General features: G+C 52.9%; 49 protein-coding genes and 1 pseudogene. 18 read left to right on the forward strand and 32 right to left on the reverse strand.

All coding sequences use genetic code 11. From position 1 onward, the window contains the following. Nucleotides 1–239, forward strand: a pseudogene (locus ED901_RS15405) (LysR family transcriptional regulator); the annotation flags it as partial. Between the two features lie 163 nt (nt 240–402). On the opposite strand, the gene ED901_RS15410 reads toward ED901_RS15405, so the two are convergent. The 5 genes from ED901_RS15410 to ED901_RS15430 form a co-directional block, all read right to left on the reverse strand. After that, nucleotides 403–1,617 (reverse strand): acyltransferase, encoded by a 1,215-nt coding sequence (locus tag ED901_RS15410; protein ID WP_122096438.1) that lies wholly within the window; start codon nt 1,615–1,617, stop codon nt 403–405. A 193-nt stretch (nt 1,618–1,810) separates the two neighbouring features. Continuing rightward, complete coding sequence (locus tag ED901_RS15415; RefSeq protein WP_122096439.1) at nt 1,811–2,647, reverse strand: MBL fold metallo-hydrolase; 837 nt, start codon at nt 2,645–2,647, stop codon at nt 1,811–1,813. A 10-nt stretch (nt 2,648–2,657) separates the two neighbouring features. Beyond that, nucleotides 2,658–2,984, reverse strand: coding sequence for a hypothetical protein (locus tag ED901_RS15420; RefSeq protein ID WP_122096440.1), 327 nt, complete (start codon nt 2,982–2,984; stop codon nt 2,658–2,660). A 43-nt stretch (nt 2,985–3,027) separates the two neighbouring features. Next, nucleotides 3,028–3,594 carry a peptidylprolyl isomerase gene (locus tag ED901_RS15425; RefSeq protein WP_122096441.1) on the reverse strand — a complete coding sequence of 189 codons (567 nt, stop codon included), beginning with the start codon at nt 3,592–3,594 and terminating at the stop codon, nt 3,028–3,030. Nucleotides 3,595–3,611: 17 nt separating this feature from the next. Continuing rightward, nucleotides 3,612–4,394, reverse strand: coding sequence for an alpha/beta fold hydrolase (locus tag ED901_RS15430; RefSeq protein ID WP_122096442.1), 783 nt, complete (start codon nt 4,392–4,394; stop codon nt 3,612–3,614). Between the two features lie 333 nt (nt 4,395–4,727). Here ED901_RS15430 and ED901_RS15435 point away from each other — a divergent pair, with 333 nt between their 5' ends. The 3 genes from ED901_RS15435 (at nt 4,728) to ED901_RS15445 (ending at nt 6,836) form a co-directional block, all read left to right on the forward strand. Next, nucleotides 4,728–5,141, forward strand: a complete 414-nt coding sequence (locus tag ED901_RS15435; RefSeq protein WP_240993948.1) for an FAD-dependent oxidoreductase — start codon at nt 4,728–4,730, stop codon at nt 5,139–5,141. 190 nt (nt 5,142–5,331) lie between these two features. Beyond that, nucleotides 5,332–5,979: a hypothetical protein gene (locus ED901_RS15440; protein ID WP_122096443.1), complete on the forward strand. Its 648-nt coding sequence runs from the start codon at nt 5,332–5,334 to the stop codon at nt 5,977–5,979. A gap of 254 nt (nt 5,980–6,233) precedes the next feature. Further along, a complete protein-coding gene (locus ED901_RS15445) occupies nt 6,234–6,836 on the forward strand; it encodes a LysE family translocator (RefSeq protein WP_122096444.1) in 603 nt (200 codons plus the stop codon). A gap of 104 nt (nt 6,837–6,940) precedes the next feature. Here ED901_RS15445 and ED901_RS25150 read toward each other — a convergent pair whose 3' ends face one another. Further along, nucleotides 6,941–7,186 carry a hypothetical protein gene (locus ED901_RS25150; protein WP_162997880.1) on the reverse strand — a complete coding sequence of 82 codons (246 nt, stop codon included), beginning with the start codon at nt 7,184–7,186 and terminating at the stop codon, nt 6,941–6,943. A gap of 167 nt (nt 7,187–7,353) precedes the next feature. Between ED901_RS25150 and ED901_RS15450 the strand changes: the two genes are divergently transcribed. Beyond that, a complete protein-coding gene (locus ED901_RS15450) occupies nt 7,354–8,391 on the forward strand; it encodes an aminopeptidase (RefSeq protein WP_122096445.1) in 1,038 nt (345 codons plus the stop codon). 75 nt (nt 8,392–8,466) lie between these two features. Here ED901_RS15450 and ED901_RS15455 read toward each other — a convergent pair whose 3' ends face one another. The 4 genes from ED901_RS15455 to ED901_RS15470 form a co-directional block, all read right to left on the reverse strand. Next, nucleotides 8,467–9,198, reverse strand: a complete 732-nt coding sequence (locus ED901_RS15455; protein WP_122096446.1) for a phosphoadenylyl-sulfate reductase — start codon at nt 9,196–9,198, stop codon at nt 8,467–8,469. Nucleotides 9,199–9,222: 24 nt separating this feature from the next. Further along, nucleotides 9,223–10,959 carry an assimilatory sulfite reductase (NADPH) hemoprotein subunit gene (cysI, locus tag ED901_RS15460; RefSeq protein ID WP_056773082.1) on the reverse strand — a complete coding sequence of 579 codons (1,737 nt, stop codon included), beginning with the start codon at nt 10,957–10,959 and terminating at the stop codon, nt 9,223–9,225. Between the two features lie 27 nt (nt 10,960–10,986). Continuing rightward, on the reverse strand, nt 10,987–12,789 hold the full coding sequence (gene cysJ, locus ED901_RS15465) for an NADPH-dependent assimilatory sulfite reductase flavoprotein subunit (protein WP_122096447.1): 1,803 nt from the start codon (nt 12,787–12,789) through the stop codon (nt 10,987–10,989). A gap of 343 nt (nt 12,790–13,132) precedes the next feature. After that, nucleotides 13,133–14,122 (reverse strand): alpha/beta hydrolase-fold protein, encoded by a 990-nt coding sequence (locus tag ED901_RS15470; protein WP_122096448.1) that lies wholly within the window; start codon nt 14,120–14,122, stop codon nt 13,133–13,135. 168 nt (nt 14,123–14,290) lie between these two features. Here ED901_RS15470 and queD point away from each other — a divergent pair, with 168 nt between their 5' ends. Then, nucleotides 14,291–14,653: a 6-carboxytetrahydropterin synthase QueD gene (queD, locus tag ED901_RS15475; protein WP_056772857.1), complete on the forward strand. Its 363-nt coding sequence runs from the start codon at nt 14,291–14,293 to the stop codon at nt 14,651–14,653. A 10-nt stretch (nt 14,654–14,663) separates the two neighbouring features. On the opposite strand, the gene queE is transcribed toward queD, so the two are convergent. From queE to rlmD, 6 genes are all read right to left on the reverse strand, one after another. Further along, the gene (queE, locus tag ED901_RS15480) at nt 14,664–15,335 is read right to left on the reverse strand and encodes a 7-carboxy-7-deazaguanine synthase QueE (RefSeq protein WP_056773084.1); all 672 of its coding nucleotides are present in this window, start codon (nt 15,333–15,335) and stop codon (nt 14,664–14,666) included. Nucleotides 15,336–15,500: 165 nt separating this feature from the next. Then, nucleotides 15,501–16,805, reverse strand: coding sequence for a phosphopyruvate hydratase (gene eno / locus ED901_RS15485; protein ID WP_056772870.1), 1,305 nt, complete (start codon nt 16,803–16,805; stop codon nt 15,501–15,503). A gap of 81 nt (nt 16,806–16,886) precedes the next feature. Further along, nucleotides 16,887–18,524, reverse strand: coding sequence for a glutamine hydrolyzing CTP synthase (gene pyrG / locus ED901_RS15490; RefSeq protein ID WP_056772874.1), 1,638 nt, complete (start codon nt 18,522–18,524; stop codon nt 16,887–16,889). 334 nt (nt 18,525–18,858) lie between these two features. Then, a complete protein-coding gene (mazG, locus tag ED901_RS15495; RefSeq protein WP_122096449.1) occupies nt 18,859–19,677 on the reverse strand; it encodes a nucleoside triphosphate pyrophosphohydrolase in 819 nt (272 codons plus the stop codon). A 79-nt stretch (nt 19,678–19,756) separates the two neighbouring features. Beyond that, on the reverse strand, nt 19,757–22,000 hold the full coding sequence (relA, locus tag ED901_RS15500) for a GTP diphosphokinase (protein ID WP_056772881.1): 2,244 nt from the start codon (nt 21,998–22,000) through the stop codon (nt 19,757–19,759). A gap of 9 nt (nt 22,001–22,009) precedes the next feature. Beyond that, nucleotides 22,010–23,374: a 23S rRNA (uracil(1939)-C(5))-methyltransferase RlmD gene (gene rlmD / locus ED901_RS15505; RefSeq protein WP_122096450.1), complete on the reverse strand. Its 1,365-nt coding sequence runs from the start codon at nt 23,372–23,374 to the stop codon at nt 22,010–22,012. A gap of 63 nt (nt 23,375–23,437) precedes the next feature. On the opposite strand from rlmD, the gene barA reads away from it, so the two are divergent. Next, nucleotides 23,438–26,188: a two-component sensor histidine kinase BarA gene (barA, locus tag ED901_RS15510; protein WP_122096451.1), complete on the forward strand. Its 2,751-nt coding sequence runs from the start codon at nt 23,438–23,440 to the stop codon at nt 26,186–26,188. A gap of 76 nt (nt 26,189–26,264) precedes the next feature. On the opposite strand, the gene ED901_RS15515 is transcribed toward barA, so the two are convergent. The 5 genes from ED901_RS15515 to ED901_RS15535 all read right to left on the reverse strand — a co-directional run bounded on the left by ED901_RS15515 (nt 26,265) and on the right by ED901_RS15535 (nt 32,061). Continuing rightward, nucleotides 26,265–27,572: an amino acid deaminase gene (locus tag ED901_RS15515; protein WP_122096452.1), complete on the reverse strand. Its 1,308-nt coding sequence runs from the start codon at nt 27,570–27,572 to the stop codon at nt 26,265–26,267. Nucleotides 27,573–27,711: 139 nt separating this feature from the next. Beyond that, nucleotides 27,712–28,851, reverse strand: a complete 1,140-nt coding sequence (locus ED901_RS15520; RefSeq protein ID WP_122096453.1) for a glycerate kinase — start codon at nt 28,849–28,851, stop codon at nt 27,712–27,714. A 120-nt stretch (nt 28,852–28,971) separates the two neighbouring features. Continuing rightward, on the reverse strand, nt 28,972–29,862 hold the full coding sequence (gene garR, locus ED901_RS15525; protein WP_183850157.1) for a 2-hydroxy-3-oxopropionate reductase: 891 nt from the start codon (nt 29,860–29,862) through the stop codon (nt 28,972–28,974). A 26-nt stretch (nt 29,863–29,888) separates the two neighbouring features. Continuing rightward, complete coding sequence (gene garL, locus ED901_RS15530; protein WP_122096455.1) at nt 29,889–30,659, reverse strand: 2-dehydro-3-deoxyglucarate aldolase; 771 nt, start codon at nt 30,657–30,659, stop codon at nt 29,889–29,891. 55 nt (nt 30,660–30,714) lie between these two features. After that, nucleotides 30,715–32,061: an MFS transporter gene (locus ED901_RS15535; RefSeq protein WP_122096456.1), complete on the reverse strand. Its 1,347-nt coding sequence runs from the start codon at nt 32,059–32,061 to the stop codon at nt 30,715–30,717. 538 nt (nt 32,062–32,599) lie between these two features. Between ED901_RS15535 and garD the strand changes: the two genes are divergently transcribed. Beyond that, on the forward strand, nt 32,600–34,171 hold the full coding sequence (garD, locus tag ED901_RS15540) for a galactarate dehydratase (RefSeq protein ID WP_056772910.1): 1,572 nt from the start codon (nt 32,600–32,602) through the stop codon (nt 34,169–34,171). A 69-nt stretch (nt 34,172–34,240) separates the two neighbouring features. Here garD and exbD read toward each other — a convergent pair whose 3' ends face one another. Together exbD and exbB are read right to left on the reverse strand one after the other, a co-directional pair. Then, nucleotides 34,241–34,675 (reverse strand): TonB system transport protein ExbD, encoded by a 435-nt coding sequence (gene exbD / locus ED901_RS15545; protein WP_122096457.1) that lies wholly within the window; start codon nt 34,673–34,675, stop codon nt 34,241–34,243. Nucleotides 34,676–34,684: 9 nt separating this feature from the next. Beyond that, nucleotides 34,685–35,590, reverse strand: coding sequence for a tol-pal system-associated acyl-CoA thioesterase (exbB, locus tag ED901_RS15550; RefSeq protein WP_221298272.1), 906 nt, complete (start codon nt 35,588–35,590; stop codon nt 34,685–34,687). A 521-nt stretch (nt 35,591–36,111) separates the two neighbouring features. Between exbB and ED901_RS15555 the strand changes: the two genes are divergently transcribed. The 5 genes from ED901_RS15555 to ED901_RS15575 all read left to right on the forward strand — a co-directional run bounded on the left by ED901_RS15555 (nt 36,112) and on the right by ED901_RS15575 (nt 41,221). Next, complete coding sequence (locus tag ED901_RS15555; RefSeq protein WP_056772916.1) at nt 36,112–37,089, forward strand: TRAP transporter substrate-binding protein; 978 nt, start codon at nt 36,112–36,114, stop codon at nt 37,087–37,089. 62 nt (nt 37,090–37,151) lie between these two features. Next, the gene (locus ED901_RS15560) at nt 37,152–37,664 is read left to right on the forward strand and encodes a TRAP transporter small permease (protein WP_056772918.1); all 513 of its coding nucleotides are present in this window, start codon (nt 37,152–37,154) and stop codon (nt 37,662–37,664) included. Nucleotides 37,665–37,677: 13 nt separating this feature from the next. Next, nucleotides 37,678–38,970, forward strand: coding sequence for a TRAP transporter large permease (locus tag ED901_RS15565; RefSeq protein ID WP_122096459.1), 1,293 nt, complete (start codon nt 37,678–37,680; stop codon nt 38,968–38,970). A gap of 173 nt (nt 38,971–39,143) precedes the next feature. Next, entirely contained in the window at nt 39,144–40,337 is a 1,194-nt protein-coding gene (gene metC, locus ED901_RS15570; RefSeq protein ID WP_122096460.1) for a cystathionine beta-lyase, read from the forward strand. Between the two features lie 224 nt (nt 40,338–40,561). Continuing rightward, on the forward strand, nt 40,562–41,221 hold the full coding sequence (locus ED901_RS15575; protein WP_056772927.1) for a DedA family protein: 660 nt from the start codon (nt 40,562–40,564) through the stop codon (nt 41,219–41,221). A gap of 18 nt (nt 41,222–41,239) precedes the next feature. Here the strand turns inward: ED901_RS15575 and ED901_RS15580 are convergent, their stop codons facing one another. Then, nucleotides 41,240–42,181 carry an AraC family transcriptional regulator gene (locus tag ED901_RS15580; protein ID WP_056772930.1) on the reverse strand — a complete coding sequence of 314 codons (942 nt, stop codon included), beginning with the start codon at nt 42,179–42,181 and terminating at the stop codon, nt 41,240–41,242. A gap of 287 nt (nt 42,182–42,468) precedes the next feature. Here ED901_RS15580 and dkgA point away from each other — a divergent pair, with 287 nt between their 5' ends. Beyond that, nucleotides 42,469–43,293: a 2,5-didehydrogluconate reductase DkgA gene (gene dkgA / locus ED901_RS15585; RefSeq protein WP_122096461.1), complete on the forward strand. Its 825-nt coding sequence runs from the start codon at nt 42,469–42,471 to the stop codon at nt 43,291–43,293. Between the two features lie 65 nt (nt 43,294–43,358). Here the strand turns inward: dkgA and ftsP are convergent, their stop codons facing one another. From ftsP to parC, 3 genes are all read right to left on the reverse strand, one after another. Further along, on the reverse strand, nt 43,359–44,774 hold the full coding sequence (gene ftsP / locus ED901_RS15590) for a cell division protein FtsP (protein WP_122096462.1): 1,416 nt from the start codon (nt 44,772–44,774) through the stop codon (nt 43,359–43,361). A 69-nt stretch (nt 44,775–44,843) separates the two neighbouring features. After that, nucleotides 44,844–45,581 (reverse strand): 1-acylglycerol-3-phosphate O-acyltransferase, encoded by a 738-nt coding sequence (locus ED901_RS15595; protein WP_122096463.1) that lies wholly within the window; start codon nt 45,579–45,581, stop codon nt 44,844–44,846. A 216-nt stretch (nt 45,582–45,797) separates the two neighbouring features. Then, nucleotides 45,798–48,071 carry a DNA topoisomerase IV subunit A gene (gene parC / locus ED901_RS15600; RefSeq protein ID WP_056772944.1) on the reverse strand — a complete coding sequence of 758 codons (2,274 nt, stop codon included), beginning with the start codon at nt 48,069–48,071 and terminating at the stop codon, nt 45,798–45,800. Between the two features lie 323 nt (nt 48,072–48,394). Between parC and ED901_RS15605 the strand changes: the two genes are divergently transcribed. Continuing rightward, nucleotides 48,395–48,982: an NAD(P)H-dependent oxidoreductase gene (locus ED901_RS15605; protein WP_122096464.1), complete on the forward strand. Its 588-nt coding sequence runs from the start codon at nt 48,395–48,397 to the stop codon at nt 48,980–48,982. A gap of 31 nt (nt 48,983–49,013) precedes the next feature. Then, nucleotides 49,014–49,319, forward strand: a complete 306-nt coding sequence (locus ED901_RS15610; RefSeq protein WP_056772951.1) for a putative quinol monooxygenase — start codon at nt 49,014–49,016, stop codon at nt 49,317–49,319. A gap of 81 nt (nt 49,320–49,400) precedes the next feature. On the opposite strand, the gene parE is transcribed toward ED901_RS15610, so the two are convergent. From parE to nudF, 5 genes are all read right to left on the reverse strand, one after another. Beyond that, on the reverse strand, nt 49,401–51,296 hold the full coding sequence (parE, locus tag ED901_RS15615) for a DNA topoisomerase IV subunit B (RefSeq protein ID WP_056772954.1): 1,896 nt from the start codon (nt 51,294–51,296) through the stop codon (nt 49,401–49,403). Between the two features lie 115 nt (nt 51,297–51,411). Continuing rightward, entirely contained in the window at nt 51,412–51,993 is a 582-nt protein-coding gene (gene yqiA, locus ED901_RS15620) for an esterase YqiA (protein WP_122096465.1), read from the reverse strand. Then, complete coding sequence (cpdA, locus tag ED901_RS15625) at nt 51,990–52,820, reverse strand: 3',5'-cyclic-AMP phosphodiesterase (RefSeq protein ID WP_122096466.1); 831 nt, start codon at nt 52,818–52,820, stop codon at nt 51,990–51,992. Before cpdA ends, yqiA begins: the two co-directional genes overlap by 4 nt. 27 nt (nt 52,821–52,847) lie before the next feature. After that, on the reverse strand, nt 52,848–53,270 hold the full coding sequence (locus ED901_RS15630; RefSeq protein ID WP_072158072.1) for a DUF1249 family protein: 423 nt from the start codon (nt 53,268–53,270) through the stop codon (nt 52,848–52,850). After that, nucleotides 53,270–53,905: an ADP-ribose diphosphatase gene (nudF, locus tag ED901_RS15635; RefSeq protein ID WP_056772968.1), complete on the reverse strand. Its 636-nt coding sequence runs from the start codon at nt 53,903–53,905 to the stop codon at nt 53,270–53,272. The genes ED901_RS15630 and nudF overlap by 1 nt, the downstream gene beginning before the upstream one ends. A gap of 233 nt (nt 53,906–54,138) precedes the next feature. On the opposite strand from nudF, the gene tolC reads away from it, so the two are divergent. Together tolC and ED901_RS15645 are read left to right on the forward strand one after the other, a co-directional pair. Then, complete coding sequence (gene tolC, locus ED901_RS15640) at nt 54,139–55,632, forward strand: outer membrane channel protein TolC (protein WP_122096467.1); 1,494 nt, start codon at nt 54,139–54,141, stop codon at nt 55,630–55,632. A gap of 194 nt (nt 55,633–55,826) precedes the next feature. After that, nucleotides 55,827–56,407: DUF1190 family protein (locus ED901_RS15645; protein WP_122096491.1), on the forward strand; the 581-nt coding region annotated here is incomplete at its 3' end.

The following is a 56,407-nucleotide window of genomic DNA, read 5'->3' on the forward strand; positions in this document are numbered from 1 at the left end:
CCTATCCCGTGCTGTTCTCGAGCATTGCTGCGGGAAAAGGCGTGTCGTTAGTATTACGTTGTTCGATCAGCGGCGAAGTGCAAAACAAGATAAAAATTCACGAACTCTGTGGCCAGTTCAATGACTTCAAAATAGAACTTGTTTACCGTACCGATTCACCTTACCTGGATAGCACTAAATTCAGAGGCATAATGACCTCCGTTTTTCAGGATCCCCGACTGCACAATATCGGTTATTAACTCTTTCGGCGTAAACAGGAACAAATTCCCTATCTTATTGATGGCCACTCATCAAACAGAGGTTGAGAGCATACCTCTGGCGTATGCCCTCCCACTCAAAATATGCTAAATCTTTCGGAATAAACGCTTTTTGATAAAGAGAGAATTAATTCCCTGCCAAAGATTATGCCGGCTTACGCAGAATCAAAAACCCTTTCTTTCTGCACTTTTCCAGGATTAACTTCATCATTGGCACTTCAAAGTACTTATACAAGAATGATGCAAATGAGACGGTGAGAACTAACGCAACGACGAGAAGCATAATACCTTCCGGTAAACTGAATTTTCTCCCGGCGGTGAGATTGAGGAAATAGAAGAGCACTAAAAAATGAACCATATAAAATGCATAAGATATCTCTCCTAACCACACAGACGTTTTAGCGTTCAGCATTGTATTTCGGTTTTTTAAATCATCACCTGCAATCGAAATAATTAATAAACAGACAGGAATAATGAAAACTACACTCATACTGAATTGGTACGGGATGTACATGGATCCGATGTAAGTCACGGCAAGCAGGGCAAGCGAAGCCGTTTTCGTCAGTACGAGTGCTCGTCCGTTCATCAACAACCGTGCTGCAAACATACCGGCCAGAAACTCAAAGATACGTGATGGAGGAAAAATATACGAAATCCAAAAGTGCTGCTGTGAAATAGGAAACGCCCCCATCATCGTGTTTGGCTCAACCCAAAGATAAATATATGTCTGAACCAATAAGGATGCCGCGGTAACGATTGTGAATCCAAGTAAATCGAATTTTTTAGGTATTGCCTTCATGACTCTAAAAAGAAAGGGAAAAGAGAGATAAAACATTGCCTCTATGCAAAGAGACCAGCTGGGTCTGTTACCTACAAAAAAATAGTGAACATCATCAACCCAGGTATTCAATAGCAGAAGATTTGATGTCCATAGTTTATATTGATATATGCTGATAGCGCCAATAATGAACGCCATTACCAGGGTCAGACAGTGGGTGGGATAAATCTTTGCAAACCGTCGCAGGTAAAAATCACCCACGGTGTCGTTATCTTTCGCGGACCACACCATAATAAATCCGCTGAGTATGAAGAAATATGAAACACCCAGCCAACCCGCTTTACCCATGATAACAGTGAAAATATGCTGAACAGTGGGATCTGAAAATGGAGCGAGATCACTGGCCAGCGATGAGTGAAATAAAAATACTAAAAAAGCAGCCCAGAATCTGCTTCCCGTAAGCGATGGCAATTTTGGCGGTGGCGGTAATTTATCTGTCGTGATTGACTGACGACTCTCTACTTCATTTACGTCACCGTGAATAGCATCAAGACTTATTTCTCTGTTTATTGCAGGATTCATTGCGTTCCCCCTGAGGATAGGATTTTATGCCGGAAAATTTATTCAGTTGTATAGCGACAATGTTACACAGGAAAAAATTAATAACGGCAAGGCAACGTCAGTGGGTCTGGTATATCTCCAAAAATGCCACGTTGCGTTGCCGGTCAGGAAATAAATTCATTTCAGAGCAGAACGTCATACCTACAGTTGTTAACTATTCGATATCGACGATCCCATATCCCGATTTACGCTTTTCAATATAACCAAATCCTTGCTCACCAAAATGCATACCACCGACCAGGATCTTGTCCAGGCTAACCCTCTCAAGCAGGTGAGTACGTGTCTCTGCCGCCAGTTGAGGATCATAGTCAAAGGCAATGGCAACCTCCGGTTTAAGCAGTTGAATATGAGGGAAATGAACAATATCACCCCAAATCAACAGACCGCTTTTGCTGCCCTCAATCCGGTACCCCGTATGCCCCGGCGTGTGACCTTTCAGCGGGATGGCAAAAACGCCGGGAAATATCTCGCCATTGTCGACCAGGCGAAGACTTTTCTGATACTTTTTAAATATGCTCCGCGCTAACAGGAAATTACCTTTTATCCGGTCACTGACGGCAGCGAAATTTTCATCGTCTTCCAGATAATTAAATTCATCGCCATTGATGATCAATTCGGCATTCGGAAATACAGCTTCACCTTCTGCACTTAATAAACCGCCAATATGGTCTGGATGTGCGTGGGTGAGAAGAACGGCGTCAATATCGTCAGGTTGTATATCCAGCCTGGCGAGATTGGCAATCAGCCTGCCTCCCCATCCCTTAACACCACCTGCCCCGCTATCAATAAGAGTATTTTTTCCTTTCCTGCGTATTAAGAAGGTATTGATATGCACCGCATTGAGTTCACTGACTTGTGCGCTGCGCTGAATTTCCTCGCACTCTTGTTCATCCACATTTGAAAGCATTCCGAACCCGACCTGCAAATATCCATCGCTCACCGCTATGACCTCTGTATCGCCGAGATCTCTGGTTGGAAAATTGGCATTCATAATCTGTTCCTTAGTTCTTTGCATAAATATTACTCGCGTCAAAAGAGAAACAACGAATTCTCGCTGTGACTCCTGTCTTCTCCTTAATTAATAAATCCACCTGATGCATGAATTCATTCAGCACTGACACCGTTCGGAAAACTTCCTGCCTGAGCCTGGCTTCAAAGTAGACCGGCGTGCCAAAACCTATCTCTGCGGTGAGAACGCTGATGTGAATATTATTTTCTTTCGCTTTCAGTATCTCTTTGGCGAGAAGGGCTAAAGCGGTTGAAAATTCCGCAAAAGAATCTGCATCTAACCGATGGCTTGCAGACGTATAGAGCGTAATGCTGGGCATTTTACATCGACTCCTTCGAATGAATAATTAACCCGTTGGCGGTTTATACTGCTCTGGCAGAGACTAACCTCATGCTTTTTATGATATCCGGATTAACCACCGTGCCTATTTCAGGCTCCCCCTGGCGGAGCTTATCAATTAACTCAATGCCACGCGTGACTTGCCCAAAAGCCGTGTATTTTTGGTCTAAATACCCTGCTCTGGCGGAGGTGATAAAAAACTGATGGCTGGCGCTGTGTGGATGCCGTGATCTGGCCATGCCGACTGTACCTCGCTCGAAAGGCAGAGGATTAAATTCTGCGGTCAGCACCGGTAATCTCATGTAATCCAGCCCTGTCTCTTTTATCGGATCACCCGTTTGCGCCATAAAACCCTCAATGACCCGGCTAAACGGCATGCCATCGTAAAATTTGGCCTGCACCAGAGATTTTATGCGTTCAACATGCCGGGGGGCTAAATCGGAAAATAAACGGATGATGACGGATCCCCCCTTCAGTTCCATCTCGAGGAGATCGCCCTCCTGATCCATTAACCCTTTTAATGCGGCAGGAAGCATTAAAGCACCTGCGCACAGGCTCAGGCTTGCGCCTATAAACAACCGACGATTCATAAGATTCACTCCGAGTGTTAATGCGTATCCTTCTTCTCAATAAACGAGACGATTTCATCAGTAAGCGCCTCGGGTTGCTCAAAATTCGGTAAATGCGCTGCGTCGGGCAGGGTATGCAATTCTGCATGACGCTTTTCGGCCAGCCGTTGCGCGTAGTCCGGGGGCGTAAGTTGATCCTCGCTCCCTCTCACCACAACAGCCCTTACCCCCGGAATAGTCATATCGGTCAGATCGGTATCGGCGATGGCATAAGAGCAACCCGCGAAGGCTTCAACGGTTGTCCGGCGCAGCATCTGCTTCATCCCGTCTGCGTAAGGCGAGTCGATAAATTTCGGTGTCACCCATTTGCTTAAAATTCCCATCTCCAGATGTTCGACACCGTGGTGGAATACATCTTCAGCCCTGGCTCGCCAGAGCGAAGGCGGGGCGGCATTCACAAGTGCAGTATCAATAATAATCATTCCCTTAACTCGTTTGGGTATCTTAAATCCAATCCATTGCGCTATTGTCCCGCCGATTGACACCCCTGCCACATAGAACTCATTGATTTGAAGATGATCCAGCGCCGCCACGACATCGTCTGCCAAATCTGACATTGAAAATGGCAGAGCGTCGACTGCGCTTAATCCATGCCCGCGAATGTCCAGGCGAACAACGCGATAACGTTCACTCAGACGCGGCATTTGCAAATCCCAAAGGTGCAAATCCGTCCCCAAAGAATGAAGAAGCACCACCGTAGTTGCATTTTTTTGACCCTGCACATCGACGTGCTGAGTTAATTTAAGTGGCCGAATAAACATTTAATACTCCATATTATTTTTTCAATTTCATGGAAATAAGTGTTCTCGTTATAATGCTAAATATTCAACACGATGCTCACGTTGCTATTATTAAAGTAATTCTCATCTTTGCTCTAACGGATAATTTCGATATCACTATCGAAATTATAGATACGAGCCGGATCGGCCGATCGATCGTCGAAGAGAGACTATTTCTTCCGCTCGCCTTTGTAAGCGCAAATTATCCCACGCGGATCTCCTGCTGCGGCATATCGTTAGCCCAATTACGTATTAGACATCTATACGGCTGTCTATTAGAGATCGCACCACCAGGGATAACGATATGACTCACCCATGAAAATTAAACATTTACCTCTTGATCAAAATATCAATGGTTGGGCCGCGCTGCGGGGTATTACGCCACGTCATCCCGGCTTGCACGGTAAGGTTACGGCTGACTGGCTGGTGATTGGCGCCGGGTTTGCGGGGCTGGTATTTGCACGGCGAATTGCCGAACTTCGTCCGCACGAAGACGTGGTGGTGCTTGAAGCGCTGGATGTTGCGGATAATGCCTCGGCGCGTAATTCGGGATTTGTTATCGATTTGCCTCATACCGTCGGCAGCACGTCGGCTGAGCTGGAGCAGGCGCATACTTATCCCCGCCTTTTACAGTACGGACTTCAACATCTGAAAGACACCGTCGATCAGCATGGGATCGCGTGCGACTGGCACACAGCAGACAAACACGTGACGCTGAAGGTCTGCTGAGAGCGAGGAGCGGAAGTACGCATTTTATCTCTCAGTTGATTGAGGAATTACTAACTGGGCATAAAAATCAGCCATACAAATAAAACAGGTATTCTGAGCGCGCCATGAATTTTGGGGGTAGCGGGTATCAGAATTCGATGTAAAGTATATTGTGTCTTTGCACCTTACATTTCGTGTTTAAAGAGGGATTATGAATAATAAAATTATCGTGGGTGTGTTGCTTGCATGCGTTTCCGGTAATGTTTTTAGTGAACCTTTACAAGAAGATAGTCAACCTATATCGCTGAAATTAAGTGATAATTCTTTGAAAGAGGTAAATACCTGCGAAGATTTTATCGCGCTTCGCCGTGCGGGTAAGACGGTGACCGACTTGCCGAATTTGCCCGACCGCTTTACTGATATGGCCAGAGGCTCATTGACTAATTGCTATCTCACGACCTACGCCAAAGATCATGGATTAACCGAAATTAAACCGGCTTCGCAAGCCCCGACTCTGAAAGAAATAGTAGATCATTTCCCTGCGTCCGCTGCAATTGCGATTAGCAATGAAGAAGTCGCTAAAGTTAAATCACTTTACCAAAATAAAACCATACGACAGAAAGAACCGGATTTGAAACCTGATAATAATGGACGCATGGTTTCTACGAAATCTGCTGATGGCTACCTGATAAGCAATCACCGAACTTTTAAGGATAAAGACGGGAAGATTATCGATTTTATCACACTGGGCAAGTTTGTAACCCAAGGTACATGGGGGGAGTCCACGACTTACGAGATTCTTTCCAAAAGCAACCCGGTGTGGAAAATTCAGGAGATTAATGAAAACTCCCCACTTTGATGAAGGTATGCTTAACCTTGTTGTTGGGCCTATGTTGGTGTGTGAACCAGCATTCCCGCCGGTACCCAAGGAGCCAGGGGCATCATAACTATGAATAGTGCCATAATACAAAACACCTGACGCTGAAGGTCTGACGAGAGCGAGGAGCCGACCTTTCATTCATGGCGGCTATATGTTTTCATTGTGTTAAATACAACATTCTCGAAGCGCCTTGACTGGCAATACAGTAGAGCGTCAATGACTATCAAAAATCTATGGATCTAAACCTTCTTGGGTTTATGCCAGCACTACTCCCTGTTGCACTGTCCCCCGGAGCAAGTTTCACTCTTGTTATGAGCGGTGCTCTGGCAGGCGGTCACAAAGGGCTGTTCAGGACTCTTGCCGGAACAGCTTTGGGCATTTATACCCACGCAGTTCTCATAGGGTTTGGTATTACCGCTGTGCTCATATCTTCTCCAGCAATTTTTGCTGTGTTGAAATTTTTCGGAACTGCCTATCTGCTCTGGTTAGGAGCGATGCTTATACTCAACGGCATAAGGGCAAACCCAGAAGGGTTTGCTGATACGAAGCATTCGGTGACTTTAAGAGAGGCCTGGATAGCGAATGTTTTGAATCCTAAAGCCATCATTTTCTATCTGACAGTCGTTTCTCAGTTCGCAGGGGTACAGGGAGGTGTTTGCAACTATCTGACACTGGCATCAGTACATGTAGTCGTTATGAGCGTTTGGCTTTACGCTGTTAGCCAAACACTGATCTTTTCAGTAAAAAAAGCCAACCCATTAATGCTCAAAAAATACGTCAACATTGCGGGCGGGATGTTGCTAATTGCTTTTTCTCTGCACAGCCTGATCCCGTAATTCATCACCTATAGCGACAACGTCCGCTCTTGGCCGATTTCTGCTTGTCACGACCGACAGCTATGGCCGACTGTCGCCGGTCAAGCCAGCGGCCTTGTCGCTATTTAGGAGCCATTTGGTGTGGAGTGCAAGAATTTACCGCCTTTAGCTTCAACTACCGAGCGAACGGCCCCGGCGTCTGATTTCGAGCCGATAAATGCAAGTTGTAATTTAGAAAGCTTAGTTGATGTGTTACTTAAAGCTGCAATGGCTGAGTTAGCTGCAAAAGAACTATTAGTTACTAAATGGAATATAGAGCGCCAGGCGGCGCTCGGTCTTGCGGGATTTTTCTCTGCCTGAATATTTTTCATGACCCTTTCGCCTATGGCGGTCGCGACAAAAAGAGCGATTTCGGATTTGGGAAATTGTCTATTGGCTCACACAATCGCATACTATCCGCCCTGTAAGACCGCCACGCGCGGCCTGCTGCTTTGATTGCCTTCCGGTCACCCTGACCAATTTACAAGGATTTTTGGCTATGTTTTCTTTCTTACGCATGAAGCTGTCGCTGCTGGCTTTAGGCCTGAGCTGCGCCGGTATGGGCCATGCGCTGGCGGCCACTGCGCCGCTTCCCCCGATGGGCAAAATTGCCAGTCAGCAAATTCGTCATATCGCCACCTATTTTCCGGGGCGGATGGCAGGCAGTCCGGCGGAGCTGATCGCCGCCGAATATCTGAATCAGCAATTTACTAAATTCGGTTACCAGAGCAATCTGCGCGGTTTCGATACCCGTTATCTCTACACCAGTAACGATGGCAAGCAGGACTGGCACACCCTTCATGCCACATCGGTGATCGCCGCGCGCGCCGGTGAAGTACCACAGCAAATCATTGTGATGGCCCATTTCGACACCTATATGCCGCAAAGTGACGCCGACACCAATCACAACCTTGGCGGCCTGACGTTGCAGGGTGTCGATGACAATGCGTCCGGCATCGGCGTGATGATGGAGCTGGCCGAGCGGATGGAAGCCATCCCGACGCATTACAGCCTGCGTTTTGTTGCGCTGAGTGCCGAAGAAACCGGGGCGAAAGGCGCAGAAGATTTTATCAAGCGGATGAGTGCGGAAGAGAAGAAAAATACGCTGCTGGTGATCAATCTGGATTCACTGATCACCGGCGATAAGTTGTATTTCAACAGCGGGGTGAACACCTCGGCGGCGGTGGCTAAACTGACCCGCGTGCGGGCAATTAATATTGCCCACAGTCTGGGGATCCCGGCGGAGAGTCATGCAGGGGCACATTGCTGTGAAGGTTTACAGGCGCTGGACGATGCGCGTCTGCCGCTGCTGAATGTCACTGCCACCAATTACGCGCTGGGTAAAAAAGACGGCGTCCAGCAACGGGCGATCAGCAGCCATTTCCCGCTGGGCACTGCACGGTATCAGAGCCAGTTTGATAATCTGCAATATCTCGACAGCGTGTTACCGGGGCGCATCGACAAGCGCGCCAGAGACAGTGTGAAAGTATTGTTCCCGCTGCTGAAAGCGCTGGCGAAACCGGCAAAACACGCCTGACTTTTTACTGGTCGTGCAATTGAAAACGGACGCCATAAGCGTCCGTTTTTTTATTGGGAAAGATGCAGCAAAAGATTATTCGTGCAGGCCGCATTCACGTTTCAGACCAAAGAAGCGCGTGTCTTCTTCCTTCATCCCTTCTTCCCACTTTTTCGTGGTATGGGTGTCACCCACCGAAAGATAGCCCTGATCCCAGAGCGGGTGATAACTCAGACCGTTGTCTTTCAGATATTGGAAAATCTGCCGATTGTCCCAGTCGATAATCGGCAGGAGCTTAAACACCCCGCGCTGAACGGCCAGCACCGGCAGATGCGCACGGCTGCCAGACTGCTCACGCCGCAGACCAGCGAACCAGGTCTGCACGCCGAGTTGCTCAATCGCACGGTTCATCGGCTCAACTTTGTTGATCTGATTGTACTGTTCGATCCCTTCTACGCCCTGTTCCCAAAGCTTACCGTAGCGCGCTTCCTGCCACGCGGCTGACTGTTCTGCGCGAAACACCTGCAGATTCAGGTTCAGCTGTTCAGTGAGCGTATCGATGAACTGATAAGTTTCCGGAAACAGATAACCGGTATCGGTAAGGATCACCGGAATATCGGATTTCTGCTGAGTCACCAGATGCAGACAAACTGCCGCCTGAATGCCGAAACTGGAGGAAAGCGCGAATTCGCCGGGCATATTTTCCAGCGCCCATTGCACACGCTCCTGTGCCGACAGCTTTTCGAGGCTGACGTTAATTTCCGCCAGCGCCATCGCCTGCCCGGATTTCGGTAACTCATTCAATTGCGCAAGACTGAGTAAACTCATAGCGTCTCCGATAAGTCGTCGTGCTTAGTCGTAAAAATCACGAGCCGGATCGAGCACCGGCCTGATGATGCCTGCGCGGATCACAAAGTCGCCGAAGCCTTCGTTTGTTTCGCGCTCTTTTGCCCAGCGACCCACCAGCTCATCGATGATGCTCAGGATCTCTGTATCAGAAATATTTTCGCGGTACATACGCGGAATGCGCGTACCCGCACGATTGCCGCCAAGATGCAGGTTGTAGCGGTTCATCGCTTTGCCGACTAAACCGATCTCAGCCAGCAATGCACGCCCGCAACCGTTGGGGCACCCGGTGACGCGCAGAACGATATGTTCATCGCCTACGCCGTGGCCATGCATGATACCTTCGACTTTGGTCACAAATTCCGGCAGGAAGCGTTCTGCTTCTGCCATCGCCAGCGGGCAGGTCGGATAAGACACGCAGGCCATCGAGTTTTTGCGCTGCTCGGTGACGCCGTCGTCGATCAGGCCGTGATTACGCGCCAGCGTTTCGATCGCGTCTTTGTCTTTTTCCGAAACACCCGCCACGATCAGGTTCTGGTTAGCAGTAAGCCTGAAATCGCCTTTATGGATCTTAGCAATTTCTGCCAGACCGGTTTTCAGCGGCTTACCCGGATAATCGAGAATACGGCCATTTTCGATAAACAGCGTCAGGTGCCATTGTTTGTCGATGCCTTTAACCCAACCGATGCGATCGCCGCGACCGGTGAATTCATAAGGGCGGATATCCGCAAACTGAATCCCGGCGCGTTTTTCAACTTCGGCTTTGAATACCGGCACACCCACGCGTTCCAGGGTGTATTTGGTTTTGGCGTTTTTACGGTTAGTACGGTTGCCCCAGTCGCGCTGCGTGGTGACCACCGCTTCGGCCACGGCCAGCGTATTCTCCAGCGGAATAAAGCCCAGCTCGCTCGCGGTGCGTGCGTATGTGGCTTTATCGCCGTGTGCGATAGAAAGCCCGCCGCCGACCAGCACGTTGAAGCCGACCAGTTTGCCGTTGTCAGCAATTGCCACGAAGTTCAAATCGTTAGCGTGAAGATCCACATCATTTTGCGGCGGGATCACCACGGTGGTTTTGAATTTACGCGGCAAATACGTTGCGCCGAGGATCGGCTCTTCGTCGGTAGTTTCGACTTTTTCCTGATCCAGCCACACTTCGGCGTAAGCCCGCGTGCGCGGCAGCAGGTGTTCGGAGATTTTCTTCGCCCACTGATACGCTTCCTGATGCAGTTCTGACTCCACCGGATTCGACGTACACAACACGTTACGGTTAACGTCGTTGGCGGTCGCCAGCGCATCCAGACCCAGCTTGTTCAGCAGCTGATGCACGGGTTTGACGTTCGGCTTAAGAATGCCGTGGAACTGGAATGTCTGACGGTTCGTGATACGGATGCTGCCGTAAATCGTGCTGTCATCGGCGAATTTGTCGATGCCAAGCCACTGCGCAGGTGTCATCACCCCGCCCGGCAAACGGCAGCGCAGCATCATGGCATGACGCGGCTCCAGTTTTTGCTCGGCACGTTCGGCACGGATATCACGGTCATCCTGCTGATACATGCCATGGAAACGGATTAACAGAAAGTTGTCACCGTTAAAACCGCCAGTCAGGCCGTCTTTTAAATCTTCAGTGATGGTTCCGCGCAGGAAATTGCTTTCCTTTTTCAGGCGCTCGGCGTCAGCCAGCGGGGCGTCGACGATTAACGGGCCCGGGCCGGGATTGAGTTCACTCCACAACTTATTGCTCATAAGGTTTTCGCTCATTGCTCAAATTCGTTAATACACGTCGCGCTGATAACGGCGATCCAGGCGCAGCTCACTGAGGTATTCGTCGGCGGTTTCCAGATCCATCACGCCATATTCAGCGATGATCTCCAGTAACGCCTGCTCGACGTCCTTCGCCATACGGTTAGCGTCACCGCAGACATACACGTGCGCGCCTTCCTGCAACCATTGCCAGACTTCCGCACCTTGCTCGCGCAGTTTGTCCTGTACGTAAACTTTTTCAGCCTGATCGCGTGACCATGCCAGAGAGATATGGGTCAGCAGGCCGTCTTTCACGTAACGCTGCCATTCCACCTGATAGAGGAAATCGTCGGTAAAGTGCGGGTTGCCGAAGAACAGCCAGTTTTTGCCAGTGGCGCCATCGTTATCGCGCTGCTGAATAAAGGCGCGGAACGGCGCGATACCGGTACCCGGACCAATCATAATGACCGGCGTTTCAGGATTGGCTGGCAGGCGGAAGTTGTCGTTGTGCTCGATAAACACTTTCAGTTCACCATCTTCTTCCAGACGATCCGCCAGATAACCGGATGCACCGCCAGAACGCGGACGGCCATCGATATCGTAGCGCACCACGCCAACGGTAATATGGACTTCAGATTCGGTTTCCGCCTGCGAAGAGGCGATGGAATAGAGGCGCGGCGTCAGCGGACGCAGTAAATCCACCAGCTGTTGAGCATCCAGCTCAGTCGGCGCGCGGCGCACCATATCGACGAACGGCACGGTCTGCGCGTAGTGCTGAAGCGCAGATTTGTCCGCCAGTAAACCGGTCAGTTGTTCATCACGACACAGACCGGCGTATTTCTCAATGATAGGCGTAGTGTTCTGGGTCAGTTCAATGTGGTGTTGAAGGGCGTCTGAAAGCGACAGTTTTTTATCATTCACTTCAACGGTTTCATCGCCTTTGAGCCACAACAGCTCGACGATTTCCTGCACCAGCTGCGGATCGTTTTCAAACCAGATGCCCAGCGCATCGCCTGGCTGGTAGCGCAAACCGGAATCACCCAGATCAATTTCCAGATGACGAACGTCTTTATCAGAATCCCGACCGGTAATTTTCTGGTTTACCGCGAGGGTCGCCGTCAGCGGCAATTCTTTGGTGTAAGGGCTGCTGTCGACCTGATTCACACTGCCCGCCAGCGTCGGTGCAGGCTGTGCAGAAACGTCAGCCGGTACGCGCTGTTTCAGTACATCGACTATGCGCTTGCGCCACGCCTGCGCCACGTCTTTGTACTCAACGTCGGCATCCACGCGGTCTAACAACCGCTCCGCGCCCAGCTCCCCCAGGCGGGTATCAAAGTCTTTCCCGGCCTGACAGAAGAATTCGTAAGACGTATCGCCAAGTGCAAACACCGCAAAGGCGGTATCTTTCATTTGCGGCGCTTTTTTGGATTGCAGGAATTTATGCAGCGCGACGGCTTCTTCCGCCTGCTCGCCTTCGCCTTGCGTGGAGGCCACGATCAGCAGCAGTTTTTCCTGTCCAATTTGCTTGAATTTGTAGTCACCGGCGTTCACCAGATTGACGTTCAGCTTCGCGGCGATCAAATCGTCACGCAGTTGCTCGGCAACGCGGCGGGCATTGCCGGTTTGCGATGCGGAGATCAAGGTGATCGACGCCGCTGCCGGGGCGGAAACTGGCGCAGAAACCACGTCAGGTTGCTGGTTTACCCTTCCCCAGAAATAACCGGAGAGCCAGGCCATCTGAGTGGGCGAGAAGTCACCCGTCGCCGATTGAAGGCGGGTCATTTGCTCGGGGGTCAGCGGGAGCAGTGAATTTGGAGGAGCCTGAGTCGTCATCGCGGTACGAATTCCCTTATGCAGAAGCCAGTCATCAATCCGGCCTTTTACGCTTTTCGCGCCCTTTGCGGTTCAACGAGCGCGCAGGAAAGACCTTTATTGTTTGTAAGGTTAACGAGGCGGATGATAACAATTAAAGAAGTGATGGAAATAATAAATAACCAAAAGGACTAAGAGCATTTAGAGGTAAGTTCTAGCGGAAAAACTGGTAAGTGAAGATTTTTATCGCACTGAAATCGCTAAAAAAATTCCCGCACACTTTTCAGGCCCTCAGCAAAGTACCGGATAGATAAAGAAAAACCCCGCCAAAGCGGGGTGATGAATTTTTCTCATTAACCACACATCAGAGATGGAAGGCGTTGTGCTGCTCGAACCAGGCAAACTGTCCGGCGGCGAAAACCGACATCTTACTGCCGCTGTGCCCGACGTCAGAGAGATCAACAAAGTGCCAGTTAAATGGCGTGTTATTTTGCTCAGCCCGTTGCTGGGAAGTCGTGAAATAGCTCTCGGCACGATCCAGACGGTTGGCACCCTGCGCCATGGCTTGCTTGGATTTACGCAACAGGTGATTTTCCGGATCGTCATCTTCTGCACCCACAGCAATCAACACCGGTTTGGCGAAGTAATCGTCCAGTTGCTGCTGACTGACCGCGACCGGTGCTTCACGCAGGCCGTAGGGCCAGCGCTGATCGGTATCAGGCAGAGTCCACCACCCTGCCGCCGCGCACACCGCTGCTTTGACATTGGGTTGCGGTAACAACGTCAGCATACGGTGTACAAACTGGCAGCCCGCACTGTTGCCAAACAGATAGTATTGCTTCTGGCTGGTCACACCCTGCTTTTGCAGCGTGGTAAAAATGTTGTCGACAATACTGAATGCCCACTGGGATTTCGGCTGGCGGTGGTGGGTTTTGCTGTCCACCAGATTACCGAGGTTGTAACCCGCTGCACCCGGAAAATCCTGCTCGCTGAAATGCGGCACCACAACCCGCAAATGATACTGATCGGCCACGGTCATCCAGTCATTACGATACGTGGCCGCATTGCGATCGACACCGGTCATGACCATCACGACAGGCGTGGTTTCGTCTGCACCGGCGGGCTGATAGGTGAAAACTTCCAGCGTCTTTTTGCTTTGCGCCAGAGGAATATGCATCACGCCAGCGCCCGGCGGAAACGTCACTGACACTTTCGCCGCCACCGGCGCTTTCGCCTCGGGGTGAACGGTTTTCGCCACCGCGGGCGCAGGAACCTGTTCGGGCGAGGCGGTTTGTGCCTGAACGCCAGCAGAGATAAACAGCGCCAGGACAGCGCAACGAAGCACAGTAATCATTCACTATCTCAACAGGTTAGTTTCTACCGGCTCACTGTATGCCAGTAACGCTGGCAGTGTAAAGGCAGTAAAAGTCAGGATTTGGTGAAGAAAAGCGCAGTGAAGTCATGGCACGCAGGGCGGTATTCCGGTACTATGCCGCGTTTTTTCGAGCAACGAGACTGCCTCATGACCACCACATTATTTAAAGATTTTCAGTTCGAAGCCGCCCACCATTTGCCGCATGTGCCTGCCGGGCATAAATGCGGACGGTTGCACGGCCACTCTTTCACCGTGCGTTTAGAAATCACCGGTGAAGTGGATCCGTATACCGGCTGGGTAATGGATTTCGCCGATCTGAAAGCCGCGTTCAATCCAACGCTGGAACGTCTCGATCACTACAATCTGAACGATATTCCGGGATTAGAAAACCCGACCAGCGAAGTGCTGGCCGCGTGGATCTGGAACGAGATGAAACCGAAGTTACCTTTGCTCAGCGCCGTGCGAGTGAAAGAAACCTGCACTGCGGGCTGCGTTTACCGCGGCGAATAAACATCGCACGTTATGCGATGTTTAAGTATTTGTGCGTCTGCATCGACAGCCGCCAGTTCCTTGCAATGCAGGTCGCGATGCAAAGTCTGGTGGCTTCTTCTTTTTGGCTGATCGGTTGCAGGGCGATAATTCGCGCTTTGCTGTCAGTCAGTGTTTCCAGCAACGTATCCAGAGCGTCGATATCACGCTGACGCGCCACCGGGTGTTTCACTTCATCAGCACGTTTCAGTGCCTGCGGCAGAATGTCATAGCCTCCGCGCATATTCACTTTTGGCGAAACGGTCACCCAGGTATTCACCGAACAACGCACTTCATGCGTACCGCTGGTTTCAATCTGGCAGCTGAACCCGTTCTTCTCCAGCAGCATCGTCAATGGCATCAGATCATAAATACACGGCTCACCGCCGGTGATCACGATATGGCGGGCGGTGTAGCCTTGCTGCACAATGATGTCCAGCAACTGCTCGGAGGTCGCATTGCCCCATGCATCGCTCTCTTCCGTTTTGACCAGAATGCGCTGCATATCGACTTCCCGATCGGCAATTTTATCCCAGGTGTGTTTGGTGTCGCACCAGCTGCACCCCACCGGACAGCCTTGCAGGCGTACAAAAATCGCCGGCACGCCGGTAAAATAACCTTCCCCTTGCAGGGTTTCGAACATCTCATTTATCGGGTACTGCATCTTTTTCTCAGTCATCTCTAAAAAATCAGCGCGCATTATCACAGATAAGACCTGTGGGACCAAACCTGAGCTGTAAATGAGTATGGCAGATTTCTGTTGCGGGACCTTTCAGGCATAAAAAAACCCGCCGAAGCGGGTTTTTAGAAAGAGTTTACAGCGCAGTAATTACTGGCCTTTCACTTCTTTCAGACCGTTGAACGGTGCAGGTGTGCCTTGTGCAGCCAGCGCTTCTTCGATACGGATCAGCTGGTTGTATTTAGCAACACGGTCAGAACGGCTCATAGAACCTGTTTTGATCTGGCCGGCAGCAGTACCTACAGCCAGGTCAGCGATGGTTGCATCTTCAGTTTCGCCTGAACGGTGAGAGATAACGGCAGTGTAGCCCGCGTCTTTCGCCATTTTGATCGCAGCCAGAGTTTCGGTCAGTGAACCGATCTGGTTGAATTTGATCAGGATGGAGTTAACGATGCCTTTATCGATACCTTCTTTCAGGATCTTGGTGTTGGTAACGAACAGGTCGTCGCCCACCAGCTGGATTTTGTCGCCCAGCACTTTAGTCTGGTATGCGAAACCATCCCAGTCAGATTCGTCCAGACCATCTTCGATAGAAACGATTGGGTATTGTTTGGTCAGGTCTTCCAGGAAGTGAGTGAACTCTTCAGAAGTGAAGGCTTTGTTGCCTTCGCCAGCCAGAACGTATTTGCCATCTTTGTAGAATTCAGATGCTGCGCAGTCCATCGCCAGAGTGATGTCTTTGCCCAGTTCGTAGCCTGCTGCTTTAACCGCTTCCGCGATCACAGACAGTGCTTCTGCGTTAGAACCCAGGTTTGGCGCATAGCCACCTTCGTCACCAACAGCAGTACCCATACCTTTAGATTTCAGAACTTTAGCCAGGGTGTGGAAAACTTCAGAACCCATACGGATGGCTTCTTTCAGCGTTTTCGCACCAACAGGCTGGATCATGAACTCTTGAATATCAACGTTGTTATCAGCGTGTTCGCCGCCGTTGATGATGTTCATCATAGGCAGTGGCATAGAATATTTGCCTGGGGTGCCGTTCAGTTCTGCGATGTGAGCGTACAGTGGCAGACCTTTAGAGGCAGCCGCCGCTTTAGCAGCAGCCAGGGAAACAGCCAGAATCGCGTTAGCACCGAACTGAGATTTGTTCTCAGTACCGTCAAGATCGATCATGATCTTGTCGATGTTAGCCTGGTCTTTCGCGTCTTTACCCATTACTGCCTGAGCAATTGGACCGTTAACAGCAGCAACGGCTTTCAGTACGCCTTTGCCCAGGAAACGGGATTTGTCACCGTCACGCAGTTCCAGCGCTTCGCGGGAACCAGTAGAAGCACCAGATGGTGCAGCAGCCAGACCAACGAAACCGCCTTCCAGATGAACTTCAGCTTCTACGGTCGGGTTACCACGGGAGTCGATGATTTCACGACCGATGACTTTAACGATTTTGGACATTAGGATTTCCTCAGTACAAGTTAACTAAAGCTTCGGACAAGTGATCCCAGGCAGTCTGCCCCGCACCACTTCCCCGGTATTTTATTTTACCTGACGCTTCTGATACTCACCGGCAGCCTTCACGAAGCCTGCAAACAGCGGATGACCATCACGCGGCGTAGACGTAAATTCTGGATGGAACTGGCAAGCCACAAACCAAGGATGATTTGGCAGCTCGATGATTTCCACCAGTTGCTTATCGCCAGAGCGACCGGCTACGCGTAAACCTGCGGCTTCGATAGGTTTGAGCAGCATATTGTTTACTTCGTAACGGTGACGATGACGTTCAACTATTGTCGGTTCGCCGTACATCTCACGAACCAGGCTGCCATCGCTCAGGTGACATTGCTGCCCGCCAACGCGCATGGTGCCGCCTAAATCACTGTCTTCGGTACGTACTTCAACGTTACCGTCTTCATCTCGCCATTCGGTGATCAGCGCCACCACAGGGAATTTACAGTCTGGCACAAATTCAGTGGAGTTGGCATTTTCCATACCCACCACATTGCGGGCGAACTCCATCAGTGCCACCTGCATACCCAGACAAATGCCCAGATAAGGAATGTTGTTTTCACGCGCATAACGGGCGGTGGCCACTTTGCCTTCAACACCACGGTAACCGAAGCCACCCGGGATAAGGATAGCGTCCAGGCCTTTCAACACTTCAACACCACGGGTTTCGACATCCTGAGAGTCGATAAGTTTAATGTTCACGGTGAGACGATTTTTCAGGCCGCCGTGTTTGAGCGCTTCAATCACAGACTTATAGGCGTCTGGCAGCTCAATATACTTACCGACCATCCCGATGGTGACTTCACCACCTGGGTTCGCTTCTTCGTAAACCACCTGCTCCCACTCGGAAAGATTCGCTTCCGGCGCATTCAGGTTAAAACGCTTACAAATATAGTCGTCCAGACCCTGAGATTTCAAGAGGGCCGGGATTTTATAAATGGAATCAACATCTTTAAGAGAAATAACCGCTTTTTCTGGCACGTTACAGAACAGAGCGATTTTCGCACGTTCGTTCGCAGGTACTGCGCGATCGGAACGGCAAATCAGCACGTCAGGCTGGATCCCGATGGACAGCAGCTCTTTGACGGAGTGCTGAGTAGGTTTGGTTTTGACTTCACCGGCAGCCGCCATGTACGGCACCAGCGTCAGATGCATATACAGCGTGTGCTCACGGCCCACGTCAACGGCCATCTGACGAATCGCTTCCAAGAACGGCAGGGATTCGATATCACCCACGGTACCGCCGATTTCCACCAGCACCACATCATGGCCTTCGCCGCCTTCGATGATGCGTTCTTTGATGTTATTGGTGATGTGCGGGATAACCTGAATGGTCGCGCCGAGATAGTCGCCGCGGCGCTCTTTGCGCAGCACGTCGGAATAAATACGGCCAGTGGTGAAGTTGTTACGACGGGTCATTTTGGTACGAATGAAGCGCTCGTAGTGACCAAGGTCCAGATCCGTTTCAGCGCCATCTTCGGTAACGAAGACTTCGCCGTGTTGGGTCGGGCTCATGGTACCGGGATCCACGTTGATATACGGGTCCAGTTTCATCATAGTCACGTTGAGGCCACGGGCTTCGAGAATAGCCGCCAGAGAGGCTGCGGCAATGCCTTTACCCAGAGAGGATACGACCCCGCCGGTCACAAAAATATAATTAGTTGTCATGCTGAACCTGAGAGGTTAGGTTTAAAGATGATGGAGTAACCAAGACGGGAAAACAGTATACCGGAACCTTGTGTGCGCCACAAATAAACGTTTTGCTGCCCATCATCGTTTTCCTCAGCGTCAGTTCAGAAGAGTTAATCCTGCAGGTCACATTCTCTCAGTCTTTCAAAAACAACCAGTTAGCGATTAAAATTGTGTGGTGACTCTCATCCATCCGTAAAACATCTTAGATTTCAGTTTGTTGTACTTTAATGCTCTCAGATCAGGCTTTTATCTGCCGAATGCCGTTGAGCTTAACCGTTTCAGCAACGGCAGATCTTGTCGCCGATCAAAGTCAGAGCACAGGTTTTACCGCTTCACCCTGCTTTACCTGCTGCCAGGCGGCTTCCATCTGCTCTAAGGTCGCGTCTTCCATGCTCAGCCCCTGCTCGCGGATGATGTTTTCAACCTGACGGAAACGACGCTCGAACTTACGGTTAGCGGCTTGCAGCGCATCTTCTGCTTTGTGACCTAAATGCCGGGAAAGGTTAACCGTGGCGAACAGCAAATCGCCAATTTCCTCACCGAGTTTTTCTTCGTCGATCACCGCCTGACGCGCTTCAAACATCACTTCATCGATTTCTTCATAGACTTTATCCAGCACCGGGCCGAGCGTGGTCCAGTCGAAGCCCACGTTTGAGCAACGCTTCTGAATTTTGTGCGCTTTCATCAGCGCAGGCAGTGCGGATGGAATATCGTCGAGCGCCGAATGCAGTGATTTGTCCGCCCGCTCCAGCGCCTTGCGCGCTTCCCATTTCACCAGAACGTCTTTGCTGCTGGCGTCTTTTGACCATGCAGCCTCATCACCAAAGATTTTCGGATGACGACGCTCGAGTTTATCCGAGATTGCGTTGCAGATATCGTCGAAACCAAACAACCCCTGCTCGCTGCCCATTTGGGCGTAAAACACCACCTGAAACAGCAAATCGCCCAGTTCATCACGCACCTCGTCATAATCTTTGCGCGCGATGGCATCCAGCACTTCGTAAGTTTCTTCCAGCGTATACGGGGCGATAGTCTCGAAGGTTTGTTCTTTATCCCACGGGCAACCTGCAGCCGGGTCGCGCAGGGTTTTCATGATGGTGAGTAAGCGTTGCAGGGGTGATTCGGTCATGAGATCTGTCCGTTTAAAAAGGGGTTTGCCAAAGCAGGAATGAAAAAGGCCCGACGGGCGGGCCTTTACGTTTATACGATCAGTTGCCGTGCAGGCGTTTGGCGTCGATGACATCCGGCAGCTGGTTCAGTTTGGCGATCACGCGCCCCAGAACCTGCGGATTGTAGATCTCGATATCCATGTCGATGGTCGCCAGTTGCTGTTTGGTATCACTGCGGCTGGCGACGCCGAGCACGTTCACCTTCTCGTTGGCAAGAATAGTGGTGATGTCACGCAGCAGGCCGCTGCGATCGTTGGCCACGACGCGCACAACCAGAGAATAGCCGCTGGAGTAGCTTTCGCCCCAGACGGCGTCAACCACGCGCTCAGGGGCGTTCAGACGCAAATCTTCCAGCTGATCACAATCGGCGCGGTGGATAGAAATCCCCCGTCCCTGCGTGATGTAGCCGACGATTTCGTCGCCCGGAATCGGCTGGCAGCAGCGCGCAATGTGGTGCATCAGATTGCCCACGCCTTCCACCACCACGCGTCCGTTATCTTTACTGCCGTTACGTTGTGGAGCCGGTGTGGTTTTCTGCGTCAGCTGACGCATCGCCTCTTTATCCAGCTCTTCCGCACTCGGCTTTTTCAGCTGCGATTGCAGGAAGTTGACCATCTGGTTGATGCGGATATCGCCGTTGCCAATGGCGGCCAGCACTTCGTCCAGCGAGTTGACGTTATAGCGCGGCAGAAGCAGTTTCTCGGCATCTTTGATGCTGATATCCATACGATCCAGTTCGTCGTCGAGGATCTGCTTACCGGCAATAATATTTTTGTCGCGATCCTGTTTACGGAACCAGTTTTGGATCTTCGACCGCCCGCGGCTGGTCGTCACGTAACCGAGGCTCGGGTTCAGCCAGTCACGGCTTGGGTTCGCATGCTTCTGGGTGATGATTTCAATCTGATCGCCCATTTGCAACTGATAGGTAAACGGCACAATGCGCCCGCCGATTTTTGCCCCGATACAGCGGTGCCCGACATCACTGTGGATGTGATACGCAAAATCGAGCGGCGTGGAGCCCATTGGCAGGTCGATGACATCGCCTTTTGGCGTAAACACGTAAACGCGATCATCAAAGACCTGACTGCGCACTTCGTCGAGCATTTCGCCCGAATCAGCCATCTCTTCCTGCCACGCGATAAGTTTACGCAGCCAGGCAATGCGGCCTTCGTAGCCACCGCTGCGCCCACCCACCACGGCGGTGCCTTCTTTGTATTTCCAGTGCGCCGCGACGCCCAGTTCGGCATCTTCATGCATCTGGCGGGTACGGATTTGCACTTCCAGCGTTTTACCGCGCGGCCCTAACACCACGGTGTGAATCGACTGATAACCGTTCGGTTTCGGGTTGGCGACGTAATCGTCGAATTCATCCGGCAGATGGCGGAAATGGGTGTGCACAATCCCTAACGCGGCGTAGCAATCCTGTAAACGTTCCACCACGATGCGCACGGCGCGCACGTCGAACAGTTCGTCAAAGGACAGGGATTTTTTCTGCATCTTGCGCCAGATGCTGTAGATGTGTTTTGGCCGACCATAGACATCAACTTTGATGCCTTCTTCGCCCATCGCATTTTTTACGGTGGACACAAAATCATCGATGTACTGTTCACGGTCGATACGACGCTCATGCAACAGTTTGGCAATGCGTTTGTATTCATCAGGATGCAGATAGCGGAAGCAGAAATCTTCCAGCTCCCATTTGAGCTGGCCGATACCGAGGCGGTTAGCCAGCGGCGCATAGATGTTGGTACATTCTTTTGCCGCCAGTACGCGCTCTTCTTCCGGCGCGTCTTTCACTTCACGCAGATGCGCGATACGTTCGGCAAGTTTCAGCACCACGCAGCGGAAATCTTCCACCATCGCCAGCAGCATACGGCGGACGTTGTCCACCTGCTCGGAGGCCATGGAGTCATTTTGCGTGGCTTTCAGCTGGCGGATGGCATCCATATCACGCACGCCGTGCACCAGATCGGTAATGCCTTTACCGAACTGCTCCGTCAGCGTGTTTTCATCAATGATGCCATCATCGACCAGCGGGAACAGCAGCGCGGCGCGCATACTGTCGTTGTCCATACTGAGGGTCGAGAGGATTTCCACCATCTCAAGACCGCGCCACAATAAGAGCGACGCGTCCGGATGGCCCTGCGTTTGCTGCTCGCAGTAGCGCCAGGTTTCGGCTAAACGGTCACATGACTGCTGGCTGGACAGCCCCAAACTGTTAATCCAGTCGTCGAGCGCAAACTCGCCAGCCGTGTTCAGATGTGCACTTCTTACCGCAACCATACCCTCTCCCTACGTGTCTGACACAACCCCGGTGTCAGATGGGTTGATAAACAGAGCCATCGATTCAAGGTGCCCGGTGTGCGGAAACATATCCAGCATACGAACCTGAGCCAACCGATAACCCGCCTCCAACAAAATTTTACTGTCCCGAGCCAATGTCGTGGGATTACAGGACACATACACCACGCGCTGCGGAGCAAGCTTTACGATATGCGCCATCACGCCCGCCGCACCACCCCGTGCAGGATCCAGCAAGACTTTATTGAAGCCTTGCGCCGCCCAGGGTTGCTGACTGACGTCGTCCTCCAGATTTTCGTGGAAGAATGACGCATTTTCTAATCCGTTATTTCGGGCATTATCTTGCCCATTCGCCACCAGTGTAGCAACACCTTCAACTCCGACAACCCGCTTAGCTCTTTTTGCCAGCGGAAGGGTGAAATTTCCCATGCCGCAAAACAAATCCAGCACGCGATCTTCTGGCGTCAGCGCCAGCCATTCCAACGCCTGTGCCACCATTTGTTGGTTCACGGCGTCATTAACCTGAATAAAATCACGCGGGCCGAAGGTCAGGCTAAGACCATCAATCTGATACGTTGGCACGTCGCCGTGCAAACGCTCCAGCGTCTCGCTGTCAGGTGCCAGAAACAGCGTTAACTGATGGTGTTGAGCAAACGCGGTAAGACGCGCGCGATCCGCCTCGCTGAGCGGATCCAGATGGCGCAGCACCAGCAGCGCGCCGTTATCGGCCAGCACCATTTCCAGATGTCCCAGCCGCTTCGCCGCCGTCAGTGACGCCAGACATTCCTGCACCGGCACCAGCAGTTGCTCAAGCTCCGGACGCAGTACCGGACAGCGGGTGATCGCCACCAGATCGTTTGATCCTTCCTGACGAAAACCCATCACCAGCGGTCCGTTTCCCGGTTTTCGCCCTGGCTTCGCGCCGGCGATTTGTAATCCGAGACGCGCACGGCGCCGGTAACCGTATTGCGGACCGGCGATCACCGGTTGCTCTTCGGGCTGAATACCGGTTTCCCGGGAGATCAGCCGTAACAGCGAGGCGGATTTGCTGCGCTGCTGTAATGCTTCACTGGCGTGCTGTTGCTGGCATCCCCCGCAGACAGAATAGTGCGGACACGCCGGTTTTACCCGGTCGGCGCTGGTGGTCAGCAAACGTTTCAGTCGCCCTTTGGCGTACTTACTTTTATCTTCTGTTAAAATCACTTCCGCCTGCTCGCCGGGCAATACGCCACTGACAAACACGGCTTTACCGTTATGACGCGAAACACCCTGCCCGAAAGCATCAAGATCGGTGGCGGTCACAGTTATCGTTTGCCGGGTCGTCACACGGCGGTTCGGAGAGTAGAATTGAGCCATTATTGTCGATTGCACGCTGGTTTATTAAGCTTACTTTAGGTAATTCTCCCACATTGGAACCTCATGACCAAATATAGCCTTCGCGCACGGATGATGATCCTGATTCTGGCACCGACATTAATGATCGGTTTGCTGCTCAGCACCTTCTTTGTGGTTCACCGATACAACGAGTTGCAGAATCAGCTGATCGACGCCGGAGCCAGTATTATTGAACCCCTGGCCGTCGCGAGCGAATACGGAATGACGTTCCGGGAGCGAGAACCGGTGAAGCGCCTTATCAGCCGTCTGCACCGCAATCACTCGGACATTGTCCGCAGCATCAGCGTTTTTGATGGCGACAATAAGCTGTTCGCCAGCTCCAATTCCCTGCATGAAGGCAGCCCGCTGCAGGTCAAAAGCGTAAAAGATATCCCTCGCGAACTGACCCAGGCACGTTTCGGCGATTCGCTGATCCTGCGCACCCCGGTTCAGGCGGAGAATCATACCGAGGCGGATGATGATTCGTTCAGTTCGTCTCCTGAGCATACCCTCGGTTATATCGCCGTTGAGTTAGATCTCAGCTCGGTCCGGCTGGCGCAATATCAGGAAGCCTTTGTCTCGACCATGCTGTTATTGCTGTGTCTGGGCATTGCCACACTGTTCGCTTATCGCCTGATGCGCGACGTCACCGGGCCTATCCGAAACATGGTCAACACCGTTGACCGCATCCGCCGCGGGCAACTCGACAGCCGTGTGGAAGGCAACATGCCCGGCGAACTGAGTATGCTAAAAAACGGCATTAACTCGATGGCGATGTCGCTGACGGCGTACCACGAAGAAGTGCAGCAGAATATCGATCAGGCCACGTCCGATCTGCGGGAAACGCTTGAGCAGATGGAAATCCAGAACGTCGAACTGGATCTGGCGAAAAAGCGCGCTCAGGAAGCGGCGCGTATCAAATCTGAATTCCTCGCCAACATGTCTCATGAGCTGCGGACCCCGCTCAACGGCGTGATTGGTTTCACCCGCCAGACGCTCAAAACTCCGCTGTCGCCGACGCAGGCTGATTATCTGCAAACCATTGAACGTTCAGCGAATAACCTGCTGACCATCATCAATGACGTTCTGGACTTCTCTAAGCTGGAAGCCGGTAAACTGGTGCTGGAGCACATTCCTTTCTCACTGCATGAGATGCTCGATGAAGTGGTGATCCTGCTGGCACATACCGCGCACGACAAAGGCCTCGAACTGACGCTCAACGTGCACAACAATGTGCCGGAAAACGTGCTGGGCGATCCGATGCGAATGCAGCAAGTTGTCACTAACTTGCTGGGAAATGCGATTAAGTTCACTGAATCCGGCAACATCGACATCAATGTCGAGCTGCGTTCGCAGAACAATTTGCAGGTCGAACTGGAGGTGCAGATCCACGACACCGGCATCGGGATTTCAGAGCGGCAGCAGTCGCAACTTTTCCAGGCTTTCCGTCAGGCCGATGCCAGCATTTCGCGCCGCCACGGCGGCACCGGATTAGGCCTGGTGATCACCCAGCGTCTGGTCAAAGAGATGGGCGGCGACATCAGCTTCTACAGCCAGATCAACCGCGGTTCAACTTTCTGGTTCCACGTGACGCTCGAGCTGAATGAAAACCGTCATGTGACGCCGGTTTCCATGAGTTCCCTCGAAGGTAAACGTCTGGCCTATGTGGAAGCCAACCCGGCGGCCGCCAAGGCTACGATGGAAATTTTGCAGGCGACACCGCTTGAGGTCACGCATCGCACCTCGCTTGCCGCACTGCCGGATAACTACTACGACATGATGCTGTGCAGCATTCCGGTCAAACCAGAACAGACCCTGGCAGATTATGACGACCGGTTAAAACGCGTGCTGAGCATGACGCGGCACCTGCTGCTGGCGCTGCCAAGTCAGTTCCAGGTTGAGGCTGAAGAGCTCAAACGCCGCGGAGTGCAGGCGTGCCTGATCAAACCGATGTCCAGCATCCGCCTGCTGCCATTGTTGTTAAAAGAGCAACAACCGGCAGTGAGGATCCTCGGTTCAGATGAGACTAAAGCGGCACGACTGCCGCTCACGGCAATGGCGGTGGATGATAATCCGGCCAACCTCAAGCTGATTGGTGCGCTGCTGGAAGAGCTGGTCGAAACCACCGTGCTGTGTCACAGCGGCGAAGAAGCGATTGAAGTGGCCCGTCACACTGATCTGGACATCATTTTGATGGACATCCAGATGCCGGATATAGATGGCATTCGTGCCAGCGAAATCATTCATCAGATGGCGCGCCACGCCAGCACGCCGGTAGTGGCGGTCACCGCCCACTCACTGAGCGGCGAACGTGAACAGCTACTCAAACTGGGTATGGACGATTATCTGGCGAAACCTATCGACGAAGGCATGTTGAAAAACGTCCTGTCGCGCCATTACTCTCATCAGAATCAGCAGGATTCTCCGCTGCAAACGCAGGAAGATCTCGCGCCAAACAACACGCTCGACTGGCAACTGGCGTTAAGCCAGTCCGCCAATAAAGTTGCACTGGCGCAGGATTTACTGCAAATGCTGGTGGAATTCCTGCCACAGGTCGCCGTGCGTGTGGATGCCGTCGCCAGAGGTGAAACCGACGACGATATCCTCGCGCTCATCCATAAACTGCACGGCAGTTGCAGCTACAGCGGCGTCCCGCGCCTGAAACAGCTGTGCTATTACATCGAACAGCAACTGCGTCAGGGCGTCGGCGTGGAAACTCTGGAACCGGAATGGTTTGAACTGCTTGATGAGATTGAGAATGTGAAACGGGCTGCGGTGGCGTATTTACCGAGGTAGGTGGAGGTAAAGAGTTAAACGTTTCATACAAAACGCCCGGCAATGTCCGGGCGTTTTTACAGGTAGTGAACGTCTGTCAAAACCAGGTCGTCACTGCGCCGGTCACGTCCCACTGCTCATTCACCAGCAACAGCTGACGCCATTTGTCGAATGTCAGACAGGGGTGGCAAATGTCGAACACCAGCATGTCACCGACTTTCAAATCGGCATTTTCAGGGATCGACATAAATGCATGCTGATCCATCATCGCATAAACCTTCCAGTCTTCCGGTGCTGGGACGACGGTGGTATAGCCTGACTGTGTTGCACTGCGGGGACGGAAATGACCGGCGGCTTTCGGGTATCCGGCGTCGTAACCGGCGTCACGTTTGCCGAAAGCGATAATCGCCCGGCCCGGCTCCGGCAATGACTGCACGGCCGCCCAAACCTGCAAAGCAGGCTGTAAGCTGCTGTTCATTTCCCGTGCCACCGGATTACTGGTTTGCATTCTTTCCAGTGCAGCCTGATAGGCGCCGACGTCATGCGTGACGTAACAGCCTGAACGCAAAATCACATCCAGCTGATACCGTTTATCGCAGTCCAGATAGCGGCTCTCACGCGTTAACTCCTCCGCTACCACATCAAACCAGGCGGAACCTGCACCGGTTAATATCACCTGTTGTTCGGCGAATTCACCTGCCTGCGCCAGCGCTTCAGTACGCGCGACGACGTGGCGCAGAAATGCACGGATCGCCGCTTCGTCGTTGCTGACACCTTCATACAGCTCGACACCGATCAGCGCCAGAGACTGCGGCCAGCGTTTGACCGCGGCCAGCACGTCTGCTTCCTGTTCTGCGGTACGGATACCGGTACGCCCACCCTGAATACCGTACTCAAACATCATGCGTAACGTCAGTTGCTGGCTGGCGAAGTAATGGCCGAGGGCATCAACGTTGTCGGCAGAATCCACCACGCAGGAAAATTCGAAATCAGGATCCTCTCGCAGCAATCCGGCAATTATCGCCATATTGCCTTTGCCAATCAGCTGGTTCGCCATGATGACTTTGCGCACACCGTGCTTAAAAGCGGCATTAACCTGCGGCGCGGTCGCCAGCGTGATGCCCCACGCGCCAAACTCCAGCTGCATCTTATACAGCTCCGGGCTCATGGTGGTTTTGCCGTGTGGCGCGAGTTTTAACTGATAACGCTGAATAAATTCACGCATCCATGAAAGATTGTGTTCGATTCTCTCCTCGAGCAGCACTGCCACCGGCAGGCTGACGTCCTCGCGCAGGATATTCCAGCCTTGCTGGCGAATATCGCCCATGCAGGCATCCGCGCTGAGTGGCCCTAAACCTTTAGTTTGTGTATTGACCGGTTGCTTCGAAAAATCAATCTCTGACATGGCTACGTTCCTGTTGCGATTTGATTCTAAAAACTAACGTAAAATCGTCGGGAATAAAACACAAAAACCGGCGCAGGCTGGGCCTGAACACCGGTTTTTTAATGACGCATTGTTGCTGATTTTTACTGTAAATATGCTTTCAGAGCTTTTGCGATAACTTAATGGTCGCGGCAATATTGCGTGCTGATTTACGCAGATTATCAGCGGCATTTTTCAGCGCATCTTCCAGCGTACACACACTGTAGAGCACGCTGAAAACCGCATCCAGCCCGTGTGCATACACCACATCAACATCTTTCGTCAGGCTGCCCGCAATGCCGATCACAGGTTTGTTATAACGCTTGGCGACCCGCGCCACGCCGATCGGCACCTTGCCGTTGATGCTCTGGCTGTCGATTCGTCCTTCACCGGTGATCACAAGCGTCGCATCTTTCACTAACGCATCCAGCCCCAGCGCATCGGTGACGATCTCGATACCCTGACGCAATTCCGCGCCGCAGAATCCGTACAGTGCTGCGCCCATACCGCCGGCCGCGCCTGCGCCGGGAACGTGCTCAACATCGATACCCAGATCCTGTTTGATCACGCTGGCGTAATGATGCAGATAACCGTCGAGTTGCTCGATCATCGCAGGCGTTGCGCCTTTTTGCGGGCCAAAGATAGCAGACGCACCGTCTTTGCCGGTCAGCGGATTGGTCACGTCACACGCCACTTCAAAGCGACATTTTTTGATCCGCGGATCCAGCCCGCTGATATCAATGTGATGCAGTTTCTCCAGCTCACCGCCGCCCTGGCCGATCGATTTACCCTCCTGAGTCAGTAACTTCGCGCCCAGCGCCTGCATCATGCCAGCCCCGCCGTCATTGGTGGCGCTGCCGCCGATACCGATGATGCAGTGTTTGACGCCATGGTCGAGTGCCGAATGGATCAGTTCGCCTGTGCCATAAGAGGTGGTTTTAAGGGGATTGCGCTGCGCCGCCGGGACACTTTCCAGCCCGCTGGCGGCCGCCATTTCGATAAAGGCGATTTTCTCGTCGCCGGAAAGCCCGAAGAACGCGTCGAGCGGTGTGCCCAGCGGGCCGGTGACATTCACTTTTACGATGCGTCCGCCGGTCGCCGCGACCATGGCTTCTACCGTTCCTTCACCGCCGTCGGCCACCGGCAATTTAATGTATTCCGCCTCAGGAAAAATCTCACGAAATCCGCTTTCGATGGCCTTCGCCACATCCAATGCAGACAAACTTTCTTTGTATGAATCCGGTGCGATCACTATTTTCATAAAGTCATTACCTTCATAACTGCACGCGCCGTTGTGGAATAGCGTCCTGTCAGTTTTGCTTTCTGCCGGAAGGGCAACGCGGCACGATTCACGTACATCTGGCCGCGCGGCCACCTCTGACTAACGGGTAACTTCAACCTTCGCTAAGTTTTCATAATAGCGTGCAATGGCGCTATGGTCAGATTGCCCGTGACCATCCGCTTTCAGAGCCTGCATCATTTCCATGACCAGCGAGGTCAGAGGCAGTTGCGCACCCACGCCATGAGAGGTGTCGAGTGCATTGGCTAAATCTTTGATGTGCAAATCAATACGGAAGCCCGGTTTGAAATTGCGATCCATCACCATCGGCGCTTTCGCTTCCAGAACAGTGCTGCCTGCCAGTCCACCCCGGATGGCCTGGAATACCAGGTTAGGATCGACGCCCGCTTTGGTGGCCAGCACCAGTGCTTCTGACATTGCCGCAATGTTCAGCGCAACAATGACCTGGTTTGCCAGCTTAGTGACGTTACCCGCGCCGATGTCGCCGGTATGCACCACAGATCCCGCCATCGACTTCATGATGTCATAGCAATGATCGAACACGGCTTTATCACCGCCAACCATCACCGACATGGTGCCGTCGATGGCTTTTGGTTCGCCGCCGGAGACGGGTGCATCCAGCATCGCAATCTGTTTCGCTGCCAGCGCTTCGCTGATTTCACGGCTGGCCAGAGGTGCGATGGAACTCATGTCGATGAAAATCGTCCCGGGACGTGCGCCTTCGATCAGGCCGTTTTCGCCCAACGCCACGTCTTTCACCTGAGGCGAATTTGGCAGCATAGTAATGATCACGTCAGACTGTTCAGCGACCGCTTTCGGCGTGTCAGCGGCGGTGGCACCCAGCGCAACAATTTCGCCCACGGTATCAAGATTGCGGTCCATGACCACCAGTTCATACCCTGCTTTGAGCAAGTTTTTGCTCATAGGCTTGCCCATGATGCCTAAACCAATAAAGCCAATTTTCATTCGAATATCCTCTGATTATTGATGTGATGAGATCACTTAGTGAAGCGATCACACAGCGCCTGCGTTCCTGCGCGATAAATCCCCAGGTCGCTGCCAACGGCCACAAAGGTCGCGCCCCATTCCATGTAGCGGCGCGCATCGGCTTCGACCGGCGCCAGAATGCCGCTGGATTTTCCGTGGGCTTTTGCGCGTTCAAAAATGTGACGAATGGCAGCCTGTACTTCCGGATGACCGGCGTTGCCGAGGTGCCCCATGCCAGCGGCCAGATCGCTTGGCCCGACAAATATGCCGTCAATGCCGTCGGTTGCGGCAATCGCATCGAGGTTATCAACGCCCTGCTGGCTCTCGATTTGCACCATCACCGTGATGTTGTCGTTAATGCTGGTGAAGTAGTCCGGCACCGTGCCAAACATGTTGCTGCGATGCGAAACGGAAACGCCGCGGATCCCTGCCGGCGGATAGCGCGTGGAGGCGACGGCACGTTCGGCCTGCTCCTGCGTCTCTACAAACGGGATCAGGAAATTGTAGAAACCGATATCGAGCAGACGTTTAATCACCACCGGCTCGTTGAAAGGTGGTCGCACGACCGGGGCGCTTTTGCTGCCTTTAAGCGCCATCAGCTGCGGAACAAAAGTGCTGATGTCATTGGGTGCGTGTTCCCCGTCGAGCAACAGCCAGTCAAATCCTGCGACACCCAACACTTCTGTGGCAATCGGGTTGCACAAGGCGGCCCAGCATCCGATCAGCGTTTTGCCTTGCAGTAAGTCCTGACGGAACCGGTTTGGAATCATTGGATTACTCATAGTTGACCTCGTTATAGGGCGGGCGCGGGAGTTCCCGTCTGCCCGCCATCGCAATTTACTGTTTCTTAAGTTCGAGACGCTTGATTTCACCGACAACCAGCAGGTAACACAGCATCGCCATCAGGGCGGAACAGCCGACGAAAATCAGAGCCATGTTGAAAGAATGCAACCCTTTAACGATATAGCCGATAACCAGCGGGGTAACGATTGACGCGACGTTGCCAAAGACGTTGAAGATACCGCCGCACAGGCCAATCACTTCTTTCGGCGCGGTATCTGCAATCACCGGCCAGCCCAGCGCACCGAAGCCTTTACCGAAGAACGCCAGCGCCATCAGGGTAACGACCAGGGTATTGTTATCGGTGTAGTTACATAAAATGATGCTGGTGGCTAACAGCATGCCCAGCACAATCGGAATTTTACGCGCCACGGTCAGGGAGAAACCGCGTTTGAGCAGGTAGTCGGAGAACACGCCGCCGAGTACGCCACCGGCAAAGCCGCACAGCGCCGGAATGGCCGCAATCATCCCCACTTTGAGGATAGACATACCCTTTTCCTGAACCAGATAAATCGGGAACCAGGTCAGGAAGAACCACGTAATACTGTTAATAAAGTATTGGCCGAAGAAGATCCCAAGCATCATGCGGTTGCTCAGCATCTGGCGCACATAGCTCCATTTCGGGCCACTTTTCGCGCCGTCGGCTTTCTTGTGGTCGATGTCGACCACCGCGCCGCCTTCTTTAATAAATTCCAGCTCGCTTTTCGATATGCCAGGGTGTTCCGGCGGGTTGTGGATAAATTTGATCCACACCAGCGTCAGCACAAAACCGATCACCCCCATCACGATAAAGACATGTTCCCAGCCCCAGGCGTAGGTCAGCCAGCCGAGCAGCGGAGAGAACAGCGCGAGCGAGAAATACTGAGCGGAGTTAAAAATCGCCGAAGCCGTTCCGCGTTCTTTCGTCGGGAACCAGGCCGCCACGATACGGGCGTTGGCCGGGAAGGAAGGCGCTTCGGAGAAACCGAGCATAAAGCGCAGTATGAACAGCGTCAGCGCGCCGTACGCCAGCGGGAACCAGCCCACAAAACCTTGTAACAGTGTGAACAGTGACCAGAAAAACAGGCTGTAGGTGTAGACTTTTTTGGAACCAAATTTGTCCAGCAGCCAGCCACCAGGCAACTGCATGATCAGATACGCCCAGCCAAACGCCGCGAAGATTTGCCCCATATCAGCGGCATCCAGGCCCAGCTCACGCGCGACCTCGGTACCGGCAATGGAAAGCGTTGCACGGTCGGCATAATTCACCGCCGTGATAAGAAATATAATCAGCAAAATATAATAGCGAATATGTGTTCGCGTCTTACTTTGCGCCAGCACTCGGGACTGGGATTGAACGCTCATGGTGACCCTCATTTTACTATTACGGAATCATTCGCAGAGAAATTACAGTTATCGAAATAACGTTTTTACTTTTCGCCTGCGGTTTTCCTTTATATGAGACAGACATTTCATAATTATTTATTTATGTCTGAAATTTACCTGTATTGCTTTGAACGCTACCTTCAGAGGGCCAACACAGTATAAAAAACGATGCCTCAAATAACACTGTGCATTCGCACAAGAATACGCCGGTTGAAAACGACTATTCTTTTGCATTCACACATCATTGTGGGAGGATAATCACAGTTCACGCGGCGGCTGAAGCCGCACAGATCAAAGGGTGATATTCATCACATTTATTCTGTCACCTGCCACACAGAATGACGTTCAGCGGGTGAAAAGCTGGTCAGTTGCACAATGAGGTTCCCGGACAGCTGTTTTATAATGGATGCATACCCTGTATTGCCGAAAAGACAAAACGCAACATTTGTACGCTACGAATTCAGAGAATTAACCGAAGGTTCTTTTTTCGGGATGTTTAATAAACGCGGAGACAGTTATGTCACGTAATAAAGATAAAGAGCATGCAACCGACGCACTTTTCATTAAAGTTCATGAAAACGATAACGTTGCCATTATTGTGAATGATAACGGCTTAAAAGCCGGCACCCGATTTTCAAATGGTCTGGAATTAATTGAGCATATTCCTCAGGGCCATAAAGTTGCTTTGCAAACCATTGCCAAAGGCGGCGATATTATTCGTTATGGTGAAGTGATTGGTTATGCCGTGCGGGAAATCGCCCAGGGCGGCTGGATAGACGAATCCCTGGTCGAACTGCCGGTCGCCCCTGAACTGAACAGCCTGCCGCTGGCTACCCGGGTTCCCCCTGCGTTGCCGCCGCTGGAAGGCTTCACGTTTGAAGGCTACCGCAACGAAGACGGCAGCGTAGGCACTAAAAATCTGCTCGGCATTACCACCAGCGTTCACTGTGTGGCGGGGGTGGTGGATTACGTAGTAAAAATCATCGAGCGTGATTTACTGCCCAAATTCCCTAACGTCGATGGCGTGGTGGCGCTGAATCATCTGTACGGATGTGGCGTGGCGATCAACGCACCGGCAGCGGTCGTCCCGATCCGCACCATTCACAATCTGGCACTGAACCCGAACTTTGGCGGCGAAGTCATGGTGGTCGGCTTAGGTTGTGAGAAATTACAACCTGAACGCCTGCTGGAAGGCACGCCGGACGTGCAGGCTATTTCCCTCGACGATACCCATATCGTCCGTTTGCAGGATGAGCAGCACGTCGGCTTTCAGTCAATGGTTGACGATATCCTGACCGTCGCGCAGTTCCATCTGGAACGGCTGAACCGTCGTCAGCGCGAAACCTGTCCGGCCTCTGACCTGGTGGTCGGCATGCAGTGTGGCGGCAGCGACGCTTTCTCCGGCGTGACCGCCAATCCTGCCGTGGGCTTTGCCTCGGATCTGCTGGTTCGCTGCGGCGGCACGGTGATGTTCTCTGAAGTGACGGAAGTGCGCGATGCGATCCACCTGCTGACTCCGCGTGCTGCTGACGTCAGCGTCGGTAAACGCCTGCTGGAAGAGATGGCCTGGTACGATAATTATCTGTCCCTCGGACAAACCGACCGCAGCGCCAACCCGTCGCCGGGCAACAAGAAAGGCGGACTGGCTAACGTGGTAGAAAAAGCACTCGGTTCGATTGCGAAATCGGGCACCAGCGCAATTTCAGAAGTACTGTCTCCGGGGCAACGTCCGACCAAAAAAGGCCTGATTTTCGCTGCGACGCCAGCCAGTGATTTCGTCTGCGGAACGCAGCAACTGGCCTCGGGCATCACTGTGCAGGTCTTTACCACCGGGCGCGGCACGCCGTACGGCCTGCTGGCGGTGCCGGTGATAAAAATGGCTACCCGCACCACGCTGGCGAACCGCTGGCATGACCTGATGGACATCAACGCCGGTACGATCGCCACCGGCGACGCCACCATCGAAGACGTCGGCTGGGAGCTGTTCCACTTTATTCTGGACATCGCCAGCGGTCGTAAAAAAACCTGGTCCGATACCTGGGGTATTCACAATGCGCTGGCGGTATTTAACCCGGCGCCGGTGACCTGATCTGCCACATCACCAAAGCAAAAGGCCAGCAATGCTGGCCTTTTTTATGCTTCGGATCTGAAGGATAACTTACTGAGCCGCTGCTGCGCCCGTCTGTTCTGCACCTACCAGCCCGACTTTCAGATAACCGGCTTTACGCAGGTTATCCATCACATTCATCAGCGTTTCGTAGTCCACCGTCTTATCTGCACGGAAGAAAATCGTACTCTGCTTATTGCCCTGAGTACGCTGATCGAGCATGGCAGTCAGGTTGTCGCTATTTACCGGGCTGTCGCCGAGGAACAGCTGTTTGTCCGATTTCACCGTCAGGAAGATCGGTTTCTCAGGACGCGGCTGCGCTTTCGCCGTGGAAGCCGGTAAATCTACCCGCACATCTACGGTAGCCAGTGGCGCGGCGACCATGAAGATGATCAGCAGAACCAACATAACGTCGATGAAAGGCGTGACGTTAATGTCATGCATTTCACCGCTTTCGTCGATATCGTCGTTTAACCGAATAGCCATAATCTGTTCTTATCCTACGCGTAACTGACCTGTCTGACCGCGCGGCGCATCGCCTTCGCTGGCAGCCAGATCCAAATCACGGCCCTGTAACAGGATAATCTGCGCCGCCACGTCGCCAACCTGATGACGATAGGAAGTGATGGTACGGGCGAAAATGTTGTAGATAACCACCGCAGGGATGGCAGCAACCAGACCCACCGCGGTCGCCAGCAGGGCTTCTGCAATACCTGGCGCCACAACGGCAAGGTTAGTGGTCTGGGTTTGGGCGATACCAATGAAACTGTTCATGATGCCCCACACGGTACCAAACAGACCGACGAAAGGAGAGATCGCGCCGATAGTGGCGAGGATCCCATTGCCCCGGCCCATGTGACGCCCGGCAGCACCCACACGACGCTCCAGACGGAAACCGGTGCGTTCTTTAATGCCGTTGTTGTCGGTGGAACCGGCAGACAGCTCGAGTTCATTTTGCGCATCGCGGATCATTTGTGCGCTGATGCTGCTGGCGGCGAAACTCTCAGCCTGCTCGGCAGCTTCGTCCAGCGTACGCACGGAAGACAACGCATCAAATTCACGGCGCATACGGCGTTTAGCGCTGAACACTTCGGAGCCTTTGCTGAACAGCAAAGCCCAGGTGACAACGGACGCCAGCAGCAGGCCGATCATGACAGTTTTCACCACCACGTCAGCATGATGGTACATGCCTAATACGGACAGATCGGTAGGGATGACGGGAGCTTCCGCTGGTGCGGATTGCATAACCGGCGCGGGCGTGGTGTCTGCCGCAGCAGGTGCCGGTTGCGTGGTTTCAGAAGTGACAGCATTCGCCGCCGGCGTCGCAGGTGCAGCCATTGCGTTACCGCTCAGGCCAACCACCAACATTAACGACATCAATACTGAAGTCGTTTTTTTCATCTTATTGCGAGCCGTTTTCACGCGTCGCCTCCAGCCAGAATCAGTGTATATGGGTTAAATAACGCCGAATTGTATCAAATAAAAAGACCTAATTGATAGTCGTTCTCATTATTATTTACATTGTCCCGCCTGCTGACGCGGGTGTCCTTGACGGATGACAAGGTTTTGAGTCTTTGGTCAATACTTCAACAGTTATACACGGGTCACACTTTTGTAAAAAATCCCACAGTAAATCAATCGCCTGAACATAATTATCAAAGACAAAACAATGTTTTAAATATTAAGTAACAGCATTTTACATTTGTTATTAATTTGTGATAACGCTCAAATACCCGGCAGTTATAAATAAGGTAAGGTCTATGTACCGGGAAAGACCACACACCGGAATTCCCTGTATCCATTTAATTTATAAGACAATTTACAAGATTCACATGAGGTTCCGTCAGCGCACGGCGCGCCAGACCGGTTCATTTTCGCTGTAACTTTTCATTCCCTTACTGAATTCCCCTGGAGACAAACTGATGAAAATGCAAAAAGCACTTCTCAGCCTTTGCCTGAGTTCCGCGACCCTGTTATTCACTTCCGGCCTGTCAGCACAAACGTTGAAAGCTGCCGACGTGCATCCGCAAGGTTACCCGAACGTCGTTGCCGTCCAGCATATGGGCGAAAAGTTGCAAAAACAAACAGACGGACGCCTTGAAATCAAAACCTTCCCCGGCGGTGTGCTGGGCGACGAAAAGCAGGAAATTGAACAGGCGCAGCTCGGTGCGCTGGATATTATTCGCGTATCAATGACCCCGGTGGCGTCAATCCTGCCCGAAATCAACGTGTTCACCCTGCCCTATATTTTCCGCGATGAAGATCACATGCACAAAGTGCTCGACGGTCAGATTGGCAAAGAGATCGGCGATAAAATTACCAATAACCCGAACTCCCGGCTGGTATTTCTCGGCTGGATGGACGGCGGGACCCGCAATCTGATCACCAAAGAACCGGTCGTCAAACCGGAAGATTTGAAAGGCATGAAGATCCGCGTTCAGGGCAGCCCGATTGCGCTGGCAACGCTGAAAGCCATGGGAGCAAACCCGGTCGCTATGGGCGTCAGTGAAGTGTTCAGCGGTATGCAAACCGGGGTTATCGACGGCACGGAAAACAATCCACCGACCTTCGTCGCGCACAACTACCTGCCGGTGGTGAAAAACTACACCTACAGCCGTCATTTCATTATTCCTGAGCTGTTCCTGTACTCAAAAGTGAAATGGGACAAGCTGAAACCGGAAGATCAGCAGTTGATCCTGAAACTGTCGAAAGAAGCCCAGGATGAGCAGCGTGAACTGTGGAAAGCCTATAACGAAAAAGCCCTCGCCACCATGAAAGCGGGCGGCGTGAAATTTTACGACATCGATCCGGCGGCCTATGTTCAGGCCACCCAGTCCGTTCGCGATGAGTTCGGTAAAGACCATAAAGATCTGATGCAGCAAATCGCTGACGTTCAGTAACCACTGTCTCTGACACGGGCAGCTCCCGCTGCCCTTTTCCGACACTCACCGGGGGAGACTTTATGATTTCCGGATATCACACCCTGATGGACATTCTTTACCGCGCCGCAATGTGGCTTGCCGGGATTGCATTATTGCTGATGGTCGGGGTGATCCCCATCGGGATATTCGCCCGCTATGTCATGAACAGTGCACTGTCATGGCCTGAGCCGGTTGCCATCATGTGTATGGTGACGTTCACCTTTATCGGCGCGGCCGTCAGTTATCGCGCGGGTTCTCACATCGTGGTGGCGATGGTCACCGACCGTCTGCCTCCTGCCCTGAAAAAGTTCTCGGCGCTGCTGTCAGATCTGATGATGCTGGCGATCAGCATCTTCATTTTCTGGTACAGCCTGCATCTGTGCAGTGAACTGTGGCTCCAGCCGGTGGCGGAATTCCCGCTGCTGACCGCCGGAGAAACCTATTTACCGCTGCCCGTGGGCTCTGCCCTGACGATCTTATTCATCATTGAGCAGATCATTGCCGGGCCGCAGCATCAGCGCCCTGTCGTGATGCTGGGAAATTCCGACGCCTGACCCGGAGAGACTTATGGATGCACTCATTTTACTGTTAACGCTGGGGGTGATGCTGGCGATCGGCGTGCCGGTGGCTTACGCCGTTGGCCTCAGCGCGCTGGCCGGTGCCTGGTGGATCGATCTGCCGCTTGAAGCACTGATGATCCAGCTGACCAACGGCGTGAATAAGTTTTCACTGCTGGCGATCCCGTTCTTTATTCTGGCCGGCGCGATCATGGCTGAAGGAGGCATTGCCCGCCGGCTGGTGAGTTTTGCCTATATCTTTGTCGGGTTCATTCGCGGCGGTCTGTCGCTGGTGAACATTGTCGCCTCAACCTTTTTCGGCGCGATCTCCGGCTCATCGGTGGCGGATACTGCGTCGATTGGTTCGGTGATGATCCCGGAAATGGAGAAGAAAGGTTATCCGCGCGATTTTGCCGCTGCGGTCACGGCCAGCGGCTCGGTGCAGGCGATCCTCACGCCGCCGAGTCATAACTCGGTCATTTACTCGCTCGCCACGGGCGGTACGGTGTCGATCGCCGCACTGTTCATCGCCGGTATTTTGCCCGGTTTACTGCTCAGCCTGACCCTGATGGTGATGTGCGTCGTCTTTGCGCATCAGCGCGGTTATCCGAAAGGTGAACGCGTGCCGTTTCGTCAGGCACTGAAGATTTTCATCGACACGCTGTGGGGCCTGATGACCGTCGTCATCATCATGGGCGGAATTCTCAGCGGGATTTTCACCGCCACGGAATCTGCCGCCATCGCCTGTCTGTGGTCATTTTTCGTCACGATGTTCATTTACCGCGATTACAAATGGAGTGAACTGCCGAAACTGATGTACCGCACGGTGAAAACCGTCAGTATCGTCATGATCCTGATTGGCTTCGCGGCCAGCTTTGGCGCCGTGATGACCTACATGCAATTGCCGATGCGCATCACCGAATTCTTCACCTCGATCTCCGACAACAAGTACGTGATCCTCATGTGGATCAACATCATGCTGTTGCTGATCGGTACGCTGATGGACATGGCGCCGATCATTCTGATCCTGACGCCGGTCCTGCTGCCGGTGGTGTTATCGCTGGGCATCGATCCGGTTCATTTTGGCATGATCATGCTGGTGAATCTGGGGATCGGGCTTATCACCCCGCCGGTCGGGTCGGTGCTGTTTGTCGCCAGCGCGGTCAGTAAACAGAGCATTGAGAAAGTCGTCAAAGCCATGCTGCCGTTCTATTGCGTGTTGTTCCTGGTGCTGATGCTGGTGACCTATATTCCTTCGATTTCGCTGTTCCTCCCCAAACTGTTCGGCGTCTACACAGGATAAAACCTCTGCCAGGCCCGTCATTTCTGACGGGCCTTTCCTTGTATAAAAGATTGGCTGAAATTTTCTCATTCAACCGGCAAAAACCTGATCCTGTGATTTCATCATGTTAAGTTAATGAGATATCAGCGGATGCCAGAGAGCATCGCTCTACAAAACAGGGTGAAACACGGATTATGTCGTCGAAGAAAATCGAAACCGCGCTGATAAGCGCCGGACGGGACAAGAAGTTCACGCAAGGTTCGGTCAATGCCGTCATTCAGCGCGCCTCCTCGCTGGTGTTTAACACCGTGGCGGATAAAAAACACGCCACCGCCAACCGCGCTAACGGAGAATTGTTTTACGGTCGTCGTGGCACCCTGACGCATTTCTCGCTGCAGGAAGCGATGGTCGAACTGGAAGGTGGCGCGGGCTGCGCGCTTTATCCCTGCGGCGCCGCGGCGGTCAGTAATGCGGTATTGTCATTTGTCAGCACCGGCGACCACATTCTGGTGGCCGGTTCCTCTTACGAACCGACGCAAGATTTCTGCGAAAAAGTGCTGAAAAAACTCGGCGTTTCCACCACCTATTTCCCGTCCGATATCGGCGCAGATCTCGGTTCTCTGATGCAACCGAACACCCAGGTCGTGTTTCTCGAATCACCCGGCTCTATCACGATGGAAGTGCCCGATATCCCGGCCATGGTGGCGTCCGTACGCGCGGTGAACCCTGATGTTGTCATCATGATCGACAATACCTGGGCGGCGGGCATTCTGTTTAAGGCACTGGAGTTTGACATCGATATTTCGATTCAGGCGGGTACCAAATATATCGTCGGGCATTCCGATGCGATGATAGGCACGGCCGTTTCCAATGCCCGCTGCTGGGAACAGTTGCGCGAGCATTCTTATCTGATGGGGCAGATGGTTGATGCCGATACGGCCTACGTCGCCAGCCGGGGGTTGCGCACCATGAGCATCCGCCTCAGGCAACATGAGGAAAGCAGCCTTCGTATCGCGCAGTGGCTGGCAGAGCGTCCGGAAGTGGCGGTAGTCAACCATCCTGCCCTGCCTGGCAGTAAAGGTCATGAATTCTGGAAACGCGATTTCACCGGCAGCTGCGGTTTGTTCTCGTTCGTGCTGAAACAGCGCCTGAGCACGCAGCAGCTTTCCGATTACCTCGATCACTTTGAACACTTCAGTATGGCCTACTCCTGGGGCGGATTTGAATCGCTGGTGTTAGCCAATCAGCCGGAAGAAATTCAGGCGATCCGTCCGGCTGAAACCATTGATTTCTCCGGTACGCTGGTGCGGCTGCACATCGGGCTGGAGCATTGTGATGATTTGATCGCCGATCTGACCCTGGCGTTTGAACGAATCGGCACTGCCTGAGCCTCAGGGATTGCGACGTACCGCGCAGATCGTTAAGGTATCTGTCGGATTTTCATTCGCAAAATGAGAATAATCTGTAAGCTCTCCCTGTACCGGTGAACACTACCGGGGCAGGCGATCTTTTTTGAAGTGATCTCAGATCAACGTCTCCGGGCGGGATCCGCGGTACACTGGCAAGTGACAGCGATTGTTACGAAAAGCACACGACAGCAACAGGAAAGAATATGGCAGTGATTTGCGACATTTTTCATGCACTCTGGCGGCATGATTTTACTATGCTCGCCGACCCCAATCTCCTTTGGGTCATTTATGCTGTCCTGTTCACCACGCTATTTCTTGAAAATGGATTGCTTCCTGCTTCCTTCCTGCCCGGCGACAGCCTGCTGTTGCTGACCGGCGCGCTTATCGCCAAAGGGGTGATGAGCTTTTTCCCGACGCTGATTATTCTGGTGATTGCCGCCAGCCTCGGCTGCTGGCTGAGTTACATACAGGGGCGCTGGCTTGGGCATACCCGCGTGGTCAGGGGCTGGCTGTTGCAGCTTCCGGCGCATTATCATCAGCGCGCCCACCGGATGTTCACTCAGCACGGATTAATGGCGCTGCTGGTAGGCCGTTTTCTGGCTTTCGTGCGCACTCTGCTGCCGACAATGGCGGGGATTTCCGGCCTGAATAACGCCCGTTTCCAGTTCTTTAACTGGCTGAGCGCTATTCTGTGGGTAGGCGCGGTGATCACACTGGGATTCGCCATGAGCCACATTCCGCTGGTTAAACGTCATGAAGACCAGGTCATGGCCGGGCTGATGATTTTACCGGTGGTGTTGCTGGTCATTGGCCTTGCGGGCGGAGTCGTGGTGCTGTGGAAAAACCGCAAAGCCCACGCATGATCGCCACGGATCGCCCGGTCAGAATACCGCTTTAAAGGAGGCATCGGCGCTGGCCGATGCGCCAAACGTACTTTCCCTCAGGCGCGCAATCTCGTCGCTTGGGGTCACCCCAAAATAACGCTTAAACTCCCGGCTGAACTGCGACGCACTTTCGTACCCCACCTGCAGGGCCGCTGAGCTGGCTTTGAGTCCGTCGTAAATCATCATCATGCGCGCTTTATGCAAACGATAGGTTTTCAGATATTGCAGCGGTGACGTGCTGGTGACCGCTTTAAAGTTGTGATGAAACGCCGAGACGCTCATGTTCACTTCACTCGCCAGAATTTCCACGCTGAGATTATCTGCGTACTGAGCCTCAATGCGGCGCAGGGATTTGGTGATCTGACTGAAATGCGTGTGACGGTTGACCAGCGCCTGCAATGCCCCGCCATTCTCGCTGGTAAGGATGAAGAACAGGATTTCGCGGATAATCTTCGGCCCCAGCACGCGGGCGTGCAACGGCTTATCCATCACATCCAGAAGACGTTCGGTGGCACACAGAATATCGTCATCAAGAATACCGGAGTTGATCCCGGTGGAAGACTCCCGCTGGCTGGCCATCGCTTCATCACCCATGTCCATCAACAAGTCCTGCAACATCGTGTTATCAATGCTGATTTGTATACCGGCCATTGGCTGATCCGGGCTGCCAAAGGTTTCGCATTCGAACGGCAGCGGCACCGTCAGCATCAGATAATTATGCGGATCGTAGGAGAAGGTTTTCTTACCGAGATAACCGACTTTGCGCCCCTGAAACAGGATCACCACGCCAGGGTTATAGAGCACCGGCTGCCTTGCATGGTACTGCGTGGTGTACATCAGCGTGACCTGCGGTACCGCAGATTTACTGAGTATTTTGTCCCCGCTGAGCTGCGCAACGCGTGCTGACATGCGGGCACATAAGCTGTCCACATTTTCCATAATTCCTGCTCTCCGCCTTCGATAAACCGGCATCAATAGTGCCATATTCCCCCCGGTTTCTACAGAGACAAGCAGAAACAGGCAAGCCTTAAGCAGGAATGAGCATCTTCCGCGCGACGATTTGGCCTTACAGTAAAAACGGTCCGGCTGGCTTTGCGTTGAAAATAAAATCAGTAGCTTGCTCAGCAAGATGCTGTTTCGTTAACTAGACTTAGTCACAGGCTAAAGCCCCATCCCTCTCTGTGCCCGCGCATTTTGCGGGCACTCTGCCCATTAAGGAGAAACTCATGGCAACGCAACCCATCATAAAACTTCACGATGGCAACCTGATGCCTCAGTTAGGACTTGGCGTATGGAAAGCCAGTAATCAGGAAGCCAGTGCCGCGGTGAAAACCGCCATTGAAACCGGCTATCGCCACATCGATACCGCCGCCATTTATAAGAATGAGGAAGGCGTCGGCGAAGCCCTTGCCGCCCGTCTCGTTCCTCGTGAAGAGCTGTTCATCACCACCAAACTGTGGAATGACGATCAGCTGAACGCACCTGAAGCGCTGGAAACCAGCCTCAAAAAACTGCAAACAGATTACGTTGATCTGTATCTGATTCACTGGCCGCAACCGCAACAAGGCCACTATGTGGAAGCCTGGAAAGCGCTGCTCAAGCTCAAAGAACAAGGTCTGGCGAAGAGCGTCGGCGTGTGTAACTTCCCTCTCGAGCATTTGCAGAAACTGAAAGATGAAACCGGTATTTTCCCGGTCGTTAACCAGATTGAGCTGCACCCGCTGATGCAACAGCGTCAGCTGCATGCGTGGAACGCAACGCACAATATTGCGACCGAATCCTGGAGCCCGCTGGCACAGGGCGGTGAAGGCGTATTTGATCAACCCCTGATTCAAAAACTGGCGGAAAAGTACGACAAAACGCCAGCGCAGATCGTGATCCGCTGGCATCTGGATAACGGGCTGATTGTGATCCCTAAATCCGTGACGCCAAAACGCATCCTTGAAAACTTCGACGTGTTTGATTTTAAGCTGGAGAAGGAAGAGCTGGCGGAAGTCACTAAGCTCGACAAGAGCCAGCGTCTTGGGCCTGATCCGAAAAACGATCTGTAAACCAGTCGTTTAACGTCATAAAACAAAAACCCGCCGCGGCGGGTTTTTTATCGGGCAAAACGCCGTTACATCGACGGCTGAACCAGCATATTTCCGGCGGAACCCCGGTCGGCCAGTTCCAGCGCCCCGCTGCGATACACAAACGGGAAATGCTCGTACGACGGCTGGTTGAAATACACCAGCAGCTCCACATCGCCATCGACCCACACCGTATCTTTAAAGCCGGCGTCTTCCACCAGCGGCGCAGCGCCGTTGACGCTTTTCACCAGGAAAGACACCCCTTCGGCATGGAACGATTGCGGCATATCCGCATGGACTGTCCAGCGCTCCCACGTCCCCTGCTGGGCCGTGAGGTCAATCCGGTTAATATCCCAGGTCGCACCGTTCACACCCGGCTGACTGTCGCCGAGGCGCAGGTCGCGGGTGCGGATCACGTTGCCGGAAAGGATTTGATCCGCCAGCAAGCGCATCGGCAGATTATCTGTCACCAGCGGCAGCAGGCCGGTCGGTTTGAGCGTCAGCACCAGCGTGGAAACCAGAATGCTCGACGGTTCAAACAACCCGCGTAAACGCTCCATCACGCCCGCGGCTTCACCTGCGGTAATCGACACTTCTTCACCCTGCGACATGTCCACCAGCACTTCGCGGCGTTCACCCGGCGCCAGCGATAAACGCTGCACGGTCATCGGTGCAGGCAGGAACCCGAGATCCGAAGCAACCACGTGGAACGGGCGGCCATCACTCATGTTCAGTTCGTAACGGCGGGCATTTGAGGCATTGAGTAAACGCAGACGCACCCAGCCGCGTGAAACTTCCACGAACGGACTTTGCACGCCATTCACCAGCATGGTATCACCGAAGAATCCGCCGGAAGCTGGGGTGTCGTACTGCGGCACGCCAAAACTGTCCAGACGTTTGTCCTGAATGATCAGCGGGAAATCATCCACACCGTAATGATTCGGCAACGGGAGATTTTTACTGATTTCGTCTTCCACAATCCACATTCCCGCCAGTCCGTTATAGACATGCGGTGCCATGCGGTTAGGGGTGTTGGCGTGATACCAGCAGGTCGCAGCGGGCTGGCGGATAGGCAATACAGGCGACCAGTCAACGCCCGGCGACATCATGCGTGCGCCGCCACCGGTGAGCGTACCCGGTTCGAGCAAACCGCTGATGGTCATCGACACCGGTTCTGCCAGACGGTTGCTGTAAATCAGCTTAACGTCATCACCACTGTGCACTTTCACCGTCGGCCCGAGATACATGCCGTTAATCCCCCAGACCGGGGCTTTGGCACCGCCCAGAAACGACCAGTGGGCTGACTGCAAAGTGAGAAACAGGGGTTGTCCACGACGCGATTCAAGCAGCGGCGGAACGGGCAGGGCCGGTTGCGAACCACTCGCTTCTGCTTTAAATGGCAGAGCACCTGCGGCAAGTGCCACGCCGGAGGCTTGCAGGAACGAGCGACGACTGAGTGACATATCTTCTCCATGAAAACATAAGTAAGCCCCGTCGCCATCAATGGCAGCGGGTGTGGTAGGTAGTGAATTTTATTTCTTATCTGCGGCTTCGCGCTGTGCCACTTCGGCGTCCAGCTCGGCGATTTTATCCGCCATCAGCTTATGGCAGTGCTCAGACAACTCGCGCAAACGGTCTTTCGTATAACCGGTAGTATCGACAGGCGGCAGCATTTCAACAATGACGTGGCCGTTGTACCAGCGGTTGAGTTTGACCTTGCCATTGGTGTTCGACACACAAATCGGCACGATCGGCACACCGGCGGAAATCGCGGCATGGAAAGCACCGGTTTTGAACGGCATCAGGCCGCGTCCCCGGCTGCGTGTCCCTTCCGGGAACATCCAGATCGACAGATCTTTTTTCTTAATCTGATTCACAACCTGCGAAATCGTCCCGTGGGCTTTCGCGCGATTATTACGGTCAATCAGCAGGTTGCCGGTAAGCCAGTACAGCTGGCCAAAGAAAGGGATCCAGACCAGGCTTTTTTTGCCCACGGTCACGGTGCCCGGCATCACAACCGATGACGCGGTCACCATGTCGTAATTGTTTTGATGGTTGGCGATATAAATACATTTACCGTTATTCGGCGCTTGTGCGGGAATACGCTTTTCAACGGTCAGGCCGAAAACGGGGGCCAGATGGCCAAATAACTTACCAAACGTCGACACATGCTTCGGATTACGCGGGCTGAACAGACAATAAATACAGCCAAAAATACTCACCAGGATCGAGTAAATCACCACGATTATCAGTCGTAAAATAAATAACATAACATCCTCTTAAAACTACAGCCGAAGCCGGTAAGAAACCTTTGCAGTTCAGATCCCGTGCGCTGAGCTATTCTCAAGCCTGATTCAACGCTATACAACGGTTTTGTTTATACAAATGTAAAATCTTTGCACTGCACAACAGTCTCAAACAATAGCTGAACTCTACAACGTAGACAGGGCACAAATGTGCCCTGTCAGTGCCATGAAGCCCGCGCGTTATTCTTCGCTGTCGCCACCTTTGCTGCGAACCGGCGCATCCACTTCGACGCGATCGATTCGTTGCAGGCCACGTGGCAGAAGGGTTCCCTTGCGCCCGCGTTCAGCGCGGAATTTCTGCAAATCTTCAGGACGCAGCACCAGTTTGCGTTTTCCGACGTGCAACGTGATCGACGTCTGCGGTGGCAACACCAGCAACCAGGCGAGTTTGTCTTCGCCGGAAGCGGCCTGCGCCGATGGGATTGAAACAATTTTGTTACCCTTGCCCTTCGACAACTGCGGCAAATCAGCCACCGGGAATAACAGCATACGCCCCGCCGCCGTCACGGACAGCAGCATGTCGTCGGCGCCATTGAGTTCGATTGGCGCAAAGGCTTTGGCGTTGTCCGGCAGAGTAATCATCGCTTTACCGGCACGGTTACGCGCCACTAAATCGTTGAAGGTACAGACAAAACCGTAGCCCGCATCGGAGGCCATCAGCAGTTTCTGATCGTCTTGCGCCATCAGAACGTGTTCGATGGTGGCGCCCGGCGGCGGTGTCAGCTTCCCGGTCAGCGGCTCACCCTGCCCTCGTGCGGAAGGCAGCGTCATTGGATCGAGTGCATAGCTGCGCCCGGTGGAGTCGATAAACACTACCGGCTGATTGGTCTTGCCTCTGGCGGCAGCGCGGAAGCTGTCACCGGCTTTGTAGCTCAGCCCCGCGGCATCAATGTCGTGGCCTTTGGCGCTGCGTACCCAACCCGATTCAGACAAGACAATAGTCACCGGCTCTGACGGCAGGATGTCGTGCTCGCTCATCGCTTTAGCTTCTTCGCGTTCCGTTATTGGCGAACGGCGTTCATCACCAAAGGATTCGGCATCAGCCTGAATTTCTTTGCGGATCAGCGTGCTGAGTTTGCGTTCAGAGCCCAGAAGCGCCTGCAGCTGATCGCGTTCTTTCGCCAGCTCGTCCTGCTCACCCCGAATTTTGGTCTCTTCGAGTTTTGCCAGGTGGCGTAATTTCAGCTCAAGGATGGCTTCAGCCTGCGTATCCGACAGTTCGAAACGTTGCATCAACACCGGTTTGGGTTCGTCTTCGGTACGGATGATGTGAATAACTTCATCAATATTCAGGAACGCCGTCAGTAAACCTTCCAGGATATGCAGGCGCTTAAGCACCTTATCCAGTCGGAAGTTCAGGCGGCGGCGCACGGTATCACGGCGGTAGGCCAGCCATTCGGTCAGAATTTCCACCAGTCCTTTCACTTGCGGACGATGATCCAGGCCGATCATATTCATGTTAATGCGGTAACTGCGTTCCAGATCGGTGGTGGCGAACAGGTGATTCATGACCTGATCGAGATCGATACGGTTGGAACGCGGCACCACCACCAGGCGGGTCGGGTTTTCGTGATCGGATTCGTCACGAAGATCTTCGACCATCGGCAGTTTTTTAGCCCGCATCTGGCTGGCGATTTGCTCCAGCACTTTCGCGCCAGACACCTGATGCGGCAACGCGGTGATCACCGCACTGCCGTCTTCTTTATGCCAGACCGCACGCATGCGCACCGAGCCTTTGCCCGATTCGTACATTTTGCGGATTTCGCTGCGCGGCGTAATGATTTCGGCTTCGGTCGGGAAATCCGGACCCTGCACAAATTCCAGCAGGTCATCCAGCGAGCTACCCGGTTTTTCCAGCAGCGCCACTGCCGCGGCCGCCACTTCCCGGATGTTGTGCGGCGGAATGTCCGTCGCCATCCCCACGGCAATGCCGGTGGTGCCGTTCAGCAAAATGTTCGGCAGACGCGCAGGCAGCATTTTCGGCTCCTGCATGGTGCCGTCAAAGTTCGGGACATAATCCACCGTACCCTGACCCAGCTCACGCAGCAGCACTTCTGCATATTTAGACAGACGTGATTCGGTATAACGCATCGCCGCGAAGGATTTCGGGTCATCCGGCGCACCCCAGTTACCCTGCCCGTCAACCAGCGGATAACGGTAGGAGAACGGCTGAGCCATCAGCACCATCGCTTCATAACAGGCGCTGTCGCCGTGCGGATGGTATTTACCCAGCACGTCACCCACCGTACGGGCGGATTTTTTAAATTTGGCGTTATTACTCAGGCCCAGCTCGGACATCGCGTAAATAATACGGCGTTGCACCGGCTTGAGGCCGTCACCGATAAACGGCAGCGCGCGGTCCATGATGACGTACATGGAATAGTTGAGATAGGCGTTCTCAGTAAACGTGTGCAGTGCTAAACGCTCTGTTCCGTCATGAGTCATTTCGCTCATTGATGTTTAATCCTCAGACCCGTGGCGTTATCGTTTTGGAAATTAAGGAAGCTTGCCGCGCGGGCACGCAAAGGCACCCGCCGCGAGGCAATGATGTCCGCGATAGTACATCATCTGCCGTATTGCTGTCACAGTTGCTGTGTTTATGCGTTGTTTTTAAGCAATTACCGGACAGGCATCGCGCTCATTTGTCAGCTAAATCGGTCAATTATTGCATCTGCGTCAATAGTCTTGTGCGCAATATCACATTTTTTCGCGATACAGGGTTGGGTACACTGTGTGGTAACAGCCTGAAGGCCAGAATTCAATTTAAGGAAAACTCCATGAGCAACATCCTGATCATCAATGCCGGTAAAACCTTTGCCCACTCAAAAGGCGCGCTGAACAACAGCCTGACCGACGTCGCCACCAGCTTTCTGCGCGATAAAGGCCATGACGTGCGCGTCACTGTGCTGGAAGAGGGTTACGACGTGCAAACCGAAATCGAGAACTATCTGTGGGCCGACGCCATCATTTATCAGCAACCGGGCTGGTGGATGGGCATGCCGTGGACGCTGAAAAAATACATCGATGAAGTCTTCACCGAAGGCCACGGTAAACTGTACGCCAGCGATGGCCGTACCCGTTCTGATGCCGCGAAAAAATACGGTTCCGGCGGCCTGTTACAGGGCAAATGCTACATGCTTTCCGTCACCTGGAACGCACCGCTGGAAGCGTTCGAAGATAAAGAACAGTTCTTCCACGGCGTGGGCGTTGACGGCGTGTACCTGGCGCAGCATAAAGCCAACCAGTTCATCGGCCTGGACACCCTGCCGACGTTCATGTGTAACGATGTGATCAAGCAACCTGACGTCGAAGGTGATTTCGCCCGTTATCGTGCACACCTTGAAAATGTGTTCGGTCAGGCCTAAGGTAAAAAGTCATTCGTGTAATGAGGTAGTTATGATCACTGTTATCGCCGAAATCAAAGTAAAACCGGGCCGTCGTGAGTCGGTTATGGAAAAGATTACCGCGCTGTTGCCCAGCGTTCTCGAAGAGAAAGGCTGCCATCGCTATGAGCCTTACATTGATTTCAACGGCCAGATCCCATGGCGTAAAACCGTACCTGATTCCATTTTCATGCTGGAAGACTGGGAAAGCCTGGCGCATCTTGAAGCGCATCAGCAGGCAGCGCACATGGACAAACACCGCGAAAACATTAAAGCCGACGTGCTGGATGTAGTGATCCATATTATCGAAAAAGCGTAATCGTAAGATCTGCGCGGATCAGAAAACAAAAATGCCGGAGCTGCAAAGCGTCCGGCATTTTTTTTGGAACATGCTGAGGGATCAGACGTCCAGTTCGGCTGTATCGCCTTTTTCCTGCAACCAGTTACGGCGATCTTCCGACCGTTTTTTCGCCAGCAGCATATCCATCATGCGCAGCGTCTGGTCGATATCATTTTCGTCGATGGTCAACTGAACCAGACGACGGGTATTAGGATCGAGCGTGGTTTCGCGCAACTGCAACGGGTTCATCTCACCCAGCCCTTTAAAGCGCTGTACGTTCGGTTTGCCTTTTTTGCGTTTCAGTTGATCCAGCACACCCTCTTTTTCCTGCTCGTCCAGCGCATAGAACACTTCTTTGCCCAGATCGATACGATAAAGAGGCGGCATGGCGACATACACGTGACCGCCGCGAACCAGTGAACGGAAATGGCGGACAAACAGCGCACAAAGCAGCGTGGCGATGTGTAAACCGTCGGAGTCCGCATCCGCAAGAATACAGACTTTGCCGTAGCGCAGTTGTGAGAGGTCTTCACTGTCGGGATCAATACCGATCGCCACGGAAATATCGTGCACTTCCTGAGACGCCAGCACTTCGTCAGAAGAGACTTCCCATGTATTTAAGATCTTACCTTTGAGCGGCATGATCGCCTGGTATTCGCGATCGCGCGCCTGTTTGGCAGAACCACCTGCGGAATCCCCTTCCACCAGGAACAGTTCGGTCATGTTCAGGTCTTGCGACGTACAGTCCGCCAGTTTGCCCGGCAGCGCAGGGCCGCTGGTGAGTTTCTTACGCACCACTTTTTTCGCGGCACGCAAACGACGCTGCGCACTGGAAATACACAGTTCCGCCAGCTGTTCTGCTGCGTGCACGTTCTGATTCAGCCACAGGCTGAAAGCATCTTTCACCACACCGGAAACGAATGCTGCGCACTGCCGCGAGGAGAGGCGCTCTTTGGTCTGACCGGCGAATTGCGGATCCTGCATTTTTACCGACAGCACATAGGCACAGCGCTCCCAGATATCTTCCGCCGAGAGTTTGACGCCGCGCGGCAAAATATTGCGGAATTCGCAAAACTCACGCATTGCATCCAGCAGGCCCTGACGCAGTCCGTTAACATGCGTCCCGCCCTGCATCGTGGGGATCAGGTTAACGTAGCTTTCCGTCAGCAGCTCACCGCCTTCAGGCAGCCACAGCAGCGCCCAGTCTACCGCTTCGATATCACCGGCAAAGGCCCCGACAAAGGCTTTTTCAGGCAACGTGATCAGGCCGTTTACCGCTTCCATCAGGTAGTCGGTCAGCCCGTCTTCGTAACACCAGCGTTGCTCGGTGTTATTCACCTTGTCTTTGAAAATGATTTCAACGCCAGGGCACAGTACGGCTTTGGCTTTCAGCAAATGGCTGAGGCGGCTGACCGAAAAACGCGGGCTGTCGAAGAAACTGACGTCTGGCCAGAAATGTACGCTGGTGCCGGTATTGCGTTTGCCGCAGGTACCGGTAACGTGCAAATCCTGCACTTTATCGCCATTTTCGAACGCCATCTCATACACTTCGCCGCCGCGTTTTACCGCCACTTCGACACGTTTAGATAAGGCGTTAACCACTGAGATCCCCACGCCATGCAGGCCGCCGGAGAACTGGTAGTTCTTGTTGGAGAATTTACCGCCTGCGTGCAGACGGCAGAAAATCAGTTCGACTGCGGGCACGCCCTCTTCGGCGTGGATATCCACCGGCATGCCGCGGCCATCATCGATGACTTCCAGCGACTGGTCTTCATGAAGGATCACTTCGATGCGTTTGGCGTGGCCGGCTAATGCCTCATCCACGCTGTTATCAATAACTTCCTGGCCGAGGTGGTTTGGCCGGGTGGTATCAGTGTACATGCCCGGACGGCGGCGCACCGGTTCGAGTCCGCTGAGGACCTCTATGGAATCCGCGTTATAAGTAGATTGGCTCATCGTTGATTATTCGTGGCTCATAGGTTTGTGGGCTAACGATACAGTATGTGGGCGGGAGGAAAGCACTGGCAGCGCGCAGACGCCAAAAATCCGGGGAAAACGTCACCCTGCGATATTAGTCTGCGGCCAGTTCGAGGAAATCGACAATCGGCGAAAAATAGCGTTCAAAGCCGACAAATGCATGATTTCCCTCGGGTTCGACCGTCTGGCGACAGGTGGTGTAATAGGCCACAGCCTGACGGTAATCGAGAACTTCATCGCCCGTTTGCTGTAATAACCAGAGTAAATCCGGTGACTCCAGCGGTTCGATCTGCATCACTTTCAGATCGTAAACGTGGCGTGACTCTAACACATATTGTTGGCCGGTGTAGGGGTTCTCATTTTGCCCGAGAAAGTCGATCAGCAGCTCATAAGGCTTCACCGCCGGGTTCACCACCACCGCGGGGACGGCAAAACACTGCGACAACCAGGTCGCGTAATAGCCGCCGAGCGAGGAGCCGACAATGCCCAGTTTTTTACCGGCATGTTGAATCACCAGTGTTTCCAGTTGTTCTGCCGCTTCGGACGGATACGGCGGAAGCTGGGGGATCACCATCTCGATGGCCGGATGATGTTCCGCCAGCCAGTTTTTCATTAACGTGGCTTTCGCGGAATTAGGCGAACTGTTAAACCCGTGCAGATACAAAAGGGTATTCATTCGTAGCCGTCCGATTCCGTATCGGGATGAAACTCTGTGGATTCAAGACGAAATACCTGCGTCTCAACGCGACCATCCGGATACAAATCCAGATAACGCCAGCCCGGTGCAACGGTATCAATCGTAAAATTGGTGCAGTGAGGTTTGAACTGTACGCAGGTTGATGGCGTGGCGTACAAGCGACGGCCATACCAGTCGAGATCCAGTTCCTGATGAATATGCCCGCACAGCAGCGTATTCACTTTCGGGTAGTTCACCAGTGTATTGGCCAGCATGTGCGCGTTGCGCAGGCTGTGCTGATCGAGCCAGGTACACCCGGAGGGCAACGGATGATGATGTAGCATCAGCAGGGTGTAGCGGTCAGGCCAGGCCTGCAGGCAGCGCTCCATCCACTCCAGCTGATATTCACTCAGCTCACCGTGAGGCACGCCAAATACCTGAGTATCAAGCAGAATGATTTGCCAGTGTTCGCCAACCAGCACGTGCTTCGACGGGATGATCCCGGCTTCGCGCAGGGTGTCAAACATCGCTGGCTGGAAATCATGGTTTCCCGGAAGCCAGACACAAGGCGCAGGCAGTTCACTGATGCCACGGCAAAACTGCTGGTATGCCGCCACCGACTGATCCTGAGCCAAATCCCCCGTCGCGGCGATGATATCGACTTCACGCTGCTGCGCCTTTATAGCGTCCAGCACCGCGCGATAGCTGTTAAACGTATTCACGCCCAACAACGTTTCATCTTCACCGGCAAAAAGATGGGTATCTGTAATCTGTAGAACTCTGACTTTGGCCCCATTTACCAAAGGCAGTTTAAACAGGCTTTCCAAATCGTTTCCCTTGTTATTGAAGTCTGTCTAACAAACCGGAATTGCCATCGCTCCGTGCGCAAGGCAATAACGCAGCCAGTCCGCAAGAAACTGGTTAATTTGATGCTTTTCATCACGCTGATGCAACTTTTTATTAGGATAATCATAACGTGCTTTGAAGCGGAAAATCTGCTGACTTGCACACACTTCAGCCACCATCGCATCATGATAAAGCCGAACCGTCAGCGACGGCAGACTCCAGTAACTGACCGCAGGTGCCGTTTGTTTTATCTCCACCAGAGACGTATAGCGTGTCGATTCGAGGATCGTCAGACGATACTTGGCGCTACTTACCTGATATGTCACTGTTTCGCCGGGCTCATCGGTGCGCGGCATTAAACGTCGCAATTGTGCGAAATTGGTTTCACACAATCTCATCATTTCAGGGAAATCAGGGGTATAGCGCTTAATCATTCGTTGGCCCACTCTTTTCTCAGGGATTCATAGTGCAGTTGCAGCCATTGCAGAGCAATCACTGATGCCGCATTGTCTATCGCTCCTTCTTCCACCCAGCGGTAAGCCTGCTCGCGGCTGACGACGTGTACCCGGATGTCTTCATTCTCTGCTTCCAGACCGTGAATTCCTTCTGCCGTTGTGGCGTCGACTTCACCGACCATAATGGAAAGACGTTCGCTGGTACCGCCGGGGCTGGCTAAATAATTCAGCACCGGTTTGCAACGCTTCACCACAATGTTCGCTTCTTCCAGCGCTTCACGGCGGGCGACTTCTTCTACCGTTTCGCCCTCTTCAATGATACCGGCGACCATCTCCAGAAGCCATGGTGTATCACTGGAATCAATACATGGTATGCGGATCTGCTCGATCAACACCACCTCATCGCGTGACGGATCATAAGGTAATAACACCGCGGCATGCCCGCGTTCAAAAACCTCACGTACAACCTCGCCACTCATCTCGCCATTAAACAAACGATGGCGAAACCGATATGCAATAATAGAAAAAAAACCTTTATATCGTGGCTCACGTGCAATAATTTCTACATCATCTTTGCCGAAACTTACCGGTGAACCTTTAAATGAAGACATGGAGCGTTCTCCTTTAATGCCTCATAAAGGTAATTTATCGCCTTTTGAGGTCAATTTGATGAAAATGCGTTAATAATAATCAAGGTTGTTTGTGATAGATTTAGGCTCATTCCGCGGGTAAGGCACGTTAAGCCAACCTACCCGCTAGCCTGTCTCTGCTAGAATCCGCGTCTATTCGATTATTTGACTGCGTCACCATACATAACAACATTGCTGCACAACAAGGAATGCAAATGAAGAAACTGCTCCCCCTTCTCATCGGACTCAGCCTGGGCGGCTTTAGTACGATAAGCCAGGCCGAAAACCTGATGCAGGTCTATCAGCAGGCCAGGACGAGTAACCCCGACCTGCGTAAATCAGCTGCTGACCGGGATGCCGCATTCGAAAAAATTAACGAAAGCCGCAGTCCTTTATTACCGCAACTCGGTTTGGGTGCGGATTATGGTTATACCAATGGTTACCGCGATGCGAATGGCGTAAACAGCAATGTTGGCAGCGCCAGCCTGCAATTAACGCAGACCCTTTTTGATATGTCAAAATGGCGCGCCCTGACGTTGCAGGAAAAAAGTGCCGGGATTCAGGATGTGTCTTATCAGACGGATCAACAATCTTTGATCCTTAATTCTGCGACAGCCTATTTTAATGTATTGAGTGCGATCGATTCACTCTCTTATACCGAAGCGCAGAAACAGGCTATTTACCGTCAGTTAGATCAAACCACTCAGCGTTTTAACGTGGGCCTGGTTGCCATCACTGACGTGCAGAACGCCCGTTCACAATACGACACCGTGCTGGCGAATGAAGTTACCGCACGCAACAACCTGGATAATGCGCTGGAATCCCTGCGTCAGGTGACCGGGACTTATTACCCGCAGCTGTCTTCTCTCAACGTTGACAATTTCAACACCACGCGCCCGCAACCGGTCGCCACGCTGTTGAAAGAAGCCGAAAGCCGTAACCTGAGCTTGCTGTCAGCACGTCTGTCACAAGACCTGGCTCGCGAGCAAATCCGTTATGCTGAAACCGGCCATATGCCAACGGTGGATCTGACCGCCTCTACCGGCATCAGCAACACCAAATACAACGGCGACAAAACCGGTGGCGCTTCAAGCTATCAGGATGCCGACGCTGGCCAGAATAAAATTGGCCTGAGCTTCTCTCTGCCACTGTACAGCGGCGGTTCTGTCACGTCTCAGGTGAAACAGGCTCAGTACAACTTCGTGGGTGCAAGCGAACAGCTTGAAAGCGCACACCGCAGCGTGGTTCAAACCGTTCGTTCCTCCTTCAACAACATCTCTGCCTCTATCAGCAGCATCAACGCTTATAAACAAGCCGTTGTTTCTGCTCAGAGTTCTTTAGATGCAATGGAAGCCGGTTACCAGGTCGGTACCCGAACTATCGTTGATGTGCTCGATGCCACCACCACGCTGTACAACGCCAAGCAACAGCTTTCCAGCGCGCGTTATACCTATCTGATTAACCAGCTGAACATCAAGTCAGCGCTGGGTACACTGAACGAAAGTGACCTGCTGGCACTCAATGGTGCGCTGGGTAAACCGGTACCTACGGCGCCGGATCAGGTTGCGCCTGAAACGCCAAATCAGGATGCGGCGGCTGACGGCTATAACAGTGACGGCACGCAGGCAACTGCACCACGCACTGAAAGAGCCAGCGCAACCACCACAGCGCCAGTTGCGCAGAAAAGCAGAAATCCTTTCCAAAACTGAGTCTGAAAGACACCGTTTTGTAGAGCGAAATCCCCTGAGGCAGCCTGAAAAGGCTGCTTTTTTTTGTCTCCGTCACGTCCCTCTGTAAAGTCTGGTAACAATTGGCTTTCGCTGCTTTAACAATAACCCGCTTTCCCCTATCCTTAAACCCTACTGGGAAAGGGCGAAAAAGCCCTGTGAATGGGATAAGAACGATGAAACGGACACAACACGTCAACCTGGCAACCTTCCGAAAATCCTGGCGCAGCTCTCGAATGACGCCTGTCGCACTGGCTGTCAGCGCCGTATTTATGCTGGCTGGCTGTGAAAAAACCGACGAAACGGTTTCTTTGTATCAGAACGCGGATGACTGCTCCAAAGCGAATCCGTCCGGCAGCGCGCAGTGTGTCGCAGCTTATGATGCCGCGAAAAAAGACGCCGAAAAAACCGCCCCGAAATACGCCAGCCGCGAAGACTGTATTGCCGAATTCGGCGAAGGTCAGTGCACACAAACGCCGGCACAGGCTGGTGTGGCTTCTGCCGAAGGCCAGAGCAGTGGCAGCATGTGGATGCCACTGATGGCAGGCTACATGATGGGCCGTATGATGAGTGGTGGCGCGTATGCACAGCAGCCACTCTTCAGTTCTAAAAATCCGGCAAGCCCGGCGAACGGTAAATTCGTTGATGCAACCGGTAAAAACTACGGTCCTGCAACGGCTGGCGGCCGAACCATGAACGTGCCTAAAACCGCGATGGCGCCGAAACCAGCTGTGACTAAAACCATCACCCGTGGCGG

The organism is Rahnella sp. Larv3_ips (assembly GCF_003697865.1).
Lineage (GTDB): Bacteria > Pseudomonadota > Gammaproteobacteria > Enterobacterales > Enterobacteriaceae > Rahnella > Rahnella rivi.

What these genes read in the sequence shown, in the direction of transcription:
- mazG (WP_122096449.1), bottom strand. Translation starts at nt 19,677, where the DNA reads ATGACCGAATCACCCCTGCAACGCTTACTCACCATCATGAAAACCCTG.
- parE (WP_056772954.1), bottom strand. Translation starts at nt 51,296, where the DNA reads ATGAGCCAATCTACTTATAACGCGGATTCCATAGAGGTCCTCAGCGGA.
- ED901_RS15565 (WP_122096459.1), top strand. Translation starts at nt 37,678, where the DNA reads ATGGATGCACTCATTTTACTGTTAACGCTGGGGGTGATGCTGGCGATC.
- ED901_RS15455 (WP_122096446.1), bottom strand. Translation starts at nt 9,198, where the DNA reads ATGAGTTTACTCAGTCTTGCGCAATTGAATGAGTTACCGAAATCCGGG.
- relA (WP_056772881.1), bottom strand. Translation starts at nt 22,000, where the DNA reads ATGGTTGCGGTAAGAAGTGCACATCTGAACACGGCTGGCGAGTTTGCG.
- garD (WP_056772910.1), top strand. Translation starts at nt 32,600, where the DNA reads ATGTCACGTAATAAAGATAAAGAGCATGCAACCGACGCACTTTTCATT.
- yqiA (WP_122096465.1), bottom strand. Translation starts at nt 51,993, where the DNA reads ATGAATACCCTTTTGTATCTGCACGGGTTTAACAGTTCGCCTAATTCC.
- nudF (WP_056772968.1), bottom strand. Translation starts at nt 53,905, where the DNA reads ATGTCTTCATTTAAAGGTTCACCGGTAAGTTTCGGCAAAGATGATGTA.
- ED901_RS15595 (WP_122096463.1), bottom strand. Translation starts at nt 45,581, where the DNA reads ATGTTATTTATTTTACGACTGATAATCGTGGTGATTTACTCGATCCTG.
- ED901_RS15425 (WP_122096441.1), bottom strand. Translation starts at nt 3,594, where the DNA reads ATGAATCGTCGGTTGTTTATAGGCGCAAGCCTGAGCCTGTGCGCAGGT.
- ED901_RS15555 (WP_056772916.1), top strand. Translation starts at nt 36,112, where the DNA reads ATGAAAATGCAAAAAGCACTTCTCAGCCTTTGCCTGAGTTCCGCGACC.
- ED901_RS15435 (WP_240993948.1), top strand. Translation starts at nt 4,728, where the DNA reads ATGAAAATTAAACATTTACCTCTTGATCAAAATATCAATGGTTGGGCC.
- ED901_RS15610 (WP_056772951.1), top strand. Translation starts at nt 49,014, where the DNA reads ATGATCACTGTTATCGCCGAAATCAAAGTAAAACCGGGCCGTCGTGAG.
- metC (WP_122096460.1), top strand. Translation starts at nt 39,144, where the DNA reads ATGTCGTCGAAGAAAATCGAAACCGCGCTGATAAGCGCCGGACGGGAC.
- eno (WP_056772870.1), bottom strand. Translation starts at nt 16,805, where the DNA reads ATGTCCAAAATCGTTAAAGTCATCGGTCGTGAAATCATCGACTCCCGT.
- parC (WP_056772944.1), bottom strand. Translation starts at nt 48,071, where the DNA reads ATGAGCGAAATGACTCATGACGGAACAGAGCGTTTAGCACTGCACACG.
- exbB (WP_221298272.1), bottom strand. Translation starts at nt 35,590, where the DNA reads ATGAAAAAAACGACTTCAGTATTGATGTCGTTAATGTTGGTGGTTGGC.
- ED901_RS15515 (WP_122096452.1), bottom strand. Translation starts at nt 27,572, where the DNA reads ATGTCAGAGATTGATTTTTCGAAGCAACCGGTCAATACACAAACTAAA.
- ED901_RS15430 (WP_122096442.1), bottom strand. Translation starts at nt 4,394, where the DNA reads ATGTTTATTCGGCCACTTAAATTAACTCAGCACGTCGATGTGCAGGGT.
- dkgA (WP_122096461.1), top strand. Translation starts at nt 42,469, where the DNA reads ATGGCAACGCAACCCATCATAAAACTTCACGATGGCAACCTGATGCCT.
- tolC (WP_122096467.1), top strand. Translation starts at nt 54,139, where the DNA reads ATGAAGAAACTGCTCCCCCTTCTCATCGGACTCAGCCTGGGCGGCTTT.
- ED901_RS15410 (WP_122096438.1), bottom strand. Translation starts at nt 1,617, where the DNA reads ATGAATCCTGCAATAAACAGAGAAATAAGTCTTGATGCTATTCACGGT.
- ED901_RS15520 (WP_122096453.1), bottom strand. Translation starts at nt 28,851, where the DNA reads ATGAAAATAGTGATCGCACCGGATTCATACAAAGAAAGTTTGTCTGCA.
- ED901_RS15445 (WP_122096444.1), top strand. Translation starts at nt 6,234, where the DNA reads ATGGATCTAAACCTTCTTGGGTTTATGCCAGCACTACTCCCTGTTGCA.
- pyrG (WP_056772874.1), bottom strand. Translation starts at nt 18,524, where the DNA reads ATGACAACTAATTATATTTTTGTGACCGGCGGGGTCGTATCCTCTCTG.
- ED901_RS15450 (WP_122096445.1), top strand. Translation starts at nt 7,354, where the DNA reads ATGTTTTCTTTCTTACGCATGAAGCTGTCGCTGCTGGCTTTAGGCCTG.
- queD (WP_056772857.1), top strand. Translation starts at nt 14,291, where the DNA reads ATGACCACCACATTATTTAAAGATTTTCAGTTCGAAGCCGCCCACCAT.
- ED901_RS15605 (WP_122096464.1), top strand. Translation starts at nt 48,395, where the DNA reads ATGAGCAACATCCTGATCATCAATGCCGGTAAAACCTTTGCCCACTCA.
- rlmD (WP_122096450.1), bottom strand. Translation starts at nt 23,374, where the DNA reads ATGGCTCAATTCTACTCTCCGAACCGCCGTGTGACGACCCGGCAAACG.
- ftsP (WP_122096462.1), bottom strand. Translation starts at nt 44,774, where the DNA reads ATGTCACTCAGTCGTCGCTCGTTCCTGCAAGCCTCCGGCGTGGCACTT.
- ED901_RS15420 (WP_122096440.1), bottom strand. Translation starts at nt 2,984, where the DNA reads ATGCCCAGCATTACGCTCTATACGTCTGCAAGCCATCGGTTAGATGCA.
- garL (WP_122096455.1), bottom strand. Translation starts at nt 30,659, where the DNA reads ATGAGTAATCCAATGATTCCAAACCGGTTCCGTCAGGACTTACTGCAA.
- ED901_RS15535 (WP_122096456.1), bottom strand. Translation starts at nt 32,061, where the DNA reads ATGAGCGTTCAATCCCAGTCCCGAGTGCTGGCGCAAAGTAAGACGCGA.
- ED901_RS15415 (WP_122096439.1), bottom strand. Translation starts at nt 2,647, where the DNA reads ATGAATGCCAATTTTCCAACCAGAGATCTCGGCGATACAGAGGTCATA.
- ED901_RS15575 (WP_056772927.1), top strand. Translation starts at nt 40,562, where the DNA reads ATGGCAGTGATTTGCGACATTTTTCATGCACTCTGGCGGCATGATTTT.
- queE (WP_056773084.1), bottom strand. Translation starts at nt 15,335, where the DNA reads ATGCAGTACCCGATAAATGAGATGTTCGAAACCCTGCAAGGGGAAGGT.
- ED901_RS15560 (WP_056772918.1), top strand. Translation starts at nt 37,152, where the DNA reads ATGATTTCCGGATATCACACCCTGATGGACATTCTTTACCGCGCCGCA.
- cysI (WP_056773082.1), bottom strand. Translation starts at nt 10,959, where the DNA reads ATGAGCAATAAGTTGTGGAGTGAACTCAATCCCGGCCCGGGCCCGTTA.
- exbD (WP_122096457.1), bottom strand. Translation starts at nt 34,675, where the DNA reads ATGGCTATTCGGTTAAACGACGATATCGACGAAAGCGGTGAAATGCAT.
- ED901_RS15470 (WP_122096448.1), bottom strand. Translation starts at nt 14,122, where the DNA reads ATGATTACTGTGCTTCGTTGCGCTGTCCTGGCGCTGTTTATCTCTGCT.
- ED901_RS25150 (WP_162997880.1), bottom strand. Translation starts at nt 7,186, where the DNA reads ATGAAAAATATTCAGGCAGAGAAAAATCCCGCAAGACCGAGCGCCGCC.
- cysJ (WP_122096447.1), bottom strand. Translation starts at nt 12,789, where the DNA reads ATGACGACTCAGGCTCCTCCAAATTCACTGCTCCCGCTGACCCCCGAG.
- ED901_RS15580 (WP_056772930.1), bottom strand. Translation starts at nt 42,181, where the DNA reads ATGGAAAATGTGGACAGCTTATGTGCCCGCATGTCAGCACGCGTTGCG.
- barA (WP_122096451.1), top strand. Translation starts at nt 23,438, where the DNA reads ATGACCAAATATAGCCTTCGCGCACGGATGATGATCCTGATTCTGGCA.
- ED901_RS15440 (WP_122096443.1), top strand. Translation starts at nt 5,332, where the DNA reads ATGAATAATAAAATTATCGTGGGTGTGTTGCTTGCATGCGTTTCCGGT.